This window comes from Streptomyces sp. H27-D2, from assembly GCF_035828615.1.
In the GTDB taxonomy this organism is placed as follows: Bacteria; Actinomycetota; Actinomycetes; order Streptomycetales; family Streptomycetaceae; genus Streptomyces.
In genome coordinates this window covers 1-57,553 of the sequence record NZ_JAYMZR010000021.1, presented here as the reverse complement: position 1 = coordinate 57,553, position 57,553 = coordinate 1, and the positions used below count along the sequence as shown (strand labels likewise).

General features: G+C 71.9%; 45 protein-coding genes and 6 pseudogenes (1 of these 51 cut by a window edge). 32 read left to right on the top strand and 19 right to left on the bottom strand.

What is annotated here, in order from left to right; translation table 11 throughout:
• Nucleotides 1-248, top strand: the 3' portion of a protein-coding gene (locus QMK28_RS11350; RefSeq protein WP_326436952.1) for a DUF3180 domain-containing protein. The gene continues 235 nt to the left of window position 1, outside the view; only the last 248 of its 483 coding nucleotides appear in the window; its start codon lies off the left edge, out of view; the stop codon is at nt 246-248.
• Between the two features lie 215 nt (nt 249-463).
• Here QMK28_RS11350 and QMK28_RS11345 read toward each other — a convergent pair whose 3' ends face one another.
• The gene (locus QMK28_RS11345) at nt 464-1,633 is read right to left on the bottom strand and encodes an ABC transporter ATP-binding protein (protein WP_326436951.1); all 1,170 of its coding nucleotides are present in this window, start codon (nt 1,631-1,633) and stop codon (nt 464-466) included.
• A 159-nt stretch (nt 1,634-1,792) separates the two neighbouring features.
• On the opposite strand from QMK28_RS11345, the gene QMK28_RS11340 reads away from it, so the two are divergent.
• The 4 genes from QMK28_RS11340 (at nt 1,793) to QMK28_RS11325 (ending at nt 5,808) form a co-directional block, all read left to right on the top strand.
• The gene (locus QMK28_RS11340; protein WP_326436950.1) at nt 1,793-2,554 is read left to right on the top strand and encodes an ABC transporter permease; all 762 of its coding nucleotides are present in this window, start codon (nt 1,793-1,795) and stop codon (nt 2,552-2,554) included.
• Nucleotides 2,555-2,557: 3 nt separating this feature from the next.
• Nucleotides 2,558-3,307: an ABC transporter permease gene (locus QMK28_RS11335; protein WP_326436949.1), complete on the top strand. Its 750-nt coding sequence runs from the start codon at nt 2,558-2,560 to the stop codon at nt 3,305-3,307.
• A gap of 51 nt (nt 3,308-3,358) precedes the next feature.
• Nucleotides 3,359-4,342 (top strand): ABC transporter substrate-binding protein, encoded by a 984-nt coding sequence (locus tag QMK28_RS11330; protein WP_326436948.1) that lies wholly within the window; start codon nt 3,359-3,361, stop codon nt 4,340-4,342.
• Nucleotides 4,343-4,590: 248 nt separating this feature from the next.
• Complete coding sequence (locus QMK28_RS11325; RefSeq protein WP_326436947.1) at nt 4,591-5,808, top strand: hypothetical protein; 1,218 nt, start codon at nt 4,591-4,593, stop codon at nt 5,806-5,808.
• Between the two features lie 86 nt (nt 5,809-5,894).
• On the opposite strand, the gene QMK28_RS11320 is transcribed toward QMK28_RS11325, so the two are convergent.
• The 3 genes and pseudogenes from QMK28_RS11320 to QMK28_RS11310 all read right to left on the bottom strand — a co-directional run.
• On the bottom strand, nt 5,895-7,046 hold the full coding sequence (locus tag QMK28_RS11320) for an NADH-quinone oxidoreductase subunit D (RefSeq protein WP_326436946.1): 1,152 nt from the start codon (nt 7,044-7,046) through the stop codon (nt 5,895-5,897).
• Nucleotides 7,043-8,014, bottom strand: a pseudogene (locus QMK28_RS11315) (SAM-dependent methyltransferase); the annotation flags it as partial. The gene QMK28_RS11320 and the pseudogene QMK28_RS11315, both read right to left, overlap by 4 nt.
• 375 nt (nt 8,015-8,389) lie before the next feature.
• A pseudogene (locus QMK28_RS11310) lies at nt 8,390-8,653 on the bottom strand (SAM-dependent methyltransferase); the annotation flags it as partial.
• Between the two features lie 117 nt (nt 8,654-8,770).
• On the opposite strand from QMK28_RS11310, the gene QMK28_RS11305 reads away from it, so the two are divergent.
• Both QMK28_RS11305 and QMK28_RS11300 read left to right on the top strand, forming a co-directional pair.
• Nucleotides 8,771-9,970, top strand: a complete 1,200-nt coding sequence (locus tag QMK28_RS11305) for a sensor histidine kinase (RefSeq protein ID WP_326436945.1) — start codon at nt 8,771-8,773, stop codon at nt 9,968-9,970.
• 142 nt (nt 9,971-10,112) lie between these two features.
• The gene (locus tag QMK28_RS11300; RefSeq protein ID WP_326436944.1) at nt 10,113-10,790 is read left to right on the top strand and encodes a response regulator transcription factor; all 678 of its coding nucleotides are present in this window, start codon (nt 10,113-10,115) and stop codon (nt 10,788-10,790) included.
• A gap of 48 nt (nt 10,791-10,838) precedes the next feature.
• Here the strand turns inward: QMK28_RS11300 and QMK28_RS11295 are convergent, their stop codons facing one another.
• Entirely contained in the window at nt 10,839-12,143 is a 1,305-nt protein-coding gene (locus QMK28_RS11295; RefSeq protein WP_443050666.1) for a threonine aldolase family protein, read from the bottom strand.
• A gap of 233 nt (nt 12,144-12,376) precedes the next feature.
• Between QMK28_RS11295 and QMK28_RS11290 the strand changes: the two genes are divergently transcribed.
• The 11 genes from QMK28_RS11290 to QMK28_RS11240 all read left to right on the top strand — a co-directional run bounded on the left by QMK28_RS11290 (nt 12,377) and on the right by QMK28_RS11240 (nt 23,035).
• Nucleotides 12,377-13,342 (top strand): Rossmann-like and DUF2520 domain-containing protein, encoded by a 966-nt coding sequence (locus QMK28_RS11290; RefSeq protein ID WP_326436943.1) that lies wholly within the window; start codon nt 12,377-12,379, stop codon nt 13,340-13,342.
• Nucleotides 13,339-14,331: a pantoate--beta-alanine ligase gene (gene panC, locus QMK28_RS11285; RefSeq protein ID WP_326436942.1), complete on the top strand. Its 993-nt coding sequence runs from the start codon at nt 13,339-13,341 to the stop codon at nt 14,329-14,331. Before QMK28_RS11290 ends, panC begins: the two co-directional genes overlap by 4 nt.
• The gene (locus QMK28_RS11280; RefSeq protein ID WP_326436941.1) at nt 14,328-16,313 is read left to right on the top strand and encodes an L-aspartate oxidase; all 1,986 of its coding nucleotides are present in this window, start codon (nt 14,328-14,330) and stop codon (nt 16,311-16,313) included. The genes panC and QMK28_RS11280 overlap by 4 nt, the downstream gene beginning before the upstream one ends.
• Before the next feature lie 38 nt (nt 16,314-16,351).
• Nucleotides 16,352-17,428 carry a carboxylating nicotinate-nucleotide diphosphorylase gene (nadC, locus tag QMK28_RS11275; protein ID WP_326436972.1) on the top strand — a complete coding sequence of 359 codons (1,077 nt, stop codon included), beginning with the start codon at nt 16,352-16,354 and terminating at the stop codon, nt 17,426-17,428.
• Between the two features lie 7 nt (nt 17,429-17,435).
• Nucleotides 17,436-18,233, top strand: coding sequence for a type III pantothenate kinase (locus tag QMK28_RS11270; RefSeq protein WP_326436940.1), 798 nt, complete (start codon nt 17,436-17,438; stop codon nt 18,231-18,233).
• Nucleotides 18,234-18,419: 186 nt separating this feature from the next.
• Entirely contained in the window at nt 18,420-20,072 is a 1,653-nt protein-coding gene (locus tag QMK28_RS11265; RefSeq protein ID WP_326436939.1) for a hypothetical protein, read from the top strand.
• A gap of 253 nt (nt 20,073-20,325) precedes the next feature.
• Entirely contained in the window at nt 20,326-21,138 is an 813-nt protein-coding gene (locus QMK28_RS11260) for a hypothetical protein (RefSeq protein WP_326436938.1), read from the top strand.
• A gap of 126 nt (nt 21,139-21,264) precedes the next feature.
• Nucleotides 21,265-21,444, top strand: a complete 180-nt coding sequence (locus QMK28_RS11255) for a hypothetical protein (protein WP_326436937.1) — start codon at nt 21,265-21,267, stop codon at nt 21,442-21,444.
• A gap of 173 nt (nt 21,445-21,617) precedes the next feature.
• Nucleotides 21,618-22,013, top strand: coding sequence for a BlaI/MecI/CopY family transcriptional regulator (locus QMK28_RS11250; protein ID WP_326436971.1), 396 nt, complete (start codon nt 21,618-21,620; stop codon nt 22,011-22,013).
• Nucleotides 22,014-22,022: 9 nt separating this feature from the next.
• Nucleotides 22,023-22,541 (top strand): amino-acid N-acetyltransferase, encoded by a 519-nt coding sequence (locus QMK28_RS11245; protein WP_326436936.1) that lies wholly within the window; start codon nt 22,023-22,025, stop codon nt 22,539-22,541.
• Between the two features lie 155 nt (nt 22,542-22,696).
• Nucleotides 22,697-23,035 (top strand): histone-like nucleoid-structuring protein Lsr2, encoded by a 339-nt coding sequence (locus tag QMK28_RS11240; protein WP_326436935.1) that lies wholly within the window; start codon nt 22,697-22,699, stop codon nt 23,033-23,035.
• On the opposite strand, the gene QMK28_RS11235 is transcribed toward QMK28_RS11240, so the two are convergent.
• A complete protein-coding gene (locus QMK28_RS11235) occupies nt 22,966-23,841 on the bottom strand; it encodes an SCO3374 family protein (RefSeq protein ID WP_443050664.1) in 876 nt (291 codons plus the stop codon). The two genes, QMK28_RS11240 and QMK28_RS11235, sit on opposite strands and share 70 nt — an antisense overlap.
• A 499-nt stretch (nt 23,842-24,340) precedes the next feature.
• On the opposite strand from QMK28_RS11235, the gene QMK28_RS11230 reads away from it, so the two are divergent.
• On the top strand, nt 24,341-26,872 hold the full coding sequence (locus tag QMK28_RS11230) for an ATP-dependent Clp protease ATP-binding subunit (protein WP_326436934.1): 2,532 nt from the start codon (nt 24,341-24,343) through the stop codon (nt 26,870-26,872).
• 77 nt (nt 26,873-26,949) lie between these two features.
• Here QMK28_RS11230 and QMK28_RS11225 read toward each other — a convergent pair whose 3' ends face one another.
• Nucleotides 26,950-29,553 carry an NACHT domain-containing protein gene (locus QMK28_RS11225; RefSeq protein WP_326436933.1) on the bottom strand — a complete coding sequence of 868 codons (2,604 nt, stop codon included), beginning with the start codon at nt 29,551-29,553 and terminating at the stop codon, nt 26,950-26,952.
• A gap of 505 nt (nt 29,554-30,058) precedes the next feature.
• Here QMK28_RS11225 and QMK28_RS11220 point away from each other — a divergent pair.
• Nucleotides 30,059-30,784, top strand: a complete 726-nt coding sequence (locus QMK28_RS11220; protein WP_326436932.1) for a M23 family metallopeptidase — start codon at nt 30,059-30,061, stop codon at nt 30,782-30,784.
• Between the two features lie 139 nt (nt 30,785-30,923).
• Here the strand turns inward: QMK28_RS11220 and QMK28_RS11215 are convergent.
• Nucleotides 30,924-31,340 (bottom strand): annotated as a pseudogene (locus tag QMK28_RS11215) (TetR family transcriptional regulator); the annotation flags it as partial.
• On the opposite strand from QMK28_RS11215, the pseudogene QMK28_RS11210 reads away from it, so the two are divergent.
• A pseudogene (locus QMK28_RS11210) lies at nt 31,341-32,240 on the top strand (MFS transporter); the annotation flags it as partial.
• A 120-nt stretch (nt 32,241-32,360) separates the two neighbouring features.
• Here the strand turns inward: QMK28_RS11210 and cseC are convergent.
• The 5 genes from cseC to QMK28_RS11185 all read right to left on the bottom strand — a co-directional run bounded on the left by cseC (nt 32,361) and on the right by QMK28_RS11185 (nt 36,931).
• Complete coding sequence (gene cseC / locus QMK28_RS11205) at nt 32,361-33,674, bottom strand: two-component system sensor histidine kinase CseC (protein WP_326436931.1); 1,314 nt, start codon at nt 33,672-33,674, stop codon at nt 32,361-32,363.
• Between the two features lie 37 nt (nt 33,675-33,711).
• A complete protein-coding gene (gene cseB / locus QMK28_RS11200) occupies nt 33,712-34,428 on the bottom strand; it encodes a two-component system response regulator CseB (protein ID WP_326436930.1) in 717 nt (238 codons plus the stop codon).
• Nucleotides 34,429-34,437: 9 nt separating this feature from the next.
• Complete coding sequence (locus QMK28_RS11195) at nt 34,438-35,166, bottom strand: hypothetical protein (RefSeq protein ID WP_443050661.1); 729 nt, start codon at nt 35,164-35,166, stop codon at nt 34,438-34,440.
• Nucleotides 35,154-35,708 carry a SigE family RNA polymerase sigma factor gene (locus QMK28_RS11190; protein ID WP_326436928.1) on the bottom strand — a complete coding sequence of 185 codons (555 nt, stop codon included), beginning with the start codon at nt 35,706-35,708 and terminating at the stop codon, nt 35,154-35,156. Before QMK28_RS11190 ends, QMK28_RS11195 begins: the two co-directional genes overlap by 13 nt.
• A gap of 290 nt (nt 35,709-35,998) precedes the next feature.
• Nucleotides 35,999-36,931, bottom strand: a complete 933-nt coding sequence (locus QMK28_RS11185; RefSeq protein WP_326436927.1) for an A/G-specific adenine glycosylase — start codon at nt 36,929-36,931, stop codon at nt 35,999-36,001.
• A 224-nt stretch (nt 36,932-37,155) separates the two neighbouring features.
• Between QMK28_RS11185 and QMK28_RS11180 the strand changes: the two genes are divergently transcribed.
• On the top strand, nt 37,156-37,998 hold the full coding sequence (locus QMK28_RS11180) for a hypothetical protein (RefSeq protein ID WP_326436926.1): 843 nt from the start codon (nt 37,156-37,158) through the stop codon (nt 37,996-37,998).
• 160 nt (nt 37,999-38,158) lie between these two features.
• Here the strand turns inward: QMK28_RS11180 and disA are convergent, their stop codons facing one another.
• Together disA and radA are read right to left on the bottom strand one after the other, a co-directional pair.
• Nucleotides 38,159-39,283, bottom strand: a complete 1,125-nt coding sequence (gene disA, locus QMK28_RS11175) for a DNA integrity scanning diadenylate cyclase DisA (RefSeq protein ID WP_326436925.1) — start codon at nt 39,281-39,283, stop codon at nt 38,159-38,161.
• A gap of 107 nt (nt 39,284-39,390) precedes the next feature.
• Nucleotides 39,391-40,815 (bottom strand): DNA repair protein RadA, encoded by a 1,425-nt coding sequence (radA, locus tag QMK28_RS11170; RefSeq protein ID WP_326436924.1) that lies wholly within the window; start codon nt 40,813-40,815, stop codon nt 39,391-39,393.
• A 314-nt stretch (nt 40,816-41,129) separates the two neighbouring features.
• On the opposite strand from radA, the pseudogene QMK28_RS11165 reads away from it, so the two are divergent.
• Nucleotides 41,130-42,915 (top strand): annotated as a pseudogene (locus tag QMK28_RS11165) (BACON domain-containing protein).
• Between the two features lie 102 nt (nt 42,916-43,017).
• Here QMK28_RS11165 and QMK28_RS11160 read toward each other — a convergent pair.
• Nucleotides 43,018-43,839: a hypothetical protein gene (locus QMK28_RS11160; RefSeq protein ID WP_443050672.1), complete on the bottom strand. Its 822-nt coding sequence runs from the start codon at nt 43,837-43,839 to the stop codon at nt 43,018-43,020.
• Nucleotides 43,840-43,980: 141 nt separating this feature from the next.
• Between QMK28_RS11160 and QMK28_RS11155 the strand changes: the two genes are divergently transcribed.
• From QMK28_RS11155 to sigJ, 6 genes are all read left to right on the top strand, one after another.
• Nucleotides 43,981-44,913 carry a Ppx/GppA phosphatase family protein gene (locus QMK28_RS11155; RefSeq protein WP_326436922.1) on the top strand — a complete coding sequence of 311 codons (933 nt, stop codon included), beginning with the start codon at nt 43,981-43,983 and terminating at the stop codon, nt 44,911-44,913.
• A gap of 23 nt (nt 44,914-44,936) precedes the next feature.
• Nucleotides 44,937-45,815 (top strand): sugar phosphate isomerase/epimerase family protein, encoded by an 879-nt coding sequence (locus QMK28_RS11150; protein WP_326436921.1) that lies wholly within the window; start codon nt 44,937-44,939, stop codon nt 45,813-45,815.
• 8 nt (nt 45,816-45,823) lie between these two features.
• Entirely contained in the window at nt 45,824-46,603 is a 780-nt protein-coding gene (locus tag QMK28_RS11145) for a TetR/AcrR family transcriptional regulator (RefSeq protein WP_326436920.1), read from the top strand.
• A gap of 270 nt (nt 46,604-46,873) precedes the next feature.
• The gene (gene ilvD / locus QMK28_RS11140; protein ID WP_326436919.1) at nt 46,874-48,712 is read left to right on the top strand and encodes a dihydroxy-acid dehydratase; all 1,839 of its coding nucleotides are present in this window, start codon (nt 46,874-46,876) and stop codon (nt 48,710-48,712) included.
• Nucleotides 48,713-48,910: 198 nt separating this feature from the next.
• Nucleotides 48,911-49,549, top strand: coding sequence for a hypothetical protein (locus QMK28_RS11135; RefSeq protein ID WP_443050658.1), 639 nt, complete (start codon nt 48,911-48,913; stop codon nt 49,547-49,549).
• A 98-nt stretch (nt 49,550-49,647) separates the two neighbouring features.
• Nucleotides 49,648-50,538: an RNA polymerase sigma factor SigJ gene (sigJ, locus tag QMK28_RS11130; RefSeq protein WP_326436918.1), complete on the top strand. Its 891-nt coding sequence runs from the start codon at nt 49,648-49,650 to the stop codon at nt 50,536-50,538.
• A gap of 71 nt (nt 50,539-50,609) precedes the next feature.
• On the opposite strand, the gene QMK28_RS11125 is transcribed toward sigJ, so the two are convergent.
• Both QMK28_RS11125 and QMK28_RS11120 read right to left on the bottom strand, forming a co-directional pair.
• Nucleotides 50,610-51,065 (bottom strand): hypothetical protein, encoded by a 456-nt coding sequence (locus QMK28_RS11125; protein ID WP_326436917.1) that lies wholly within the window; start codon nt 51,063-51,065, stop codon nt 50,610-50,612.
• A gap of 210 nt (nt 51,066-51,275) precedes the next feature.
• Complete coding sequence (locus QMK28_RS11120; protein WP_326436916.1) at nt 51,276-52,718, bottom strand: M1 family metallopeptidase; 1,443 nt, start codon at nt 52,716-52,718, stop codon at nt 51,276-51,278.
• 99 nt (nt 52,719-52,817) lie between these two features.
• Between QMK28_RS11120 and QMK28_RS11115 the strand changes: the two are divergent.
• The 3 genes and pseudogenes from QMK28_RS11115 to proC form a co-directional block, all read left to right on the top strand.
• Nucleotides 52,818-53,570 (top strand): annotated as a pseudogene (locus QMK28_RS11115) (ABC transporter ATP-binding protein); the annotation flags it as partial.
• A gap of 284 nt (nt 53,571-53,854) precedes the next feature.
• Nucleotides 53,855-54,592 (top strand): ABC transporter permease, encoded by a 738-nt coding sequence (locus tag QMK28_RS11110; protein WP_326436915.1) that lies wholly within the window; start codon nt 53,855-53,857, stop codon nt 54,590-54,592.
• 305 nt (nt 54,593-54,897) lie between these two features.
• Nucleotides 54,898-55,707 carry a pyrroline-5-carboxylate reductase gene (gene proC, locus QMK28_RS11105; protein ID WP_326436914.1) on the top strand — a complete coding sequence of 270 codons (810 nt, stop codon included), beginning with the start codon at nt 54,898-54,900 and terminating at the stop codon, nt 55,705-55,707.
• A 157-nt stretch (nt 55,708-55,864) separates the two neighbouring features.
• Here proC and trpS read toward each other — a convergent pair whose 3' ends face one another.
• Nucleotides 55,865-56,884 carry a tryptophan--tRNA ligase gene (gene trpS, locus QMK28_RS11100; protein ID WP_326436913.1) on the bottom strand — a complete coding sequence of 340 codons (1,020 nt, stop codon included), beginning with the start codon at nt 56,882-56,884 and terminating at the stop codon, nt 55,865-55,867.
• Between the last annotated feature and the right edge of the window lie 669 nt (nt 56,885-57,553).

Sequence of the window (57,553 nt, the reverse complement as noted above, 5' to 3'; positions counted from 1 at the left end):
TCGCGGCGCGGGCGGTCGTCTTCGGGCAGGCCAGCGCCCTGGTGGCGTCGCTGGTGGCCGGGGTGTACGGCGGCACGGGCCTGTTCCTGCTGCTCGACGGCCTGGAGCTGGAGGCCCGCAAGAGCCAGGCGATCTACGCGGGGGCGTCGGTGCTGGCCGGTGTCGGGGTGGTGGTCGCGGCGTTCTTCCTGGAGCGCGTGTGCAAGCTTCCCGACGACGAGGACCCGGCGAGCGCGGCCCGCGCTTGAACCCCGAGCCGCCGCCGCGCCATCGCCCGTCCGGGCAGGACAGCTCACGTACGGCCCGCACGGCTCGGTTCACCGGCCCGCGTCGTCAGGGCTGTCCTCAATCTCCCCCGGACTCCGTCCGGGAGGCGCCCCCAACGGGCTGAAAATTCAGCCCGTCCGGCGATTGAGGACACCCGTCCACCGGCCGACCGGTCAACCATTGCCGCCGCCGCGCGCTAAGCGCCCGGCACCGTATCCAGCTCGATCTCCGCGCGAGAAGCGCCCCGCGCGTCCGCGTCGATGGAGCGGCGCAGTGCCTCATGCAGCCGGGCCGGGGTGAGGACGCCCAGGAAGTGTTCGCCGTCGGCTCCGTCCAGGACGGCGATCCAGCCCGCGTCGTGCTGGAGCATCGTGCTGAACGCCTGCTTGAGCGACGATCCGATCGGCAGCCACGCCTCCATCCGGCGGGCGTGCCGGCGGACCGTCCCCGTCGCGCCGGCGGCGAGGGCGTCGGCGGCGACCCAGCCGTGCAGACGGTCGTCGTCGTCCAGCACGACCGACCAGGGCGCCGATTCCGCGGTCATCCGGGCCTTCGCCCTGGCGACCGGGTCGTCGAGGTGGACGACCGGCGGCTGCACCAGGTCGCTGGATTCGATCGGGGTCACGGACAGCCGCTTGAGGCCGCGGTCCGCGCCGACGAAGTCGGCCACGTACGGCGTCGCGGGGGCGCCCAGGACCATGGCCGGCGGGGCGAACTGCTCGATGCGGCCCTCGCCGTAGACGGCGATGCGGTCGCCGAGCCGGACCGCTTCCTCGATGTCGTGGGTGACGAAGAGCACAGTCTTACGGACCTGGGACTGCAACCGGAGGAATTCGTTCTGCAGGTGCTCGCGGACCACCGGGTCGACCGCGCCGAACGGCTCGTCCATCAGCAGCACGGGCGGGTCTGCGGCGAGCGCGCGGGCGACGCCGACGCGCTGGCGCTGGCCGCCGGAGAGCTGGTCGGGGTAGCGGTCGCCGTATACGGACGGGTCGAGTCCGACCAGGTCGAGCAGCTCGGTGGCGCGGTCGCGGGCCTTCTTGCGCTGCCAGCCCAGCAGATGCGGGACGGTGGCGGTGTTCTCCAGGACCGTCTTGTGCGGGAAGAGCCCGACCTGCTGGATCACATAGCCGATCCGGCGGCGCAGCTCCACCGGGTCGATCGCGGAGATGTCCTCCTCACCGAGCAGGATCCGGCCGGAGGTGGGCTCGATCAGCCGGTTCACCATCTTCATGGTGGTGGTCTTGCCACAGCCGGACGGTCCGACGAGCGTGACCAACTCGCCCTCCGCCACCTCGAAGGACAGGTCGTCCACGGCGGTGGTGCCGTCGGGGTAGCGCTTGGTGACGTGCTCGAATCGGATCATGATTCCTCATTGTGGCCGATGCTCTGTGAACGAGATGTTGCGGCCGTGTGGCGCGTCGGAGCGATTGTCACTGCTCGGGGATAGGGTCGCCAGGCATTGGACACGATGGCCGTTTCGCACTGGGGCGGCGGGCGCCAGGGGCGGGGGAGGCGGACGGGCGTGAGCGAGCAGAGTTGCCTGACGGCGAACGACTGGATCTGTGCGGAATTCGTCCGGACGCGCAGTCAGGAGCTGACCGACGCGACCGTTCAGCACATCGGGATCACGCTGGCCTCGGTCGCGATCGGGCTGCTGATCGCCTTTCCGCTGGCCCTGGTGGCGCGGCGCTGGCGGGGCGCGGCCGGGCCGGTGCTCGGGCTGACGACGATTCTCTACACCGTCCCCTCGCTCGCGATGTTCGCGCTGCTGATGCCGGTCTTCGGCGTCTCGGCCTCCGTGGTGGTGACGGGCCTGGTGCTCTATTCGCTGACGATCCTGGTGCGGAACATCCTGGCGGGCCTGGAGTCGGTGCCCGCTGACGTGCGGGAAGCCGCGCAGGGCATGGGGTACGGGCCGGCCCGGCTGCTGTTCGGCGTCGAGCTGCCGCTCGCGCTGCCCGCGCTGATGGCCGGGCTGCGGATCGCGACGGTCTCGACGGTCGCGATGACGACGGTCGGGGCGATCGTCGGCTACGGCGGCCTCGGCAATCTCATCGACGACGGCATGCAGGGCTTTTTCAAGGCGGAAGTGCTGACGGCCTCGGTGATCTGCGTGCTGCTGGCGGTGCTGGCCGATGTCTTGCTGCTCGGCCTCCAGCGGCTGCTGACGCCCTGGACGCGCGCCCGGACCAGGACAACACGCCCGCGGTCCGGCACCCCGACCGGCCCCTCGACCGGCCTCTCGGCCGATTCCCCTGCCGGTCTCTCACGGAAGGCTGCCTGAGCGATGGGTACGATCACCGACGCCTGGACCTGGCTGACCACCGGCGCCAACTGGGCGGGCGAGAACGGCGTCTGGCACCGGCTGGGCGAGCATGTCTGGTTCACCGTGGCCTGCCTGGCCATCGCCTGCCTGATCGCGCTGCCGGTCGCGCTGTACCTGGGCCACATCGGCAAGGGCGGCGCGCTCGCGGTCAACATCTCGAACGCCGGGCGGGCGGTGCCGACCTTCGCGGTGCTGGTGCTGCTGACGCTCAGCCCGCTGGGCAAGCACGGCAACTGGCCGACGGTCATCGCGCTCGTGCTGTTCGCGCTGCCGCCGCTGCTGACCAACGCGTACGTCGGGATGCGGGAAGCCGACCGGGACGTGGTGGAGGCGGCTCGCGGCATGGGCATGTCGGGCTTCCAGCTGCTGCGCCGGGTCGAGCTGCCGCTCGCCTTCCCGCTGATCATGACCGGGGTGCGGTCCGCGTCGGTCCAGGTGGTGGCGACGGCGACGCTGGCCGCGCTGGCCGGCGGCGGCGGCCTCGGCCGGATCATCACGGCGGGCTTCAACACCCAGGACACCCCGCAGGTGGTGGGCGGAGCGGTGCTGGTCGCCGCACTCGCGCTGGTCGTCGAAGGGGTGCTGGTGGTCGCGGAGCGGCTGATCGACCCGATGCGGGGGCGCAGCCGCAAGGCGCGCGCGAGCCGTTCGACTCCTCCGGACCCGCAGGCGAGCCCGCGGGGAAATGTTGTGCCCCTCAAGGGCGTTTGACGACCGGTGCACTGAGCACCTGGTACCGAACTTGGCTGGATGGAGATTCCCATGAGCAGGACCTCGCGCGGAGCGCGGAGCATCAAGGCCGCGGGTGCGGCCCTGGCCGTCGCCGCGCTCGCCGCCGGGCTGACCGCCTGCGGCGGCGACAGCCTGGAGGATCAGGGCGGCGGCGACGGCGGGGGCAAAAAGGGCTCGCTGGTCATCGGATCGGCCGGTTTCACCGAGTCCACGCTGATGGCCAACCTGTACTCCAAGGTTCTCGGCGACGCCGGATACAGCACGACGATCAAGACGCTGAAGAACCGCGAACTGTATGAACCCGCCCTGGAGAAGGGGCAGATCGACGTCGTACCGGAATACGCGGCTACGGTCGCCGAATTCCTCAACGCCAAGGCGAACGGCGCGAAGACCGCGCAGAGGGTGCCCGTCGCCTCCAACGACACGGACAAGACGGTCGCCGCCCTGGAGAAGCTCGCGGAACCGCGCGGGTTGAAGGTGCTGGCGGCCGGCAAGGCCGTTGATCAGAACGCCTTCGCGGTGACCAAGAAATTCGCCGGGAAGAACAAGCTCAAGACGCTCTCGGATCTCGGCGAGTCAAAGCTCAAGATCAAGTTGGCGGCCGGTGACGAGTGCGGCATCCGGCCGTTCTGCGAGCCCGGTCTGAAGAAGACGTACGGCATCGACATCACCGGCGTCGACCCCAAGGGCGTCGGCACCGTACCGGCCAAGCAGGCGGTCAAGGACGGCACCGACCAGATGGTGCTGACCACCACCACGGACGCCACCCTGGAGGACTTCGGGCTGGTGCTGCTGGAGGATGACAAGGGCCTGCAGAACGCCGACAATGTGCTGCCCGTGGTGAATGCGAAGGACGCCGGCGACAAGGCCGTCGCAGCCGCTTTGGACAAGCTCACCCGAGTGCTGACGACCGAGGACTTGAGCACCTTGAACCGCAAGGTCGACTCCGAGCGGCAGAAGCCCGCGGATGTGGCCGCGGACTATCTCCAGTCCAAGGGACTGCTCAAGAAGTAGTCGGCCGAGTACCGGCCGAGAAGCGGTGAACTGCCAGGTGAAGCAGCCGGCGCGGCAGTTGGTGAAGTAACCGCTGGGGAACAGATTGGCGTGCGGGGTCTCGCGGGCCCCGCACGCACGGTAAGTTTTAGGCCATGCCACGTGGACGCCATCGCCATTCGCCGCCATTGCACAGGCTTCTTCCCGCAACGTCGGTCGCGTGCGCGTCAATCGCCTGCGCCGCCGCCGCTTGGCTGGTCGGCGATCCGATGCTGATCCGCGCTCTCGCCGCGGCAGCGGCCGCCGCCGCGGTCACCGGCTCGGTGCTGCTGCGCACCTGGGACCGCACCGCGGGCAAGCGCGTCGCCGAACTCACCGCCGCCCGGGTGCGCGACGAATGGAAGACCGACGAGCGGATAGCCGAGCTCGAGGTCGACCTCGAAGACTCCCGCAGGCTGCGCACCGCCCTCGACACCAAGGTGCGGGGCAAGCGCGCCGAACTGGGCAAGCTGCGCGGCGAGCACGCCGCCCTGCTGCGCCGGTACGCCACCGCCGAGACGGAGCGGGCCACCGCGCTCGAAGGACGCCGGCTGCTCGCCATCGAGGCGGCGGCCCCGGCCCGCGCACTGCCCGCGGCCATCCCGGACCGCCCGAACGGCGCCCCCACCCCGCATCTGTACCGGCAGGCCGCCGAGGCACTGCGCCACCTGGGCCGCAACGCCGGCCGCCAGGAAGTGCGGCGCACCGTCGCCGCCGCCCGTGGCTGGGACGGTGAGAAGCCGGCGGGGAAGCCCGAGGCGGCCGCGGAACTGGCGGCCCGACAGGGCCACGCCCGTACGGCCGCCGTCCAGGTCGCGGGCCGCGAGCACCGTACGGTCCCGCCGGGGGCGTCAGCGCCTACGGCGGCGGTGCCTACGGGTTCAGCCCCGACGCCTTCCGCGACGGAGGCTTCCGCCCTGGTGACGTCCGCCCGGGTGGCACCCGCCCCGACGGCCGACGCCGAGGCCGCTTCCGCCGCGCCGGTCACCCCGTACGCGCGGCAGAACCGGGCCGGAGTCCGCACCATGGGCGGCTTCGACTTCTTCGGCACCCAGCTGCCGTACCCGCAGGACCAGCAGGCTCCGCCGATCGTCCTCGCGGATGAGCGGGCCGATGAGCGGGCCGAGGGCAGGGAGCGGGACGAGCGGAGCCCGCTGAGCCCGCAGCTCGCGCGGATTCCGCGCCAGTCCGACGAGGCGCTGATCGGCGAGGATCTCGCGGACGTGGTCGGCCCTGAGGTGCTCGCCGAGCGTGAGTCGGAGCAGACGGCCGAGCACCCGGCGGAGCCGGACGTGGAGCTGGGCGCGGACCCGGAGTCCGAGCACGAGGCCGAGCACGAGGCCGAGCACGAGTCGACCAGCCCCGCCGCCGGTGCGGTCATCGACCTCACAGCGCACGACGAGACCGAGCAGATCGACGTGGCGGAACTGCGCAGCGCGATCTCCTAGCCGCCCGCGTCCGCCGTCAGCAGGCTGCCCGTAGCCCGCCCGTAGCCCGCCGAATACGCGTCGGCCGCTCGTCGGCTACTTGTCGGCTACTTGTCGATGTCTCCGACCACGAAGAAGAGCGAACCCAGGATCGCGACCATGTCGGCCACCAGCGTGCCCGGCAGCAGTTCGATGAGCGCCTGGATGTTGTTGTACGAAGCCGACCTGAGCTTGAGCCGGTACGGCGTCTTCTCGCCCTTAGAGACCAGGTAGTAGCCGTTGAGGCCGAGCGGGTTCTCGGTCCACGCGTACGTGTGGCCCTCCGGGGCCTTGAGCACCTTCGGCAGCCGCTGGTTGATCGGGCCGGGTGCGAGGTCCGCGATGCGGTCCAGGCAGGCGTCCGCGAGGGCCAGCGCGTTGTGGGTCTGGTCGAGCAGGCACTCGAAGCGCGCGAGGCAGTCGCCTTCCTCGCGGGTGACCACCTTGAGGGTGTCCTGGAGGTCGGGGTACGCGAGGTACGGCTCGTCGCGGCGCAGGTCGAAGTCGACGCCCGAGGCGCGGGCGATGGGCCCCGAGACGCCGTACGCGTGCACGGCCTCGCGGGACAGCGTGCCGACGCCGCGGGTGCGGCCGCGGAAGATCTCGTTGCCGAGGACGAGCCCGTCGTAGACGTCCATCCGGGAACGGACCTCGGACACCGCGTGCCGGGCCCGGCCGAGCCAGCCGTTGGGCAGGTCCTCCTTGAGGCCGCCGACCCGGTTGAACATGTAGTGCATCCGGCCGCCGGAGGCTTCCTCCATCACGGCCTGGAGCTCCTCGCGCTCCCGGAACGCGTGGAAGACCGGGGTGATGCCGCCGAGTTCGAGCGGGTAGGAGCCGAGGAACATCAGGTGGTTGAGCACCCGGTTCAGCTCGGCGAGCAGCGTCCGCGTCCAGACGGCGCGCTCCGGCACCTCCATGCCGATCATCCGCTCGACGGCGAGCACCACGCCCAGCTCGTTGCAGAAGGCCGACAGCCAGTCGTGGCGGTTCGCGAGCATGATGATCTGGCGGTAGTCGCGCGCCTCGAACAGCTTCTCCGCGCCGCGGTGCATATAGCCGATGACGGGTTCGGCGGAGATGACGCGTTCGCCGTCGAGCACGATGCGCAGCCGCAGCACGCCGTGCGTGGAGGGGTGCTGCGGGCCGATGTTGAGCACCATGTCGGTGCTTTCGGCCGCACCGCCGATGCCGACTGTCGTCTCGGTCGTCTGCGTCATGGGGCACAGTCTGTCAGCCGGCCGCCGGGGAGGAGCCCGATGGGGATTCCCCGCGACCGGATCAGCCAGCCGAACGCTCCCAGGCCGGACGGGTCGGTCAGTTCCGCCGCCTCGCCAGCGCCGCTGAGGGCCTGTACGTACCCGGCAGGATCGCTGGAGGCCAGCGCGAGGGGCGGGCGCGCGCCGGTCACGCCGAGGGCGTGCAGGGCGGCGCGCTGGGTGAGCAGGGCGGTGGTGTCGGGATACGGGGGCGCGGATGGGGGCGCGGATGGGGGCGCGATGCCGTGACCGTACGCCGGCGCTTGCGCGGACCCGAGCGCGGCTCCCGCCCCGCCGCGCGCGCCCGCCGCGTCTTCGGCCCGTACACCGTGAGAGCCCGACGTGCCCGACCTGCCGGACGTGCCGGACGTGCCGGACGTGCCCGACCTGCCGGACGTGCTGGACGTGCCCGCTGTGCCCGCCGTGCCGGACGTGCCCGACGCCGCGCAGGCGTCCAGGGCCACATGGGACGTGATGTCGCAGCTCCCGTCCGGCACGGGACGCACCTCGCGGCCGTCCCGGAAGCCGCTGAGGGTGCCGAAGGGCGGGCGGTCGGCGCGGGTGTGGGCGTAGTCGACCGCGACGGCCAGGCCACGGTCCAGGGCGCTCGCCGCGCGGGCCCACGCGGCATCCCGGGGGCCGCCGATCTCGGCGCGGGCCCCCGGCTCCCCCTCGATCGGCCACCACCGCCGGAGCCACTCGGCGTCCTCGGCGCGGAGCGGGCCGCCCGTTTCCTCGGCGCCGTCCGGGCGAACCAGGACGTAGCGGGGGACGCCCGAGGCGTCGGCCTCGGCGACCTCGGTGGGCACGTTGTCGAGCCACTCGTTGGCGAAGACCAGGCCCGTCACGCTGCCCGGCGCGGGCAGCCCGGCACGCCACTCGATCCGCTCGTCCAGCCCGGCGGGCCGCGCGGCGCGTTCGACCGCGCAGGGGCGGAGGCGGTACGCGAGGTGGAGGGAGGACCCGGCGGTGGGTCCTGACGCGGGCGCGGGTCCTGACGCCGATCCGGGCGCGGGCCCTGACGCCGATCCGGGCGCGGGCCCTGACGCCGATCCGGGCGCGGGCCCTGACGCCGATCCGGACGCGGGCCCCGACGCCGATCCGGACGCGGGCCCCGACGCCGATCCCGACGCGGGCCCCGACGCCGATCCCGACGCGGGACCGTCGGCCGGCGGCCCGGCGAGCCGGCCTGGGGGAGACCCGCCGGGCCGCCCGGCGGGATGGCCCGCGGCCGGACCGCCCGCCGGACCGCCCCCCGGACCGGCGGGCCGCCCGCCACCACTCCCCGCGCCCCCGGAGGATTCCCCCGCGGCCCGCCGCAAGGCGCCCAGCACGCCCGTGAGCAGCTCGCCGCCGCCCGCTCCCACGTCCACGAAGGCCAGTTCGGCGGGCTCGCCGAGCGCCGCGTCGAGACGGATGAGGAGTTCCGCCACGGCTCGCGCGTAGAGCGGCGAGGCGTGCACGGAGGTGCGGAAGTGCGCGGCGGGGCGCTCGCGCCGGTAGAAGCCCTCGGGCCCGTACAGCGCGGCTTCGGCCGCCGTTCGCCATGGTTTCGCTGTGCTCGACACCCCCGCACGCTATGCGGCCGGACTACGCCGCCTCCACCTAGCGGAGTACGCGCCGGTCACCGGTCTCGATCGTCCGGTTGACCCAGGCGCCTACTCGCCGTGCCTACGCTGGGTGACGTGCAGCGTCTCTATGATTTCTTCCGCGGGCACCCGACCGGGGTGGACACTTTCTGGGCTGTCCTCCTGCTCTGTTTCAACGGCCTGCTGATCGTCTCCGAGGCGAATGTCGGGAGCGGCGGACGCGTGGCCGTCATTCCGATCACCCTCGCGCTGTGCACCGTCGTGGCGCTGCGCCGCCGGATGCCGGAGCGGATGCTGCTGCTGACCGCCGTGACCGGGATCGCCCAGCTGCTCCTCGACGTCAAGCCGAACCCCGCCGACTTCGCGATGCTGGTGATCATCTACACCGTCGCGTCCCGCGACGTCCGCTGGGCCTCCCGGTTCGCGATGGCCGCCGGATTCATCGCGCCGGTGCTGTCCGTGATCCGCTGGCCGGACGAGGGCACGAACCCGGGCGCCAACATCATCTACTGCGTGTTCGTCACCATCCCGTTCGTCCTGGCCTGGGTGCTGGGCGACTCGGTCCGCACCCGGCGGGCCTACTACGCCCAGCTGGAGGAGCGCGCCGAGCGGCTGGAGCGGGAGCGCGAGGCCCAGTCGAAGGTCGCGGTGGCCGCCGAGCGGGCCCGGATCGCGCGCGAGCTGCACGACGTCGTGGCGCACAACGTCTCGGTGATGGTCGTGCAGGCCGACGGCGCGGCCTATGTGCTGGACGCGTCCCCCGAACAGGCCAAGCAGGCCCTGGAGACGATCTCCGGGACCGGCAGGCAGGCGCTCGCCGAGATGCGCAGGCTGCTGGGCATTCTGCGGACCGGGGAGCACGTGGAGAGCGGCGAGTACGTGCCGCAGCCCGGCGTCGAGCAGCTCGACGACCTCATCGAGCAGGTGCGCGGGGCCGGCCTCGCGGTCAGCTACCGGATCGAGGGCTCGCCGCGCCCGCTGCCCAGCGGCGTGGAGCTGACGGCGTACCGCATCGTGCAGGAAGCGCTCACCAACACCCGCAAGCACGGCGGCCCCGACGTCGGCGCGAAAGTCCGGCTCACCTACTTCGACGACGGGCTCGGCCTGCTCGTCGAGGATGATGGCCGTGGCGCGCAGCACGAGCTGTACGAGGACGGCGGCGCGGACGGCATGGGCCACGGGCTCATCGGCATGCGGGAGCGCATCGGCATGGTCGGGGGCACGCTGGACGCGGGGCCCCGTCCGGGCGGCGGCTTCCGCGTCAGCGCGCTGCTGCCGCTCAAGCCGGGGCACTGACCCGAGCCGGACGTGTGGCCCTGGCCTGGGGACACCGCGCTTCCAGCAGGCAATTTTCCGGCATTCCGGCATTCCAGCATTTCCAGCACGTCCGGCACTTCCGGCAGACGAACACTTCCGGCAGACGAAAGGGACCTCACACATGTCCATCCGAGTGATGCTCGTCGACGACCAGGTGCTATTGCGCACCGGCTTCCGGATGGTGCTGGCGGCGCAGCCCGACATGGAGGTCGTCGCCGAGGCCGGGGATGGTCTGGAGGCCATGGAGGTGCTGCGCTCCACCGCCGTCGACGTGGTGCTGATGGACGTGCGCATGCCGCGGCTCGACGGGGTCGAGACGACGCGGCGGATCTGCGACGGGCGGCCGCAGGACGCGCCCAAGGTGCTGATCCTGACCACGTTCGACCTCGACGAGTACGCCTTCTCCGCGCTCAAGGCCGGGGCCAGCGGCTTCATGCTCAAGGACGTGCCGCCGGCCGAGCTGCTGGCCGCGATCCGCTCCGTGCACAGCGGTGACGCGGTCGTCGCGCCCAGCACGACCCGCCGGCTGCTCGACCGCTTCACCCCGATGCTCCCGGCCTCCGGCGGCGAGCCGGGCCTCGCGGCGGTGGCCCGGCTGACCGAGCGCGAGCGCGAGGTGATGCTGCTCGTCGCCCAGGGTTTGTCGAACGGTGAGATCGCCGCCCGGCTGGTGCTGTCCGAGGCGACGGTGAAGACCCATGTGGGCCGCATCCTGTCCAAGCTCGGCCTGCGCGACCGGGTGCAGGCGGTGGTGCTCGCGTATGAGACGGGGCTGGTGCGGGCGGGCGGCGGGCAGTAGACGGCCCCACCGCTCCCGTACGCCGGGGGTTCCGGGTCCCGGCGGGCGTCAGTCCGTTCCGGCGACCGCCCGGACCCGGTCCAGGAACGCCGTCACCGCCTCCGCGATCTCTTCCGGCGTCCACTCCAGCGCGGAGGACGCGACGGTCACCTCGGTCACCGCCAGGCCGGGCGGCCCGGCCGGCCCCGGGTCGAACCAGCGGCGGAAGAGCGTCGTCCGGGTGTCCTCGGCCTGCCGCGTGCCGGCTTCGTTCAGCACATCGGCCGGGTAGGGCAGCCAGACCTGGAACTGGTGGGTGTGCGGTACGTCCGGCTGCAGCCGGAACCAGGGCAGCCCCGCCGCCGCGAAGGCGTCCCGCAGCGCCTCCGAGACGACCTTGGCGTGCGCCACGTAACCGGGCAGCCGGGGCAGCTCGCGGTCCAGCCCGGCCAGCGCCGCGAGGGCCGCGGGCCACTGCTGGAACAGCTGCCCGCCGTACCGGTGCCGCCACGCCCTCGCCTCTTCCACGAAGGAGGCCGGGCCCGCCAGCGCGGCGCCCGAGATCCCTTCGAGGGACTTGTAGAACGACACGTAGACGCTGTCCGCCAGCTCGGCGATCTCCGGGAGCGTGCGCTCGAAGTGAGGGGCGCACTCCCACAGCCGCGCGCCGTCGAAGTGCACCACCGCGTCGCGCTCCCGCGCCGCCTCCACCACGGCCGTCAGCTCGTCCCAGGACGGCAGCACGTAGCCCGCTTCACGCAGCGGCAGCTCCAGCACCAGCGCGCCGAACGGCTCGTCCAGGTCCCGCACCTCCTCGGCCGTCGGCAGCCGGGGCTCGGCCGTCGGGTGCACCGTGCGCAGCCCGCTGACCGCCGAGAGCGCGCCGCGCTCCGACTGCTCCGGGTGCGACTGCGGGTGCAGCGCCACCGTCGCGTTGCCCGTACGGCCCGCCCAGCAGCGCAGCGCGACCTGCTGCGCCATCGTCCCGGTCGGAAAGAAGGCCGCGTCCTCGGTCCCGAGCAGCTCCGCGACCCGCTCCTCCAGCGCGGCTACGACGCCGTCGCCGTAGATGTCCGTCCAGTCGTCGAGGTCGTACGCGTCGGGTGCCTCGGCCGTGAGCCGTGCCAGCCGCTCACGGATCGTCTGCCCCGTCGGCCCGCCCGACAGAATCCGGGTGGAACCGTGCAGGGCGGTGAACCGGCGGTGCCGGGGGTCCTCCGGGGCGTCCGCGTCCTGCGCCTCGGACTCGGGGGCGTCCGTGGCCGGCTCGCCGACTGCTGGAACGGGGACCTCCGGAACAGGGGCTTCCGGTGGGCCTGCTTCCGGTGTGCTCGCCTGCGGGGCGCCGGTCTGCTGCTCGTTCATCTCCGCCATCCGCTGATGATGGCTTACCCGGGCGGGCGGCGAGGGGGAGGGCGCACGGGCGCGTGTTCCGGGCGGCGGGGGTGGTCGGTCGCGCTGCGGGTGCGCGGTGCGGGTGCGCGCTGCGGGCGCGCGGGTCGGCAGGGCCCCCGCCCCGAGCCCGGCCGTCCCCTCACGGCTCTCGCGTAGCATGGCGAAGAATCGTCCGGTACCCCCCGCGGACTGGAACGGAAGGCCGCTGCCGCGTGAACGCACCCCAGCACCCAGAGCCCAAGGACCGACCCGCCCGGCTCGCCGTCGGCGTCATCGGGGCGGGGCGTGTCGGCCCCGCGCTCGCCGCCGCGCTGCAACTCGCCGGGCACCGGCCCGTCGCCGTCTCCGGCGTCTCCGAAGCCTCGATCCGGCGCGCCACGGCATTGCTGCCCGACGTGCCGTTGGTGCCGCCCGCCGAGGTGATGGCCCGCGCCGACCTCGTACTGCTGACCGTCCCCGACGACGCGCTCCCCGGCCTGGTCACAGGGCTCGTGGAGACCGGCGCGGTGCGCCCGGGGCAGCTGCTCGTCCATACGTCGGGCCGCTACGGAACCGCGGTCCTCGACCCGGCCCGGCGGGCCGGCGCGCTGCCGCTCGCGCTGCATCCCGCGATGACCTTCACCGGCACCGCCGTGGACGTCCAGCGGCTGGCCGGCTGCTCGTTCGGGGTGACCTCCCCCGGCGAGCTGCGGATGGCCGCCGAGGCCCTGGTCATCGAGATGGGCGGCGAGCCCGAGTGGATCGAGGAGGCCGCCCGCCCGCTGTACCACGCGGCCCTCGCGATCGGCGCGAACCACCTGGTCACGCTGGTCGCCCAGTCCATGGAACTGCTCCGCGCCGCGGGCGTGGAGTCGCCGGACCGGATGCTCGGCCCGCTGCTCGGCGCGGCCCTCGACAACGCCCTGCGCTCCGGAGACGCCGCCCTCACGGGACCGGTCGCCAGGGGCGACGCGGGCACCGTCGCGGCCCATGTCGCCGAGCTGCGCAAGCACGCCCCGCAGAGCGTCGCGGGCTACCTCGCGATGGCCCGGATGACGGCGGACCGCGCCCTCGCGCACGGCCTGCTCAAGCCGGAGCTGGCCGAGGACCTGCTCGGCGTCCTCGCCGACGGGGGACACCGGCCCGACGGCGGACACCGCGCCGACGGGGGCGGCAGGACCGACGGGGGCGACCAGTGAACATCCTGCGCACCGCCGCCGAACTGCACGCCCTCCCGCGCCGCGGACAGCGCGCCGTCGTCATGACGATGGGCGCCCTGCACGACGGCCACGCGAGCCTGATCCGCACCGCCCGCGAGCGTGTCGGCGCGAGCGGGCAGGTCGTCGTCACCGTCTTCGTGAACCCGCTCCAGTTCGGCGCGGGCGAGGACCTCGACCGCTACCCGCGCACGCTCGACGCCGACATCGCCATCGCGGCCGAAGCCGGCGCCGACCTCGTCTTCGCGCCCTCCGCCGACGAGGTGTACCCGGGCGGCGAGCCCCAGGTCCGGATCACCGCGGGCCCGATGGGCGAGCGGCTGGAAGGCGCCTCGCGGCCCGGCCACTTCGACGGCATGCTCACGGTCGTCGCCAAGCTCCTCCACCTCACCGCGCCCGACCTCGCCTGTTACGGCCACAAGGACGCCCAGCAGCTCGCGCTGATCCAGCGGATGGCCCGCGACCTCGACTTCCCGGTCACCGTCCTCGGCGTCCCCACCGTCCGCGAGGCCGACAGCGTCGCGCTGTCCAGCCGTAACCGCTACCTCTCCGACGCGGAGCGCGTCTCGGCCCGCGAGCTGTCGCGCGCGCTGCGCACCGGCCGGCAGGTCGCGGAGCGCGCCGGCGGCCCGGACGCCGAACGGGCCCGGAGTGGCAGCGAGCTTGATCAGGGCGCTTCCGCGCAGGGCGCTTCCGCGCAGGGCGCTCCCGCGCAGGGCGCCGCCCCTGCTCAGCACGTCCCCCCTCGGGACCTCCCCGCAGCCGCCCTGCTCGCCGCCCGCGAGATCCTCGACAAGGCCGCCGCCCTGGAGCCCCCGCTGCTCCTCGACTACGTGGCGCTCGTCGACCCCGCCGACTTCACCGACGTCCCCGCCGGCTTCCGGGGCGAAGCCGTCCTCGCGGCGGCCGTCCGGGTCGGCGCCACCCGCCTGATCGACAACGTCCGCGTCCAGTTCGGAGCAGCCCGATGACCGACATACGCCTGCACGCCCCCGCGCCCGGCTGGGCCATCGAGGCAGACGTGGTCATCATCGGCTCGGGCGTCGCCGGGCTCACCACCGCGCTGCGCTGCGCCGCCGCGGGCCACCGCGCGATCATCGTCACCAAGGCCGAGCTGGACGACGGCTCGACCCGCTGGGCGCAGGGCGGGATAGCCGCCGCCCTCGGCGAGGGCGACACCCCGGAGCAGCACCTCGACGACACCCTCGTCGCGGGCGCCGGGCTCTGCGACGAGACGGCGGTGCGCACCCTGGTCACCGAGGGCCCGGACGCCGTGCGGCGGCTGATCGCGACCGGGGCGCACTTCGACACGACCGACGCCGGCGAGATCCAGCTGACCCGCGAGGGCGGCCACCACCGCCGCCGCATCGCGCACGCGGGCGGCGACGCGACGGGCGCGGAGATCTCCCGCGCGCTGGTCGAGGCGGTGCACGCGTCGGGCATCGAGACCGTCGAGAACGCCCTGGTCCTGGACCTGCTCAAGGACGCGGATGGCCACGCGGCCGGTGTCTCGCTGCACGTCATGGGCGAAGGACGGCGGGACGGCGTCGGCGCGGTCCGCGCCCCGGCCGTCGTGCTGGCGACCGGCGGCATGGGCCAGGTGTTCTCCGCGACCACCAACCCCGCCGTCTCCACCGGCGACGGCGTCGCCCTCGCGCTGCGGGCCGGCGCGGAGGTCTCGGACCTCGAATTCGTCCAGTTCCACCCCACCGTCCTCTTCCTGGGGGCGGACGCGGAGGGGCAGCAGCCGCTGATCTCCGAGGCGGTCAGGGGCGAGGGCGCGTACCTCGTGGACGCGGACGGCGTCCGCTTCATGCGGGGGCAGCACGAACTCGCGGAGCTGGCCCCGCGCGACATCGTCGCCAAGGGCATCATGCGCCGGATGCGGGCCCAGGGCGCCGAGCACATGTACCTGGACGCCCGGCACTTCGGCGCCGAGATGTGGGAGAACCGCTTCCCGACCATCCTGGCCACCTGCCGCTCGCACGGCATCGACCCGGTGACCGAGACCATCCCGGTCGCCCCGGCCGCGCACTACGCGTCCGGCGGCGTCCGCACCGACCTGCGGGGCCGCAGCACGGTCCCGGGGCTCTACGCGTGCGGCGAGGTCGCCTGCACGGGCGTGCACGGAGCGAACCGGCTGGCCTCCAACTCGCTGCTCGAAGGGCTGGTCTTCGCCGAGCGCATCTCGGCGGACGTCGACGCCCGCCGGGCGGCCCAGCAGCTCGCCGCTTCGGACCCCAGCGGCTCGGAGTCGGCCGTCGGGGTCCCCGCCGCCTCGGCCCCCACTGCCCCGGCAGCGACCGCCCCGGCCCCTGGGACAGCGGCCCCCGGAACACAGGCGACGGAGACGGCGGCAGCCGAAACGCAGGCAGCGGCAGCGGCGGCGTCCGAAACGCAGGCAGCGGCAGCAGCGGCAGCCGAAACGCAGCCGACAACAGCGGCAGCTGAACCGCAGCCAACAACAGCAGCGCCAGCCCAAACCCCGCCGCCTCCCGCCGCAACCACCCCCCTCCTCGCCCCCGAGGCCCGCTTCGCGATCCAGCGGATCATGACCCGCGGAGCCGGCGTGCTGCGCTCCGCCGAGAGCCTCGACACAGCCGCCGCCGCGCTGGAGCGCCTGCACACGGCCGCCGTCGAGGCCCTGCACGCGGACGGCAAGACCGCCGAGCCGAGTGTGGAAACCTGGGAGGCGACCAATCTGCTGCTCGTCGCCCGCGTTCTGGTGGCCGCCGCCGTCCGCCGCGAGGAGACCCGCGGCTGCCACTGGCGGGAGGACCATCCCGACCGTGACGATGAAACCTGGCGCCGCCACCTCGTCGTACGGCTCACTCCCGACCGTTCGCTCGTGATCGGTCCGACCGCGACCGCCAACTTCCCGCCGGTCGCGCCGGCGGCTCCCGAAACTTCGCTCGACACCCCGACATCCGCCCCTCCGAAGGAGCACCAGTGAGCACCGCCGACGACCGTCCACAGCCTGTGGACCTCCCCATGCTGCAAATCGGCGGGCTCTCCATCGGGCCGCCGCCCTCCGACGACGACGCGGGCGGCTGCGGCGCGGGCTGCGGTTGCAGCGGCGGCGAGGAGGGCGAAGAGGCGTACGAGCTGGACCCGCTGGAGTGCGGCCTCGACCCGGAGCTCGCCGAACTGCTCGTCGAGGCGGGGCTCGACCCGGTCAAGGTCGAGGACGTCGCGCACCTGGCCATCGAGGAGGACCTCGACAACGGGGTGGACGTGACGACCGTCGCGACCGTCCCCGAGGACGCCTTCGCGACCGGTGACTTCGTCGCCCGCGAGGCCGGGACGGTGGCCGGGCTGCACATCGCCGAGGCCGTGCTGTCCGTCGTGTGCACCGACGAGTTCGAGGTCGAGCGGCATGTCGAGGACGGCGACCGGGTCGCGGCGGGCCAGACGCTGCTGACCGTGAAGACCCGTACCCGCGACCTGCTCACCGGCGAGCGCAGCGCGCTCAACCTGCTGTGCCGGCTCTCCGGCATCGCGACCGCGACCCGCGCCTGGGCCGACGTGCTCGCCGAGGCCCCCGGCCCCGACGACGGCTCCGGTGTCAGGACCCAGGTCCGCGACACCCGGAAGACCACACCGGGCCTGCGCTCGCTGGAGAAGTACGCGGTGCGCTGCGGCGGCGGCGTCAACCACCGGATGTCGCTCTCCGACGCGGCGCTGATCAAGGACAACCACGTGATCGCCGCGGGCGGCGTCGCCGAGGCGTTCAAGCTGGTCCGCTCCGAGTTCCCGGGCCTGCCGATCGAGGTCGAGGTGGACTCGCTCGACCAGATCCCGCCGATCCTGGCCGAGGGCGCGGACCTGATCCTGCTCGACAACTTCACCCCGGAGCGGACCCGGGAGGCGGTCGCGCTGGTCGCGGGCCGCGCCGCTCTCGAATCGTCCGGCCGGCTGACCCTCGACAACGCCCGCGCCTACGCGCGGACCGGCGTCGACTACCTCGCGGTCGGCGCGCTCACCCACTCCTCGCCGATCCTCGACATCGGCCTCGACCTGCGAGCGGACTCCGCGAGCGGGCCCACCGCGCCCGGCACGGAGGCCTGAGCCCGCGATGCTCCTCACCATCGACGTCGGCAACACCCACACCGTCCTCGGCCTCTTCGACGGCGAGGAGATCATCGAGCACTGGCGGATCTCCACCGATGCCCGCCGGACCGCGGACGAACTCGCCGTCCTGCTCCAGGGACTGATGGGCATGCACCCGCTGCTCGGCGAGGAGCTGGGCGACGGCATCGAGGGCATCGCGATCTGCTCCACCGTGCCCTCCGTGCTGCACGAGCTGCGCGAGGTCACCCGCCGCTACTACGGCGACGTGCCCGCGATCCTCGTGGAACCGGGCATCAAGACCGGCGTGCCGATCCTGATGGACAACCCGAAGGAGGTCGGCGCGGACCGCATCATCAACGCGCTGGCCGCCGTCGAGCTGTACGGCGGCCCGTGCGTCGTCGTCGACTTCGGCACGGCGACGACCTTCGACGCGGTCAGCGCCAAGGGCGAGTACGTCGGCGGCGTCATCGCGCCGGGCATCGAGATCTCGGTCGAGGCGCTGGGCGTCAAGGGCGCGATGCTCCGCAAGATCGAGCTGGCCCGGCCGCGCGGCGTCATCGGCAAGAACACCGTCGAGGCGATGCAGTCCGGCATCCTCTACGGCTTCGCGGGCCAGGTCGACGGCGTCGTCACCCGGATGGCGGCCGAGCTGGCCGACGACCCTTCGGACGTCACCGTCATCGCGACCGGCGGCCTCTCGCCGATGGTGCTGGGCGAGGCCTCGGTCATCGACGAGCACGAGCCGTGGCTCACGCTGATCGGCCTCCGGCTGGTCTACGAGCGGAACGTCTCGCGCTCCTGAGGACGGGGGCCCGAGGGCGCGGGCGCGGCGGCGGACCGGTCGCCCCCTACGACCGCCCCCGCGCGACATCGTCGCCTCCCGCACGCAACCAACGCCCCGTCCCAACAGTCTTCGCATGGACGGGACTTGAGTAGCTGGACGATGGGCGTGGGGCGTATGTGGCGCAAGGGCACAATTGGGCGCACGGTGGCTACCGCCGCCGTGCTCGCGGTGAGTACGGGCCTGGCAGCCGGCACGGCCGGTGCGGCTGTCACTCCGGTGCTGCTGATCAAGGCGCCCGGCACCTACTACATGTACCTGCCGGACGAGGGCCCGCCGGGCGGTGACCTCTTCGACCTCGCGCTCAACCTGGAGCGGGCGCCCGACGGCGAGGAGCCGCTCGCCGAGGACGTGAAGCTCACCATCGACGCGTCCTCGCTCGACGGCAAGGCGAAGATCGCCGATTCGGGCGGCGCGTGCGCCGCGGTCCCCGCCAAGAAGTATGTCTTCACCTGTGAGTACAGCTCGATCGACGGCCTCACCTCGATCCAGCCGTTCAAGATCCGGTCGGCCGGGGACGCCGAGGTCGGCAGCATCGGCACCATCCGCTACTCGGCCACCTCCAGTAACGCGGCCGATGTGAAGGCCGAGACCAAGGTCGTGGTCGGCGGCCCGACGCTGCGCGAGCGCAAGCACACCGCGATCACCGGCGTCACGCCCGGCTCGAAGGTCTCGCTGACCCCCGCCGTGTCCAATACGGGCAAGCTCGCCGCGTCCCAGGGCGTCGGCGTTCTGCTGCACGGCCAGGACGGCCTGAAGATCGCCCGCGAGCACAGCAATTGCCACTACATCGAGTGGTTCGACACCCAGGCGTACTGCGAATTCAAGACCCCGGTCGAGCCCGGCAAGGCGTACGAGATCGCCGACCCCTTCGCTTTCACCGCCGCCGGCGACCTGATGTACGGGACGCTGGACTACAGCTTCTGGCCGCTCGACGCCGAGCTGCCGTACGGCCTCGACAAAGCGGACTACAAGGCCGCCGGCAGCGGCCCGGAACTCGGACTGAAAGCCACCCCGGCCGACTCCGGATTCCCGGAATTCGGCGGTTGGATTCCGGTCACCACGACCCAGCACGCCGACTATCAGGCCGTTACGGACACGGTCGAGGGCAAGGTCGGCGATACCGTCAAAATCGAGCTGGGCGTCAAGAACGCCGGTCCCGGCTCGATGGACCTCAGCGGCCGGGAGGGCTTCGGCGCGGGCACCTACGAGGTGACGCCGCCCGCGGGCACCACCGTCACCTCGATCCCCTTCCCCGGCGAAGAGGACGACTGGGCCTGCTCGCCGGCGAAGAAGGGCTCGAAGACGTACTCCTGCGACATCGACGAGCGCTTCACGGCGAACACGGACAACAAACTCGTCTTCAATGTGCGCATCGACAAGTTGATCAAGGGTGACAAGGGCGCGAAGGGCCTGGTCAAGGTCGCGGCGCGGGCCGACTTCCCGAACCGCGACGACAAGCCGGGCAATGACACCGCCGCGATCCCGGTGAAGATCACCGGCGCGGGCGGCGGCTCCACCGGCGGCGACACCGCGGGCACCGGCGGCGGCGACACCAAGGGCGGCTCGAACGGTTCCGGCGGTTCCGGCGGCTCCGGCGGCTCCGGTGGCTCGGGCGGCTCGGACACGGCCGGCGCGGGCGGCTCCGGCGACACCGGCGTGAGCGGCTCGACCTCGGCCGAGGGCTCCATGGCCGGCACGGGCGCCTCCGGCACCACGCTGATCGCGGGCGCGGCCCTCGCGGCGCTGGCGGTCGGCGCGGTCGCGGTGGCGCTGACCCGCCGCCGGAACCGCGGCTGACCGGCCGCCGGAACCGCGGCTGACCGGCCGCCGGAACCCGCGGCTGACCGGCCCGGACCCCGGACTCTGACCACCTGCCCCGACCCCGCCGTCCCGGCCGCCGTCCCGACCCCGTACGTCCGCCTCCGTACGCCCCGCCTCCGTCCGGTCGCACCCGCCCGTCGGTCCACCCGACGGCCCCGCGACCGGGCGGAGGCGCGCCCGGCGGCCGAACCTGAAGCACTTATGTCCGGTTAGTACGTAAAGTCGGCTCATGCCCACGCCATACGGTTCCCGAGGCGGCATGGCGTTCAGCGCCGACGAGCTGTGCGTGCTCCGCCGCGCCCTCGCCATCGCCCTGCGACCGACGCCGCTGCCCGCCCGCCCAGGACCCGACCGCTCCGAGGAGATCCAGGACTGCCTGCGGCTCGCCGGGGCCGTGGACGAGGCGGCCCGCGAGGGCGCGAGGCTGCGCGCGTTCCTGCGCGCGGACCTCGCCCGCTACCGCGCCGCCCTTCCCGGGGCGGCGGTCGGCTACCTGGAACAGCTCCAGGACGCGCTGGCGGCCGGCTACACGCCCCTCCAGGAGGACCTGAGCGCCCTGCGTGCGCTCAGCGCGCTCCCGGCGGGGGAGCGCGAGGCAGAGCGCCGTACGGAGCTGCTGCGCCGCTGTGAGGGGCTCGCGGAGCGCGCCGTACGGGCCAGGCTCGCGGACCGTACGGCGGCCCTGGACGCGATGACGGCCTCCGTGCCGCCGCTCGCCGCCCCGGTGCCGCCGATGGCGGCGCACGCGTCACCGCTGGGCCGGGTGCGGCTGCACGCGCTCCCCGGCGGCCGGTGCGCCGCCTCGCCGTGGACCCGCGCCGCCGACGAGCCCCAGCCGAAGACCACGCCGAAGACCACGCCGAAGACCGAGCCGGAGCCGAACGGCCCGCAGCAGCCCGAGTCGCCGTCGCGGAGCCCGGTCCCCGCCCCGGCCGGGCAGCCCCGTACGCCCGCCCGGCCGGGCGCCGCGCCGCCTGCGAAGGACCCGGCCCGGCCCGTCCCGACCCCGGGTGAGGTCTTCCCGCGCCGCCGCCCGGCCTGATCCGCCCGGCCCGGTCGGCGCCCCGGTGCGGGGGCGGAAAAGCGCCGCCCGACTCGCGGGGCCGCCGCCGGGCAGGGCGGGCCCCCGCGTACGCTGGGGGCCTCGAACTCTAGGAGGCAAACAGCCATGGATTACGTCTCCGCGCTGATCCCGCCCGTGGTGATGGCCGCGTTCTTCATCGGATTGATTGTCACGATTGTGAAGAGCCAGGGTGGCGCCAACAAGGCGAAGGAGGACGGTGCGGTGGACGCCGCGCTGGCTCGCGCCGAGGCCGCCCGCCAGACGCCGAGGGCCGACGGGGCCTGACCCCGGGCTCCTGGGGGCGCGCGGCCTGCCGCAGCGTGCCCCCACGCCTCAGCGCACTCCGGAGCGTGTATCCCGGGACCGATCCTCGATCGGCTTCCCGGGATACGCGCTCTTTTTGCCGTCCGCCGCGCGAATCAACCGGCATTCGCGACATCTCCCACTATTATTCGCATGTGCCTCGACGATTGGGAGAGTTGGAAGACGTCGTCATGTCGCGGGTGTGGAAGTGGAACCGCCCGGTCACCGTCCGAGAAGTTCTGGAAGACCTTCAGCGGGAACGTTCCATCGCCTACACGACGGTCATGACCGTAATGGACAACCTGTATCAGAAGGGCTGGTTGCGCCGGCAAGTCGAAGGCCGGGCCTATCGATATGAGGCGGTCTCCAACCGGGCCGCCTACTCGGCCGCACTGATGAACGAAGCATGGTCCGCGAGTGACAACCCGGCGGCCGCACTCGTCGCCTTCTTCGGCATGATGTCCGCGGAACAGCGGGACGCTCTGCGCGATGCGATGCGCGTCGTGCAACTCGACGAGCCCGAAGCGGACCCCGGCCGGCCGGGGCGATAGCGTCCGGGCATGCCCCCAGAATCCAAGAATGTCACTGTCCGGCGGGCCAGGACGAGCGATGTTCCGGCCGTGCGCCGGCTCATCGACTCGTACGTGCGAGAGCGCATCCTGCTCGACAAAGCCACGGTGACGCTTTACGAGGCCATCCAGGAGTTCTGGGTGGTCGAGCGGGACGAGGACGCCGAGGTCATCGCCTGCGGCGCGCTGCACGTGATGTGGGAGGACCTCGCCGAGGTGCGCACTCTCGCGGTGGATCCCGCGGTGAAGGGCGCCGGACTCGGCCATCAAGTTCTGGCGAAGTTGTTGCAGACGGCACGTTGGCTGGGAGTGCGCCGCATTTTCTGTCTCACCTTCGAAGTGGACTTCTTCGCGAAGCACGGCTTCGTGGAGATCGGTGAGACGCCGGTGGACGGGGATGTCTACAGCGAGCTGCTGCGTTCCAATGACGAGGGTGTTGCCGAGTTCCTGGGCCTCGAACGGGTGAAGCCGAACACCCTGGGCAACAGCCGCATGCTTCTGCACCTGTGAAGCACAGCGCTATGTCCGAATCGCGCCTCTATCGCATAGCTGCGGAACCAAGGGTTCCACTACCCTCCGGCAACAGATCCTTCCCTGGGGTTTGTGTTTTCCCCGGAAAAGCGGTTTGCTTTCCACCGTAATCCGTTTCTATGAAAGGAAAGCCGGTGGCACAGAAGGTTCAGGTCCTTCTTGTCGATGACCTCGACGGCGGCGAGGCGAACGAGACAGTGACGTTCGCTTTGGATGGCAAGACCTACGAGATCGACCTCACGACTGCCAATGCGGACAAGCTTCGCGGTCTGCTGGACCCGTACGCCAAGAACGGCCGCCGCACCGGCGGTCGCTCCACGGCCGGCCGCGGCAAGGCCCGCGGCACTGCCACGGGCGGCGGTCAGGACACGGCGCAGATTCGTAAGTGGGCCAAGGACAACGGCTACGAGGTCAATGACCGCGGCCGCGTTCCCGCCACGGTCCGCGAGGCGTACGAGAAGGCGAACGGCTGAGCGTTCCTCGCATGCTGAATGCGTTGAGCACGCAGTAACCGGGTCCGGTGGCATTCCGTCGCCGCCGTGCCCACGAGCCGTACGAGATCGGGGGCGCGTCCAGCGCCTCCAGTTCGCGATCCGCCTGCGAGGGCGGTCGTGGGCAGCGTCGGCTCGACCTCGCACCCCGGCTCGGGGGGCCGCAGCCAGACAGCGGCCTCCCGCGAGCCGTGCCCCTGCCGCGGCGGCTGCGCGGACGCGCGAGCGGGCCGGCGGGCAGGAGGGGCGGGCGGCACGGGCGCGAGCATGTCGTCGCCCGGTCCGAGTACGGCCAGATCCAGGGCGACCCCGCCCCACTCCAGCCAGTCGAGCAATTCCGGCAGCTGCTCCGCGCTGCCCGCGGCCACCAGCAGCCGCACCCGTCGCAGCTGCCTGTCGAGGGCGACCGGACCGGTCCGGCCCACCCGCCGCAGCACCGCGAACCCGGCCTCCGCCGGCAGATCCAGCACATCGAACCTGACCCCGGCCGGCAGCCGCAGCCGCCCGCCGCCGCCCGTCGTCGGCCAGCCGAGCTCGTACTCGTACCAGCGCCGTACGCCGTCCAGCGGCAGCCGGGGGCGCGGGAGCGCGAGGACGCCGCCCGCGCCGGCAGCGGGCACGGTGGCGCCGGTACGGGGGGTGCCGCCGGGGCTGAGCGTGCTGCCGGGGCCCGCGGTACCGCCGACGGGCGCGCCCGCCGCGTCACTGTCCGTGTCGGTCGCGGGCCCCGCCGGATTACGGACCGTGTTCATGGCTGCGCTCGTGGCTGCGCTCGTGACGACGGTCATGACTGGAGCAACTACTGAGACCCAAAAGGGTTACGCTGGGTTGACAGGGCAATACTCACTGTGTGTGCGGTGGGGGCGCGTTGGAGCGTCGAGAGGCGCGAAGGTGTTCGCCCGTAGCGGATGGAACCAGCCCGCGCCGCATGGACTGTCAGAGGGTGGGGGTAAGACTTTCTCCATGGGGGAGACCGGTGTGACCTCGCGTGCAACGCTTCTGCCGGGGACGATGGCGTCGGACGGCTGGGCGTGTCGTGAGCGGCGGCGTTCGCCGTCGGCGTAGTGACGGTGCGCGTATATGCCTGGCCTGCGGGAACATCGTCTCGCACCATCGGGTTGGAGTGGTTGTCGGCTGTTCGGCAGCAGAATGCCCCGCATAGGCGGGGGTGATCCGGACGGATGTCGGCAGTTGGAATGAGCTGTCCCGTCCCACGGGACTAGCATGCGGAAGGACAGGGAGGGGACCGCCCCCTAACTGCCCGACCGCTCTGAGGAGCGATTAACGATGTTCGAGAGGTTCACCGACCGCGCGCGGCGGGTTGTCGTCCTGGCTCAGGAAGAAGCCCGGATGCTCAACCACAACTACATCGGCACCGAACACATCCTCCTGGGCTTGATCCATGAGGGTGAGGGTGTCGCCGCTAAGGCCCTGGAGAGCCTCGGGATTTCGCTCGAGGCGGTCCGCCAGCAGGTGGAGGAGATCATCGGGCAGGGCCAGCAGGCCCCGTCCGGTCACATCCCCTTCACCCCCCGTGCCAAGAAGGTCCTGGAGCTGTCGCTCCGGGAGGCCCTCCAGCTCGGCCACAACTACATCGGCACGGAGCACATCCTGCTCGGCCTGATTCGCGAGGGCGAGGGCGTCGCAGCCCAGGTCCTCGTGAAGCTGGGCGCCGACCTGAACCGGGTGCGGCAGCAGGTCATCCAGCTGCTCTCCGGCTACCAGGGCAAGGAGGCGGCCACGGCAGGCGGCCCGGCCGAGGGCACGCCCTCGACCTCGCTCGTCCTGGACCAGTTCGGCCGCAACCTGACCCAGGCCGCCCGCGAATCCAAGCTCGACCCGGTCATCGGGCGCGAGAAGGAGATCGAGCGGGTCATGCAGGTCCTGTCCCGCCGTACCAAGAACAACCCGGTCCTCATCGGCGAGCCCGGCGTGGGCAAGACGGCGGTGGTCGAGGGTCTGGCCCAGGCCATCGTCAAGGGCGAGGTGCCCGAGACCCTCAAGGACAAGCACCTCTACACGCTGGACCTCGGCGCGCTGGTCGCCGGCTCCCGCTACCGCGGTGACTTCGAGGAGCGCCTCAAGAAGGTGCTCAAGGAGATCCGCACCCGCGGCGACATCATCCTGTTCATCGACGAGCTCCACACCCTGGTGGGTGCGGGCGCCGCCGAGGGCGCGATCGACGCCGCGAGCATCCTCAAGCCCATGCTGGCGCGAGGCGAGCTGCAGACCATCGGTGCGACGACGCTCGACGAGTACCGCAAGCACCTGGAGAAGGACGCAGCGCTGGAGCGCCGCTTCCAGCCGATCCAGGTCGCGGAGCCGTCGCTCCCGCACACCATCGAGATCCTCAAGGGCCTGCGGGACCGGTACGAGGCGCATCACCGCGTCTCCATCACCGACGCCGCACTCGTCGCGGCGGCCCAGCTGGCCGACCGGTACATCTCGGACCGCTTCCTGCCGGACAAGGCGATCGACCTGATCGACGAAGCCGGCTCCCGGATGCGCATCCGCCGGATGACCGCACCGCCGGACCTCCGCGAGTTCGACGAGAAGATCGCCGACGTCCGCCGGGACAAGGAGTCGGCCATCGACTCCCAGGACTTCGAGAAGGCAGCTTCGCTCCGCGACAAGGAGAAGCAGCTGCTGGCGGCGAAGGCCAAGCGGGAGAAGGAATGGAAGGCCGGCGACATGGACGTCGTCGCCGAGGTGGACGAGGAGCTGATTGCCGAGGTCCTCGCGACCGCCACCGGCATCCCGGTCTTCAAGCTCACCGAGGAGGAGTCGTCCAGGCTGCTGCGCATGGAGGACGAACTCCACAAGCGCGTCATCGGCCAGAAGGACGCCATCAAGGCGCTCTCCCAGGCGATCCGGCGTACGCGAGCGGGCCTCAAGGACCCGAAGCGTCCGGGCGGCTCGTTCATCTTCGCCGGCCCGTCCGGCGTCGGTAAGACCGAGCTGTCCAAGACCCTCGCCGAATTCCTCTTCGGCGACGAGGACGCGCTCATCCAGCTCGACATGTCGGAGTTCTCGGAGAAGCACACCGTCTCCCGGCTCTTCGGCTCGCCGCCTGGATACGTCGGCTACGAGGAGGGCGGCCAGCTCACCGAAAAGGTGCGCCGCAAGCCGTTCTCCGTCGTGCTCTTCGACGAGGTCGAGAAGGCCCACCCGGACATCTTCAACTCGCTGTTGCAGATTCTGGAAGACGGCCGGCTCACCGACTCCCAGGGCCGCGTGGTGGACTTCAAGAACACGGTCATCATCATGACGACCAACCTCGGCACCCGGGACATCTCCAAGGGCTTCAACCTCGGCTTCGCGGCCGTGGGCGACGCCAAGTCCGGGTACGAGCGGATGAAGACGAAGGTCACCGAAGAGCTCAAGCAGCACTTCCGGCCGGAATTCCTCAACCGTGTCGATGACACCGTGGTCTTCCACCAGCTGACCGAGGAAGACATCATGGAGATCGTCGACCTCATGGCCGCCAAGGTGGACGTGCGCCTCAAGGACCGTGACATGGGCCTGGAGCTCAGCACGGAAGCCAAGAAGCTCCTCGCGAAGAAGGGCTACGACCCGGTCATGGGCGCCCGGCCGCTGCGCCGGACGATCCAGCGGGAGATCGAGGACGTGCTGTCGGAGAAGATCCTCTTCGGCGAGCTGCGCTCCGGTCACATCGTGGTCGTCGACACCGAGGGCGAGGGTGAAGAGAAGAAGTTCACCTTCCGCGGCGAAGAGAAGGCGGCGCTCCCTGACGCCCCGCCCATCGAGTCCGCGGCCGGTGGCTCGGTCGCCGGTCCGAACCTGACGAAGGACGCGTAGTCGCTGTCCGCTCGTGAGTTTGTGAAGGGGCCGCCCCGGAACCGTTTATACGGTCCGGGGCGGCCCCTTTTGGCGTCCTACGCCTCGCGTGAGGGGGCGTCGGCCGGGCCTGCGATGACCTTCACCGCAGGCGGGGCCGTGGCTAGGATGCCCTGCTCGTCGGGCGGGTGCATGAGGTACAGGGTGCGCAGCCGTGGGAAGACGGAGAGCCAGCCGAAGTCGCTCATCGAGGCGTAGTCCTCGCTGAGCCAGAGCTGCTCCAGCCGGTCGCGGTCGACGTTCCGCACGATGTCGCCGGGGGACTCGGCGCTGAGGAGCTGGAGGCGCTCACGGCCGCCGAGGGCGTGTAGAACGCGCAGGTGCTCCAGGTTCATCGCGGTGAAGAAGAGGCTCTCCGCCGGTAGCCGGGCGATGATCTCCTCGGCGTACCGCTCGGTGTCGAACCGATGCCAGGACCAGGCCAGTTGGCGCCGTACGTCCAACGACGGGTGCTCGCGGAAGCGGGCGAGCACCGGGATCGCGGCGTCAGTGCCGATGCGGGTCGCGGTCACGACAATGGCTTTCGCCTCCGCGTCCGACAGCTCCTCGGGGCCGGGGAGCAGGTCCAGGACCATCGGGCCGATCTCGGCGAGGTCCCTGGCCTGCTGGTTGTCGCGCGGCGGGAGGTGCGCGGCCGTGCGGGCGGTGACCTCGGCGCGGACGGCCGGGTCGAGTTCGGTCGCGTGCTCCAGACAGGCCGCCGCGAGCAGGGTGTGGCGGATGCTCAGCTGCGGATCGTCCTGCTTCGCCTCCGCCTCCAGCAGCCCGGTCAGGATGCGGGCGCGCTCGGCGGGGCGGGCGTGGGCGACGGCCAGCCGGATGACGTCGGCCCACTGGTCGAGGTGCGCGTTGGCGATCAGATAGTCGAAGTCGCGCTCTTCGACGGCGGCCTTCGCGCCCAGGTAGTCCTGGAACGTCCGGTGGATGAAGTCGACCGAGCCGGGGGTGGGCTCGCGCAGCAGGCCCGAGCGCAGCAGCAGGTGCCGGAAGATCTCCGGCGGGCTGCCCTGCGCCGCGATGTGCGGCATCGAGGGGAGGGCGCTGGTGAGGAGTTCGACGGCGTCCTGCTGCGCCATCTCGGAGCGGCCGTTGCGGATCATCCAGTAGGCCAGTTTCTGGAGGAGCTGGATCTGCGGTTCCTTGGTGAGCTGGATGGCCTCGGTGGTGTGCATGTCGCGTTCGCGGTCGCGGCGCTCCAGGAGCATCGACAGGGCCGCGTCGTACAGCTCCGCCCGGCCGTGCGGGAGGTAGCCGCGCCGCTCGCGGTGCAGGGCGCAGATGAGGCCGCACATCAGCGGGTTGGTGGCGAGCCTGCCGAGGTCCTGTTTGGTGCGGACGGCGGTGAGCAGGGCCTGTTCGTACGAGGGGTCGGCGTCGGCGGCGGTGTGCCAGCGCTGGATGAAGGCGGCGACGTCGTCGCGGCTCATCGGGGAGAGCGACAGCTCGGTGAAGCCGTCGGCGGCGAGCCAGTCCTCGCGGACGGCCGAGGGGCGGGAGGTGACCAGCCAGAGGTTGCCGGGGAACGCTTCGACCAGGTCGCGGAGCCAGCGGCGGGTGCGTTCGCGGTCCTGGTCGGGGATCTCGTCGATGCCGTCGATGAGCAGCAGCCCGCGCCCCGCGGCGAGCACCTGGTCGGCCCAGCCGGGCGGCTGCGCGCCGGCGACGGGGCAGCCGACGGCGGCGAGGAACTCGCCGGGGGTGGGGAGGTCGCCGCCGTTGCGGGTGACGGTGCGCAGCGGGATGACGAAGGGGACGCGGCCGATGAGGTAGTCCATCCGGCCGTTGACGTCCTGCTGGGCGGCGCAGACGGCGAGCCACTGGACGAGGGTGGTCTTCCCGGAGCCCGCGACGCCGCGCAGCAGCACCCGGTGGTGGCCCGCGAGGGCCTGCTCGGCGGGGGCCGCTGCTTGTTGCAGGCCGTCGGTGGGGTCGGCCCGCAGGGTCAGGTACGCGGTGTCGAGCGGCCATTCGCGGGTGTGGTTGAGGTCGAGGCCGTAGATGGTGAGGCGGCCGTGCTTGCGGCCGATGTGCTCGGCGTAGCGGTGCTCGAAGGCGGCGTCCTGAGCGGACTGCCGGGGCACCCGTTCGATCAGGACGTCCATCTTGGCGATCAGGTCGCCGAGCCGGCCGCTCTGCTCCACGAGGGTGCGGGTGACGAAGGTGGAGCGCTGGGTGAAGAAGTGCAGGATGTGCAGGCAGGCGGTGTTCAGCAGCCCCGAGTAGAGGGTGGTCGCGTCCGCGGAGAGGTTGCCGGAGGGGTTCCAGGCGCCGCTGAGACTCCTGAGGCGGCCGGCCAGCGCCTGGTGGCCGATGAGGACGAGCTGGATGTCGTCCATGTCGAGGTCGCCGAGGGCGTGCAGCGTACGGGCGAGGGCGTCGGCGACGGCCAGTTCCTCGTCCGCCGGGATCGGCCGTTCCTCGGGTCCCGCGGAGCGTAAGGCGCGCCGCACCAGCTCGGAGGCGAGCTTGTGGAGGTCCTTCTCGGTGAGGGTGCGTTTCTCGCCCTTGAAGGAGACCAGGCCCGAGATGCGGACCGGCTTGTCGACCATCCCCGCGCCGGGCCCCTCCGTCACGAAGAGCTTCTTTATCAGCGGCGCGACGGCGCTGGAGGCGAGGCGTGCGCCGATCACTGCGGGGTCCATGGCGCTCAGCGTAGGGCGGTGCGTGCGGGGCGCACAGGCGCTTGGGGGCGCTCGCGCCGGTTCAGCGCCGGGTAGCGGGCCATTGGTCCCGAAACGGACATGCGAAAGTCCCGTCCGAAAGGGAGTGGATCTTATGTGCCGGTGACATGGCGCACAGCCCTTTCCAGTCCTACTAGGAGCAATAGGGGGAGCGCGGGGTGGGGGTGCGGGACTTTCGGCACGGGGGGTGCGGGGAGGGTGATTCGGGCGGTTTTCGGTGGAGAGGTTTGGCGGAGAGACGTGCAGGTGGGATGGGGTGTAAAGGGGCGTTTTCGTGCCTCTTGAAGCGGGATGATTCGGTCATTCGGGCGGGTCTCCGTGGTTTGTGGAGAGGGGGATTTCCCGGGCATTCGCTACGGCTTCGCCTAGTAATAGCCCCTCTTGTACCCATTCCTGTGGCGGGTTACCAAGGGATAGCCAGATCGGTCCGGAGCCGGGCCGCTTTCTTTCCTGGAGGTATTACCGAATGACGCAGCACACCACCACGTTCCGCGGCGCGAGCAAGTCCACTCGGCGCAGCATGCGCACCCGCGCCGCCATCGTGGCCGCAGGTATGGGGGCTTCTGTCGCGCTGGGTGCCGGGGTGGCGCTCGCTGCGGACACCTCTACGAGCACGAGCAGCGACGCCCTCTCCGCCGCTTCGGCCCACTCGCTGTCGGGCGCGCTGCGGGACCAGGCCGGTGACCAGCAGAAGGCCGCCGACGCCAAGGTGAAGGCCGCCGCCGACGCCAAGGAGCGTGCGGTCAAGAAGGCCGCCTCGGACCGTTCGAAGCGGGCCGAGCTGGTGAAGTCCTGGGTGAAGCCGGTCAACAAGTACAGCCTCGGCTCGACCTTCGGCATCGGGGGCAGCCACTGGTCGCACAAGCACAGCGGGCAGGACTTCGTCGTGCCTGAGGGCACCTCGGTCAAGGCCGCGCACGGCGGCACCGTCGTGGACGCCGGCTGGGGCGGGGCGTACGGCAACAACATCGTGATCAAGCACGACGGTCACACGTTCACCCAGTACGGCCACCTGTCGAAGCTCGACGTGAAGGTCGGCCAGAAGGTCGCGACCGGCCAGGACATCGCGAAGTCCGGCAGCACCGGCAACTCGACCGGGCCGCACCTGCACTTCGAGACCCGTAAGACCGCCGTGTACGGCTCCGGCGTCGAGCCGGTCAAGTTCATGAAGGCCCACGGCGTCGGCGTCTGAGACGACCGGGACCACTGAGACGACCGGCACCGCTGAGACGGCCGAGATGGCTGAGACGTCTTAGGCGTCTGAGGCCGGACGATCCGGGGCTCGGGAAATCCGGGGCTCGGATGTCCGGTGGACCGGGGAAGGAGCCGGGCTACGGCCGGGTTCCCGGGGCCGGCTCCGGGGAGTGCGCAGTCCCCACCAGTTCCATGGCGACCTCCAGGACAGCCTTGCGCTTGTCCTCGGGGTCGCCTTTCATGTCGCGGAGCGCGAAGAGCCCCGCGTGCATCGTGAAGAGGGCGCTGGCGCAGCGGACCTGGTCGACCAGGGGCGCGTCGGGCTCTCTGACCAGGTCGAGCATCGAGAACATCCGCTCCTTGACGCGATTGCCGATGCTCAGGTCGCGCACGGTCGCCTGGTTCTCCTGCATGAAGCGGAACAGCGGGGCGGCGTCATCGAGCGCGGCGCTGTAGCGGCGCAGGAGTTCCTGCTTGGTCTCCAGGGTGCGGGGCTGGCCCTGGGCCCATTCGATCAGCTCCTCGATGGGCCGGTCCAGGTCCTCGAAGATACTGTGGGCCTGCTCGCGCTGTCCGCCGTCACCACCCTCGCCTTCCTCCAGGTCGAGCGGAAGGTCGCCGAGCCGGTGCTGCCGCTGGGCATCTTCCGCGACCGGAACTTCTCGCTCATCACCGTCATCGGCTTCCTCGTCGGCTTTGTGATGTTCGGCGCGATGATCTTCCTGCCGCTCTTCCAGCAGAGCGTCCAGGGCGCCTCGGCGACCAACTCCGGGCTGCTGCTGCTCCCGATGCTGCTCTCGATGATGGCCGTCTCCCTGGTCGTGGGCCGGTTCACCACCAGGACCGGCAAGTACAAGGTGTTCGTCATCATCGGCACCGCCCTCAGCACGGTCGGGCTGACCCTGCTGACCCAGATGGACACCGGCACCACCCGCTTCACCTCGGGCGTCTACATGGCCGTGCTCGGCGCGGGCATGGGCTTCCTGATGCAGCTCACGATCCTGATCGCGCAGAACAGCGTCCAACCGAAGGACATGGGCGTCGCCTCCTCGACCACCACCCTCTTCCGCACCCTGGGCAGCTCCTTCGGCGTCGCGATCATGGGCGCGATGTTCACCACCCGGGTGCAGGAGGTCATGACGGAGCGCGGCGGCGCGGCGGCCTCCGGCGCGACGGCGGGTTCGGCGCAGCTCGACGCGGCGTCACTGAAGAAGCTGCCGGTCGCGGTGCGTGACGTGTATGAACACGCGGTCGCCAGCGGTACGCACCAGGGGTTCGTCCTGGCGGCGGCGGTCAGCGTGCTGGGCTTCGCAGCGGCGTGGTTCATCAAGGAGGTTCCGCTGCGGGGGGTGGCCGAGAAGCCGGGCGGCCCCGATGCGGGCGCGGTGGCTGATGCCGGTCTTGAAGCGGCAGGGGTGGCCGACGGCCGGAAGACGGTCGGCGAGCGCGTCTGAATCAGATGCCCGGTGGGCGGCTGTCCTCAATCGCCGGACGGGCTAAATTTAGCCTGTTGGGGGCACCTCCCGGACGGAGTCTGGGGGAGCTTGAGGACAGCTTGGGCCGTCACAGCACTCCTAGTCCCGGTGGTGCTCCGGCGGTGCGATGACCGGATAGCTCCCCGTATCTGTAGGGGCCGACTCCGGGAGCCACAGGACGGCGATCGCCCCCGTACCGTCATCCTGCTCGGGAGCGACGTTGCGGAAGGTGAGCCGCGCGCCCAGCACCCGTGCCTGGCCCGCCGCGATGGTCAGGCCCAGGCCGTGGCCCCGGCCGGCCCGGTCGCTGCTGCCCGTACGGAAGCGGCTGGGTCCCTCGCGCAGCAGCGCCTCGGGGAAGCCGGGGCCGTGGTCGCGCACCCGGATCACCCGGTTCTCGACGGTGACCTCGACCGGCGCGCTGCCGTGCCGGGCGGCGTTGGCCAGCAGGTTGCCGAGGATGCGTTCGAGGCGGCGCGGGTCGGTGTGCACATACGCGCCCCGCAGGACCTGGATGCTCGCGTGCGAGTCCAGCAGCTTCACCCGGCGGGACACGAACTCGCCGAGCGCGACCTCCTGGAGCTCGGCGCGCTCCGCGTAGCCGTCCAGCCGGGCGACTTCGAGGACGTCCTCGACGAGGGTGCGCAGCGCCTGCGCCCGGTCCCGTACGAGCTCCGTGGGGCGGCCCGGCGGCAGCAGCTCCGCCGCCGTGAGCAGCCCGGTCACCGGCGTGCGCAGCTCGTGCGCGATGTCGGCGGTCACCCGGCGCTCGGCCTCCAGGCGCAGTTGCAGCGCGTCGGCCATCGCGTCGATGGCGCGGGCCAGCTCGTCCGTCTCGTCGCGTATCCGGCCGCCCACCGCTTCCCGTACGCGGACCCCGGTATCGCCCTCGGCGAGCTTCCCGGCCGCGGCGGCGGCCTTGCGCAGCCGTCGTGAGAGCTGTCCGCCGATGAGCACGCCGAGCGCGCAGCCGCCGACGACCACCGCGATCGAGTCGACGACCAGGGACCGGTCGAGGCCGGCGAGCACGGCGAAGCGGTCGGAGAAGGTGGTGTGCAGCGACAGCACCTTGCCGTCGTGCAGCGGGACCGAGGCCCAGACCTCCGGCTCGCCCTTGCCGGACTTCGGCTCCTGGAGGTAGGTGGCGCGCAGCCCGTTGTCGGAGGCGTCCTTGAGCTGCTTGGGCAGTGCCGGGTCGTCGAGTTTCGCGTCGAACTGGAGCCGTCCGGTGGAGTCGTAGAACCGCTTCGCGAACTGCACGCGTTCGTCCTGCACGTCCCGGCTGTTGTCCAGCATCGACAGGCGTGCGGCGTTGTGCACGACCAGGGTCAGCGCGATCGCCACCAGCGCGCCGACCAGCGCGATGGCGGCGCTGAGCTTCCAGCGCAGACCGGTGCGGAGCGCGAGCCTCATCGGGTGCCGACCAGCGGGGGCCGCGCGGACGCCACCGTCAGCCCCTCAACTTGTAGCCGAAGCCGCGGACCGTGTCGATCCTGTCCGTGCCGATCTTGCCGCGCAGCCGCTGCACATGGACGTCCACGACGCGGGTGTCACCGCCCCAGCCGTAGTCCCAGACCCGCTCCAGCAGCCGGTCCCGTGAGAGCACCGTGCCGGGCGCGGCGGAGAATTCCAGCAGCAGCCGCATCTCGGTCGGGGTCAGCGCCACGGGCACGCCGCCTTTGCGGACCTCCATGCCGTCCGTGTCGACCTCCAGGTCGCCGAAGCGCAGCAGGCCGCCGAAGTCGTCGGCCTCGGCGCCGGCCGCCGGGGAGTCGCGGTTGCCGTTGGGGCCGCTCGCGTGCCCGAAGCGGCGCAGCACGGCCCGGATGCGGGCCACCAGCACCGCGCCGTCGAAGGGCTTGGTCACATAGTCGTCGGCGCCGGCCTCCAGGCCGAGCACGACGTCGATCGAGTCGGCGCGGGCCGACAGCATGATCACCGGGACGGTGGACTCGTCGCGGATGCGGCGGCACAGGCTCACCCCGTCCAGCCCCGGCACCATCACGTCGAGCAGCGCGATGTCGGGCTGGTCGGCGCGGAACGCCTCCAGGCCCGCGAGGCCGTCCGGCACCGCGGTCACCACGAAGCCGTCGCGCTCCAGCGCGAGCTGCGTCGCCTCGCGGATGACGTCGTCGTCCTCGACGAAGAGCACGTGGGTCTCGGCCATCTGGTTGTCTCAGTCCTCCGTGCTGTCGGTGCTGTCGGTGTCGCCGTTGTCCTCGACGGTCCCGTTGTCCCCGTCGGACGGCAGGCTGCCGTCCCCGGACTTGCTGTAGTCGGTGTGGGTGCGGCTCTGCTCGGCGAAGGCGTGGTCCGCCCACCGGTACAGGATCACGTCCTCGCCGGACGGGCAGCACACGGGGTCGCCCTCGCCGTACACCTGCTGGGTGACGAGCAGCTCGCCCCGGTTGATCTCCGCGTAGACCGGCGCCTGCTCGGAGGTGAAGACGTTCCGGTAGCGACCGGCCTGCCTGCGGTACGCGTAGGAGCCGGCCCCGATGTCATCGGCGCAGGTCAGGACGTTGACCACGAGGTCGTCCGCGGTGCCGCCGGTCAGGTCGCCGTAGCTCACGTCGACCGGGTAGTCCTCGCCCTGGCACGGCTTGGCCAGCGCCCGCTTGATGTGCGCGCTGACCTTCGGGTCCGCCTTGAGCAGCGCGACCGCGTCGACTTCGGCGGCCGACGGGGAGCCGCTGGGCGACGGCGTGGCCGCGGACTCCGGCGTGGGCGTCGCCCGTTTCACCGACTCGGACTTCGCCGGGCCCTCCTTGCGCAGCCCTTGGCCGCCGGTGTCGCAGGCGGTCATGGACAGCAGCAAACCGACCGCCGCGAGACCCGCGACGGCCGTACTGCCTCTGCTGATTCCGCTGCCTCTCGGCAACCCGGTCCTGGTCAGGCCGCGCACCGCTCCCGCTCCGTACGTTCCAGCATCCGGGCGTCGAGATCGCGGCTCAACAGCTCCTCGCGCAGCCGGGACAGCGCCCGGTGCAGGGTGCTCTTGACGGTGCCGGTGGACATGCCCAGCGCCGTGGCGGTCTCTTCCGTACTCATCTGCTCCCAGTGTCGCAGCACGACGACGCTGCGCTGCTTGGGCGCGAGCACCGAAAGTATGTCGATGAGCAGCGCGCGGTCGGCGCGCTGCTCGGTGCCGTCGTCGATGCTCGCGTCCGGGAGCTGCTCGGTCGGCACCTCGTCGAGCTTGCGGGCGCGCCACCACTCCGTACGGGTGTTGATCATGACCCGGCGCAGGTAGGCGTCCGCGAGGGACTTGTCGGCTATCCCGTCCCAGCGGCCGTAGGTGCGGACCAGCGCGGTCTGCAGCAGATCCTGGGCGTCGACCGGATCGGGCACGAGGCGGCGGGCGCTGCGCAGCAGCGCGTCCTGGCGTGCCCGCACATAGTCCTCGAACTTCAGCACTTCGCCCGCTGCGCACCCGCTGGTAGCCATCTCGAAATCTCCGTTTCCCGTACGTTCCCCACGTTGCGCCGGTGGTCATCCCGGCACGTTGAGAACGTTAAGGAGGAGGTGTTGCGACACTGTGCGCAGCGGACGCACAGCGGATGCACGGGTATCCGTAGATTGTGTAACAGCCCCTCGGGGGTCATCCCTTGGGCGGATGGGGAGGGGCTGCGGGTCATACTCGCGGCGGACAAAGAGTCAGCCTGGCGGCGTTCGAGGACGCCGTCCACCGGCCGGCGCCGGCTGGCACCGGCCGGCACCGGTCCGCCGTCGCCGCGCTAGCCGCCCGGCAACCGGTACACCCCGTCCGCGAGCGGTTCGACGAGCCCGTCGGCCACCAGCCCGTCCAGCGCGCGTGCACGCTGCACCGGCTCGTCCCACACCGCGTCGAGCGCGACCTGTCCTACGGGCGTCAGCGCGTCGCGCAGTACGGCGAGGAGTTTGCCGCGGACCTGGCGGTCGGTGCCCGCGTAGGTCTGGCCGCGGCGCGGCGGCCCGGCGTGCGCGGGGGAGCCGGCCAGCCGCCAGCCGCACTGGCCCGCGATCGGGCAGTGCGCGCAGTCGGGCGCGCGGGCCGTGCAGACCAGCGCGCCGAGCTCCATCGTGGCCGCCGCCCAGCGGGCCGCGGTCGGCTCGTCGTCGGGCAGCAGTTCGCGGGCGGTACGGCGCTCGGCGGCGGTGGTGGCGGTCGGCGGGTACTGGACGCCGGTGACCGCGCGGGCGAAGACCCGGCGCACATTGGTGTCGAGCACCGGGTGGCGCTGTCCGTAGGCGAACGAGGCGACGGCCGCCGCGGTGTACTCGCCGACGCCGGGCAGGGCGAGCAACTGGTGGTGGTCGCGGGGCACCTCGCCGCCGTGCCGTTCCTGTATCGCCGCCGCCGCGCCGTGCAGCCGCAGCGCCCGGCGCGGATAGCCGAGCCGGCCCCAGGCGCGGACCGCTTCGCCGGGCGGCTCGGCGGCCAGGTCGGCGGGGCGCGGCCAGCGGGCCAGCCACTGTTCGTAGATGGGCAGTACCCGGCTGACCGGGGTCTGCTGGAGCATGAACTCGCTGACCATCACACCCCAGGGGCCCGCTTCGGGGCGGCGCCAGGGGAGGTCGCGGGCGTGTGTCTCGAACCAGGCGTTGACGGGAGTGTGCAGGGCGCTGGGGGAGGCGGCGGCGGCAGGTGCGGTGGGGGCAGCCGGAGCGCTGGGTGTGGTCGCAGTCATGGCACCCCCGATCCTGACATGGATGGGGACGCCGTGACGGGACTCGGCGACGGTACGGCGACGGTACAAAGGGTCACGCGTCCGCCACACGGGGCGACCGGGGGGACCGTATTCGGCGAAAGTGAGGCTCCGCGGGGTGCTTCCGGACCGATGATGAGAAAAGTAGGTGCTTCGTACGGCGGGTACTGGCCGGTCCCGGCGCGGATCTCTCGTACAGTTTCCGCGTGGGATCTCTGCGCAATCCGATCGGGCCGCTTCCCTCCTCCATCTACTGGCGACGGAGGGCGGTTGCGCTGTCCCTGTTCACACTGCTCGCGCTGCTGATCCTCTGGGCGGTCACCATGGGCGGCGGTGGCGGCGGCGACGGCAAGGGCCACGACGGCAAGGGCCCCGCCCCTTCCATCACCCCCGGTCCGTCCTCGTCCGGCCCCGCCATCAGTGAACGGCCCGGCGGGCGCGACGACTCGGGCGGCGGCGACGGCACCGGCGGCGACGGCGGCGCTTCCGGCAGCGGTGCGGGAAGCGGGTCCGGAGGCGGCTCCGGGGGTGCCGGCGACGGTGGTTCTGGCGGCGGCAGTGGCTCCGGTGGTTCCGGCGGCGGCTCAGGCGGCTCCGGCGGCTCCGGTGGCGGCAACGGGGATACCGTTCCGGCCGGTTCGAGCCTGCCCGACTGTGCGTCAGGCGATGTGCGGCTGAAGCTGCGCAGCGTCGAGAACTCCTACGAGCCCGGCCAGAAGCCGAAGTTCGAGCTGACGGTGAAGAACTCCGGCCCGTCCGCCTGCAAGGTGGACTTCGGGCGGACCGCGGCCGTGCTCACCATCACGAACACCAAGGACGACGACAAGATCTGGGCGTCCGACGACTGCCCGGCGAACAAGCGCGCGGCCCTGCGGCAGGTGTCCGCCAAGAGCGAGTCCACGCAGACGGTCGAGTGGGACCGCAGGCCGAGCGCGGCGGACTGCGCGACGCCGTCCGGCGGTTCGGCGAAGGCGGGTACGTACCTGGTCGAGGTGAAGATCGCCGGTCTGGCCACGGCCCAGGTGTCCTTCGTCCTCACCAAGGACTGACGCAGGACTGACGCGGGACCGCCCAAGGACCGCCCAAGGACCGCCCAAGGACTGGCGACACCGGCGCGTCCCGCCCCCACCAGCGCATACGCCCGCGGCCCGGCTCAGGACTCCTGAGCCGGGCCGCGGGCGTATGCGCGTAACGCCGCGCCGCCGGTCCTCAGACGTACCGTTCGAGGATCGAGGACTCGGCGAGCCGGGACAGTCCCTCCCGTACGGACCGGGCCCGCGCCTCGCCGACGCCGTCGACCGTCTGGAGGTCGTCGACGCTCGCCGCGAGCAGCTTCTGCAGGCCGCCGAAGTGCTCGACCAGCCGTTCGATGACGGTGTTGGGCAGCCGCGGCACCTTCGCCAGCAGGCGGTAGCCGCGCGGGGAGACCGCGGAGTCCAGCGTCTCCGGAGAGCCGCTGTAGCCCAGGGCCCGTGCGACGTTGGGGAGTTCGAGCAGTTCGGCGTGGGTCAGCGCGCCCAGTTGGGCGAGGGCTTCCGGGACGGTGCGGGTGCGCTTGGCCGTCGGCTCGGGGACGTAGTCGCGGACGACCAACTCGCGCTCCGGCTCGACGCCCGCGATCAACTCGTCCAGCTGGAGCGAGAGAAGACGGCCGTCGGTGCCCAGCTCGACGACGTATTCGGCGATTTCGGTGGCGATGCGGCGCACCATTTCGAGCCGCTGGGAGACCGCGGTGACATCGCGGACCGTGACCAGGTCCTCGATCTCCAGGGCGGACAGGGTGCCCGCGACCTCGTCGAGCCGGAGCTTGTAGCGCTCCAGGGTCGCGAGGGCCTGGTTGGCACGGGAGAGGATCGCGGCCGAGTCCTCCAGGACCCGGCGCTGACCGTCCACGTACAGCGCGATCAGCCGCATCGACTGGCTGACGGACACGATGGGGTAGCCGACCTGACGGCTCACCCGGTCCGCGGTTCGGTGCCGGGTACCGGTCTCCTCGGTGTGGATGTTCGAGTCGGGGACCAGCTGGACGCCGGCCCGCAGAATTTTGGTCATGTCCTTGTCGAGGATCAGCGCGCCGTCCAGCTTGCACAGTTCGCGCAGCCGGGTGGCGGTGAACTCCACATCGAGGATGAAGCCGCCGGTGCACAGCGACTCGACGATCCTGTCCATGCCCAGGACGATGAGCCCGCCGGTGTTGCCGCGGAGGATGCGCTCCAGGCCGTCACGCAATGCCGTACCGGGCGCGACCGCGCTCAGTGAGGCACGCATCAGGGCATCGGTACCGGAGCTACCGCCGGACTTGCCGGGGGCTGCTGCCCGGTCGTTGGCTGCCACTGCACTCCTCCGGTCGCAAAGTCTGTACGGGTCGCGGGTCTGAACGATCCCGCAGTCGCCCTGTCGTGCTTGTTCGTGCGTACGTACAGGCGAGACCAGGGCAAAGTCTACCGGCGCTGTCCCCCTTCGGGTGGGGCCTCCCGGCCGACCCGCTTGGGAAGCACCCGCAAAGCGTCTCCCATGTCGGCCACCTCCAGCACCTTCATGCCCGCCGGCACCCGCCCGGGGTCGGGGGGAACCAGGGCGTGCGTGAAACCGAGCCGGGCCGCTTCGGCCAGCCGCCGCTGCACTCCCGTAACCCGTCTGACCTCGCCCGCGAGGCCCACTTCGCCGATCGCCACCAGATTGTTGGGCAGCGGAGTGTCGCTCGCCGCGCTGGCCAGCGCGAGCGCGATGGCCAGGTCGGCGGCGGGCTCGGTGAGCCGCACCCCGCCGACCGTGGCGGTGTAGATGTCCCGTTTGCCGATCGCGCTGATCCGGCCGCGCTGCTCCAGCACCGCCAGCATCATCGAGACCCGCGAGGTCTCCAGCCCCGAGGTGGTGCGCCGGGGGGAGGGGATCTGCGAGTCGACGGTCAGCCCCTGGATCTCGGCGACCAGCGGGCGGCGGCCCTCCAGGGTCACCGTCAGACAGGTGCCCGGGACAGGCTGCTCGCGGCGGGTCAGGAAGAGGCCGGACGGGTCGGTGAGGCCGGTGATGCCCTCGTCGTGCAGCTCGAAGCAGCCGACCTCGTCGGTCGCCCCGTAGCGGTTCTTCACGCCGCGCACCAGCCGCAGCCGGGCGTGCCGGTCGCCCTCGAAGTGCAGCACGACGTCGACCAGGTGTTCCAGCAGCCGGGGGCCCGCGATGGCGCCCTCCTTGGTGACGTGGCCGACCAGGATGGTGGACATCCCGCGGTCCTTCGAGGCCCGGATCAGCGCGCTCGCGACCTCTCTGACCTGCGCCATGCCGCCCGGCGCGCCCTCGATCTCGGGCGAGGCGACGGTCTGCACGGAGTCCACGATCACCAGCGAGGGCTTGACGGCGTCCAGATGGGCCAGGACGGCCGACAGGTCCGTCTCGGCGGCCAGGTAGAGATGGTCGCTGAGCGCCCCGATCCGGTCCGCGCGCAGCCGCACCTGCCCGGCCGACTCCTCGCCGGTGACGTAGAGGGTGCGGAACTCGTCGCTGGAGGCCTTCGCCGCGACGTCCAGCAGCAGCGTGGACTTGCCGACGCCCGGCTCGCCCGCCAGCAGTATCACGGCGCCGGGGATCAGCCCGCCGCCGAGCACCCGGTCCAGCTCGGCCACGCCCGAACTGCGCGCGGTGGCCTGCCTGCTGTCCACCTGCGCGATCGGGATCGCGGCCGTGGTGACCCGGCCGGCCGCGGTCGTCCGCAGCCCGCCGCCCGCCGCCGCGCCGACCTCCTCGACCGTCCCCCACGCCTGGCACTCGGGGCAGCGGCCGAGCCACTTGACCGTCGTCCAACCGCACTCGGTGCAGCGGTAGGAGGGACGGTCCTTGGCGGATGAACGCGAGGTACGGGCAGCCATTCGCTCACCGTACGGGTGTGGTCCGACATCGCCCGACCATCGCCGGTCCCGGCGGACGGCGGGCGGGTGGCCGGGCGGGGCCGGGAGGAGGGTCGGACGGCGGGCCGACGGGGGCGGACGGAGGACCGGACGAGGGGCGGGACGAGGGGCAGGGCGAGGGGCAGGGCGAGGGGCAGGGCGAGGGCGGGAGCGGGCCCAGGAGCCACGGAACGTGAGGTTCCTGTCCTCTTTTGAGGGAGATCGTCACCCGTACGGGTTAATGCAGCCGAAGAGGCGGGGAAAGGCCGTCATCATCCGCTTACCGTCGCCAAGTAATGAGCAGCAGGCCCGAACACCCCACGCACACCACCGGCGCGCACCGCGCGGCCCCCGTCGCGCCCGGTCCGGGTCCGGCGGTTCTGCCATGGCCGCGCCCGCAGCAGCCCCCGGCGCACTACGAACCGCATCTGGACGGGCTGTTCACCTACTGCCTCTCCGTGCTCTGCGAGCACGACGCCGCGACCGGCGCCCTCGGCGAGGTGCTCGCCCTCGCCGAGCGGCAGCACGGCCGCCGCCCCGCCGACGCCGGGCTGCGCCGGCCCTGGCTGTACGCGCTGGCCCGCTGGGTCTGCCTGCGCCGCCTCGCCGAGCAGCGGTGCGACCGGAACCCCCTCCCGGACCGCTTCCCGGCCCCATCCACGGCCCCGGCGTCCACGGACACGCTGCCCGACGCCGTCCTCGCGCAGCGCCGCGCCGAACTCGCCCTGCTCGCCTGGCCGGAGGCGGCCGGCACCACCCCCGAGCAGCGCGAAGCCCTCGAACTGGCCGTCCGCCACCAGCTGCCGCCGCACGAAGTCGCCACCGTCCTCGGCATGCCGCCCGACGGGGCCAGGCTGCTGCTGTCGGGTGCGGCCTGCGAGGTCGAGCGGACCCGCGCCGCGCTCGCCGTCGTCGACCGGGGCAGCTGCCCCTTCGTCGCCCGGCTGGCCGGCGACAGTCAGGTGCTGCTGGGCACAGCGCTGTGCCGCGAGCTCGTCGCGCATGTGGACGACTGCCGGGACTGCCGCCGCACGGCCGAGCGCGCCATGGCGGGCAGCCCCTGGCCGGGCGCCGCCACGACCGCGTGCGCGCTGCCCGTACTGGTCGCCCCCCGCGCCGCCGCGCACGCCGCGATGCTGCAACTGCTGCGCGGCGGCGGCGGCGGTCGTACGGGCCGCGCCGCCCGTACGGGGCGTACGGGCGCCCCGGGGCGTACGGCCGCCGCCGCGCCGCGATTCGACCGCAGCGGCTTCCCGCTGGACCCCAAGGACCACGCGGCCCGCCGTCGGCGGCTGCGCAGCCGCGCGCTGACGACGACCGTGGTCGCTACGGTCCTGGCCGCGCCGGTACGCGGCGTCGGTGACGGCCGAGGCCGACGACGGCCCCGGCGGCCGTTCCTACGATCCGTACCGGAGCGCGGGCGACGGCGGGACGACCTCCGGCTCCCGCTTCGCGCCGGGGAGCCGGACGCCGGACGTATCGGTCGAGGTGATCGGCGCGGACGGGCGGCCCCGGCCGGCCCCCGGCGGCGGGCGGAGCGGGCAGGGCGGCGCGGAGTGGCTCGGCTCCGGCGGCAGTGGCGGCAGCGGAGCCGGTGGTGAGCACGGGCAGCGGGAAGCTCCGGGCGGCCGTCCTGGCACGGGCCATCCGGGGCAGGGCTCCGGACAACACGGCCCGGGGTCCGGCAGCCCCGACCCCGCTCAGCACGGCCCGGGGCGGCTCACGGTCGACGCGCAGCCGAGCGGCGACGCGACGGTCATCACACTGACCGCGTCGGGCGGCTCACCCGTCGAGTGGTCGGCGACCGCGGAGGCGGCCTGGCTCCAGCTGAGCCTGACCTCGGGGGTGCTCAACCCCGGAGAGAGCGTGTCGATCACGGTCGTGGTGGATCACGAACGGGAGCCCGAGGGCCACTGGGCGGCGCGGATCACGATCGGCCCGTCCGGCACGGTCGTCTCGATGGAGGGCGAGGGCCCGGCGCCGACGCCCACACCGACCCCCACAGACCCGACTCCGACCCCGACGCCGACCCCGACCGGGCCGGAGCCGACACCGTCGGCCACCGGTAGCCCGTCGGGCTGAGGGCGGGGGCGGGCACCCAGCAGAACCAGCAGGATCGGCCGTTCCGGACCAGGCCGTTCCGGACCAAGCCGCTCCGAAATCGGCCGCTCCGAATCAAGCCGATCAGCTGACCCCAGGATCCGCCGGATGCGGCGCCATCGGGAGCAGCGAAGCCAGCCGCTGCTCGCACAGCTCGACCAGCCGCTCGTACCCGGGCACGCCCATCAGCTCCTTGAGCTCCGGCCCGTACGAGACGTACACCGGGTCGCCCGCGCCGTGCGCGGAGGTCGCCGAGGTGCACCACCAGTGCAGGTCGGCGCCGCCCGGGCCCCAGCCGCGCCGGTCGTACTCGCCGATCGAGACGACCAGCACCTGGGTGTCGTCGGGCCGGTCCACCCAGTCGTAGGTGCGGCGGACCGGAAGCTGCCAGCAGACGTCCGGCTTGGTCTCCAGCGGCTCGCGTTTCTCGCCGAGCGCCAGGATGTGCAGGGAGCAGCCCGCGCCGCCCTTGAAGCCCGGCCGGTTCTGGAAGATGCACGAGCCGTCGTAGCGGCGGGTCTGGCGCTCGCCGTCGTCGTCCACCTGCACCCAGCCGGTCGTGGTGCCCACGTCGTGGAACTGCCAGATGTCCGGGGTGAGCCGGGCCATGCTCGCGGCGACGCGCTTCTCGTCGTCCTCGTCCGAGAAGTGCGCGCCCAGCGTGCAGCAGCCGTCGTCGGCCCGGCCCACCTGGATGCCCTGGCAGCCGCTGCCGAAGATGCAGCTCCAGCGGGAGGTGAGCCAGGTCAGGTCGCAGCGGAAGAGCTGGTCCTCGTCGGCGGGGTCCGGGAACTCGACCCACGCACGGGCGAAGTCCAGCCCGACCTCGTCGGCCGAGCGGTCGGGGGACTGGCGCATCGGGGGCAGCGATTCCCGCGATTCCCGCGGTTTCTGCGGGGTGTCCAGGGCCTGCGCGTTTTTGGGGGACTTTGGTGCTTTGTCCTGCTTCGCCTTTTTGGTCTTTGCCACACCCCCAGCGTATGCGCGACGAGGCGCGGGGGCGGCCGGGGACGGGCCGCCGCGCGGGCCGCAGTAGCGTTGCGGCCCATGAGACTCGGTGTCCTCGATGTGGGTTCGAATACGGTGCATCTGCTGGTGGTGGACGCGCACCCCGGTGCGCGCCCGCTGCCCGCCTACTCCCACAAGGCTGAACTGCGGCTGGCCGAGCTGCTCGACGAGGACGGGGCGATCAGCGACGAAGGCATGGACCGGCTCGTCGGCACCGTCCGCGAGGCACTCCAGGCCGCCGAGGACAAGGGTGTCGAGGATCTCCTCCCGTTCGCCACCTCCGCGGTCCGCGAGGCGAGCAACGCGGACCGGGTGCTGGCCCGGGTCGAGACCGAGACCGGCGTAAAGCTGATCGTGCTGACCGGCGAGGAGGAGGCGCGGCTCACCTTCCTGGCCGCCCGGCGCTGGTTCGGCTGGTCGGCGGGCAGGCTGCTGGTCCTCGACATCGGCGGCGGCTCGCTGGAGGTGGCGTACGGGCTCGACGAGAAGCCGGACGCGGCGGTCTCGCTGCCGCTCGGCGCGGGCCGGCTCGCCTCGTCCTGGCTGCCCGGCGACCCGCCGAGCGCGGAGGAGGTACGGGCGCTGCGGCGGCACGTACGGGCCGAAATCGCCCGTACGGTCAGCGAGTTCAGCCGCTTGGGCCGCCCGGACCACGTCGTCGGCACCTCCAAGACCTTCAAGCAGCTGGCGCGGATCGCGGGCGCGGCCCGCTCCACCGAGGGGATATACATCCGGCGCTCGCTCAGCCGGGCCTCGCTGGAGGAGTGGGTGCCGCGGCTGGCCGGGATGACGGCCGAGGAGTGCGCCGGGCTGCCGGGCGTCTCGGAGGGCCGGGCGCACCAATTGCTCGCGGGGGCGCTGGTGGCCGAGGCCGCGATGGACCTCTTCGGGGTGGCGGAGCTGGAGATCTGCCCGTGGGCGCTGCGCGAGGGCGTCATCCTGCGTCGGCTGGACCACTTGCCGTCGTCTTGACCGACCGCCGTACGCTGTCCTTCGTGGCAGAACCAGTCGTGCGCATCCCGGACGCGAAGGTCGCCCTGTCCACGGCGTCCGTTTACCCGGAGTCGACGGCGACGGCCTTCGAGATCGCCGCGCGCCTGGGCTATGACGGCGTCGAGGTCATGGTCTGGACCGACCCCGTCAGCCAGGACGTCGAGTCGCTGCGCCGGCTGTCGGATTACCACGGGGTGCCGATCCTGGCGGTCCACGCGCCGTGTCTGCTGATCACGCAGCGTGTGTGGTCCACCGACCCGTGGGTCAAGCTGCAACGCGCGAAGTCGGCGGCCGAGAGGCTGGGCGCGTCCACGGTCGTGGTGCACCCGCCGTTCCGCTGGCAGCGCTCGTACGCCCGCGACTTCGTGCGCGGGATCTGGCGGATGTCGGACGAGACGGATGTGAAGTTCGCCGTCGAGAACATGTACCCGTGGCGCTACCGCGACCGCGAGATGCTCGCGTACGCGCCGGACTGGGACCCGACCAAGGAGGACTACCGGCACTTCACGGTGGACCTCTCGCACACCTCGACGGCCCGCAATGAAGCGCTGCACATGGTGGACCGGATGGGCGACCGGCTCGCGCACGTCCACCTCGCCGACGGCAGCGGCTCCGCCAAGGACGAGCACCTGGTGCCCGGCCGCGGCAGCCAGCCCTGCGCGGAGCTGCTGGAGCGGCTCGCGGGCAGCGGCTTCACCGGCCATGTGGTGGTCGAGGTCAATACCCGTCGTGCGATGTCCGCCGCCGAACGTGAGGCCGACCTCGCGGAGGCGCTGGCCTTCACCCGGCTGCACTTGGCGTCTTCGACGTCGTCCGCCTCACCGACCTCGCCGTCCTCCTCCTCTCCCTCGCCGTCCTCGACCCGGGCGCCCCGCACATGACGCCGGACGTGAGCCCGAAGGCGGGCTCGGGCGCGAGCCGGGACGTGGGCCGGGACGCGAGCCCGACCAACACGCGTCACGACGCGAGCCCGGAGCCCCGGAACGCCCCGGGGGACCCCGCCGCGACCGAAGCCCCGGACCGCACGCCCCCGCGCAAGAGCGGGGACGCCCCCGACCACACGCCCCCGCGCAAGCGCGGCAGGCCCTCCTCCGCCGCGCGCGCCGCCGACGAGGGCCCCGGCGCGCGCGAGCGCATCCTGCTCGCGGCGCGCGCCGAGTTCGCGGCGCGCGGCTACGACAAGACGTCCATCCGCGGCATCGCGAAATCGGCCGACGTCGATCCGGCGCTGGTGCACCACTACTTCGGCACGAAGGAACAGATCTTCGCCGCCGCCATCGAGGTGTCCTTCGAGCCGGCGCTGAAGGCCGCGGACGTGATGGCCGCCGGTCCCGACGGCGCGGGCGAGCGGCTCGCGCGCTATTTCTTCGGCATCTGGGAGAACCCGGTCACCCGGGCCCCGCTGCTGGCCGTCATCCGCTCAGCGCTGACGCACGAGACGGCCGCGGCGGTGCTCCGCGGGTTCGTGCTGCGCCGGATGCTGAGTCAGGTGGCCGCCGACCTGGAGGTGCCGAACCCGAAGTTCCGGGCGGAGCTGGCCGCCTCGCAGATGATCGGCGTCGCGATCCTGCGCTATGTGCTGCGGGTCGAGCCGCTGGCGTCGGTGGACATCGAGGAGATCATCGAGATGGTGGCCCCGACCTTGCAGCGGTATCTCACGGAGCGCTGATCCGCAGCGCGGGCGACTGCCCGCCCGGAGCAGCGCACCCCGCACCACCCCCGCCTTCACGATCCCGAGCCCGCATCCCGGTCCCCGCATCCCGCATTCCGGACAAGCTGTCCAGATCGTGGATCCGAGGCGTAGGCTTCCAGGATTCGAAAACCCACTGAACGTACTGTTGGGGTAGCCGCCCGGACCACAGGTCCGGACCGGCCGACCGGCGACCCCGTTCAAACCATCGTTGTTCAAACCAATCGTTGATCAATGGGAGTGAGCCCCATGCCCGACCTGAGGTCCCGCACCGTCACCCACGGCCGCAACATGGCGGGCGCCCGTGCCCTTATGCAGGCCTCGGGTGTAGCGCGCGAGGACTTCGGCAAGCCGATCATCGCGGTGGCCAACAGCTTCACCGAGTTCGTGCCGGGGCACACCCACCTCCAGCCGGTCGGCCGGATCGTCTCCGCGGCGATCCACGCGGCCGGCGGCATCCCGCGCGAGTTCAACACCATCGCGGTCGACGACGGCATCGCCATGGGCCACGGCGGGATGCTCTACAGCCTCCCGTCCCGCGACCTGATCGCCGACTCCGTCGAGTACATGGTCGAGGCGCACTGCGCCGACGCGCTGATCTGCATCTCGAACTGCGACAAGATCACCCCCGGCATGCTGATGGCCGCGATGCGCCTCAACATCCCGGTCGTCTTCGTCTCCGGCGGCCCGATGGAAGCCGGCCAGGCCACCCTGGTGGACGGCACGGTCCGCAAGCTCGACCTGGTCAACGCGATCTCCGACGCGGTCAACGAGGACGTCTCGGACGAGGACATCCTGCGTATCGAGCAGAACGCCTGCCCGACCTGCGGCTCCTGCTCCGGCATGTTCACCGCCAACTCGATGAACTGCCTCGCCGAGGTCATCGGCCTGGCGCTGCCGGGCAACGGCTCGATCCTCGCGACCCACACGGCCCGCAAGGAGCTGTACGAGAACGCGGGCCGCGCGGTCGTCGAGATCACCAAGCGCTACTACGACCAGGACGACGAGTCGGTCCTGCCGCGCAACATCGCCACCCGCGCGGCCTTCGAGAACGCCGTGGCCCTCGACATCGCCATGGGCGGCTCGACCAACACGATCCTGCACCTGCTCGCCGCCGCGCAGGAGGCCGAGCTGGACTTCGACATGAAGGTCATCGACGAGCTGTCCCGCAAGCTGCCCTGTCTGTCCAAGGTCGCGCCCAACGGCGTGTACTACATGGAGGACGTGCACCGCGCCGGCGGCATCCCCGCGATCCTCGGCGAGCTGTACCGCGGCGGCATGCTCAACGAGGACGTGCACTCCGTGCACACCGACTCGCTCGCCGAGTGGCTGAAGAACTGGGACATCCGCGGCGGCTCCCCGTCCCCCGAGGCCGTCGAGATGTTCCACGCGGCCCCCGGCTGCGTCCGCTCGGCCACCGCCTTCTCGCAGTCCGAGCGCTGGGACACCCTCGACACGGACGCCGCCAACGGCTGCATCCGCGACATCGAGCACGCCTACTCGGTCGAGGGCGGCCTCGCGATCCTGTACGGCAACATCGCCGAGGACGGCTGTGTCGTGAAGACCGCCGGCGTCGACGAGTCGATCTGGACCTTCGAGGGTCCGGCCCTGGTCTGCGAGTCCCAGGAGGACGCCGTCGACGCGATCCTGACCAAGCGGGTCAAGGAGGGTGACGTCATCGTCATCCGTTACGAGGGCCCCAAGGGCGGCCCCGGCATGCAGGAGATGCTCTACCCGACCTCCTTCCTCAAGGGCCGCGGTCTCGGCAAGGCGTGCGCGCTGATCACCGACGGCCGTTTCTCCGGCGGCACCTCGGGCCTCTCCATCGGCCACTGCTCCCCGGAGGCGGCGGCCGGCGGCGCTATCGCGCTCGTCGAGGAGGGCGACCTGATCCGCATCGACATCCCCGGCCGCTCGATCGAGCTCAAGGTGAGCGAAGAGGAGCTGGCCGCCCGCCGCGCGGCGCTCGGCGGCACGTACAAGCCGAAGAACCGCGAGCGCAAGGTCTCGCTGGCCCTGAAGGCGTACGCGGCCATGACGACCAGCGCGGACAAGGGCGCGGTGCGCGACATCAGCCAGCTCGGCTGACAACTCGGCGGACCGCCTGGCGGATCAGGCGGACCGCCTGGCGGATCGCTCGGCCGACAACCCGGCCGGTGGTTCGGCCGGCACATGCTCATCGGCGGCGGCCGGCAGCGGGTCCTCAGGACCGGCCGCCGGCCGCCGTTCGCGTCCCACGCCCGCCGAGGTACCGACGGCACCCGGCCACCCGCGATAATCGATGGCATGAGCGATGCGCAGCGGTCCGTCCCCGCCGTCGGCCCCGATGTCGATCCCGACGTCGGACGAAGCCTCGACACCGAGTCCGGTACGCCCGGCGGCCCCGGCCCCGGCCCCGGCCCCGGCCCCGGCCCCGGCCCCGGCCCCGACTCCGACATCGGCCCGATGCCCGAGCCGATCCGGTTCTTCGGCACGACCTGGCTGCACCACGACGGTCTCTACGGCCCGCGCCGCGCCGCGGTCGCCCTGGGCGCCCTGCTCGCGGCGGCGGCCGGCTGCTTGGTGCTGCGCTTCGCCTACCAGGGCATCGCCATCGCCGACGTCGGCTCGCTGGTCACCTTCCTGATCGTCATCTCCTTCGCGGTCTGCAGCGCCCTGGCCTTCCGTCGCACCTGGGGCCGCTTCCAGAAGCGCCCCGCGCCCGCCCCCGACACCGCCGCCGAGCGCTCCTCGCAGAGCATCCTCATGATCGGCTTCGTCGGCATCCTGCTCGCGTACTTCTTCCGCGCCCTCACCGAGGCCCCCGGCGAGAAGCTGCGCCGCACCGAGTACGAGCTGGCGCGCAAGCGCTGGGAACGCCGCCGTACGAGCCGCACCGGCAACCCGGCCGCGCGAAAGACCGCGAAGAAGCGCAAGCACCGCTGACCGGGCCTCCCGGCCGCACCGGCCGGTGGCTGTCACACTCCGCCCCGCCGTTTCGTCCCACTCTCGGAACTGCCGGACCTCCGGGAGAGGATCACGACATGGCGCACCTCGCCGACTTCGAGGCGAACCGGGGCCGGATCTGGGCCGTCGCCTACCGGATCACCGGAACGGTCGCGGACGCCGACGACGCCGTACAGGAGGCGTGGCTGCGCTGGCAGGCGCTCCCCGACGGCACGGCCGCCGACCCGCGCGGCCATCTGACCACCATCGTCAGCCGGTTCTGCTACGACCTGCTCGGCTCCGCGCGCGCCCGCCGGGAGGCCTACGTCGGCCCCTGGCTCCCCGAACCCCTGGTCGCCGACGGCGCCCCGCCCGAGGACCGGGTCGCCCTCGACGAATCCGTCGGCCTCGCGCTGCTCACCGTCCTGGAGCGGCTGCCCCCGGCCGAGCGGACCGCCTTCGTGCTGCACGACGAGTTCGCCGTACCGCTCCCGGAGATAGCCGACGTGGTGGGCCGCACGCCCGAAGCCGTACGGCAGCTGGCCTCCCGCGCCCGCAGGCACGTCCGGTCCGAGGCGCCGCGCCGCACCGTCGACCGCGGCGAGCACCGCCGTACGGTCGACGCCTTCCTGACCGCGGTGACCGGCGGCGATCCCGAAGACCTGCTGGAACTCCTCGACCCCGAGGTGGTCTGGCGCGCGGACGGCGGCGGCAAGGTCACCGCGGGCCGGCGTCCGGTCCTCGGCGCGGTCAAGGTCGCCCGCTACGCCTGCGGCCTGACCAGCGGCTTCGACCCGGCGACGATGCGGGTGGCCGTCCGGGACGTCAACGGCGCCCCCGGACTGGTCTTCATCGACCCGGTGGGGGAGCGGGCCGCCGTCTTCGGCTTCACCGTGTACGAGGGCCGGATCATCGAAGTGGACGTCGTCCTCAACCCCGACAAGCTGAGCCACCTCGACCTCGACGCGCTCTGCCTCGACGCGCTCTGACGGGGCCGGCGCGACGGCGCCCGCCGCGAGCGCTGGCACCGGGCCCGTCGCGCCCCTCGCGGTCGCCCCGGCTACCGCTTCGAGCGGTTCATCGAGCCGACCACGCCGACGACCACGGCCACCAGCGCGCCCCGCCACAGCCCGTCCCACAGGCTGCCGAAGAAGCCCTCGGCGGTCAGGATCTGCCGCATCACGAGGTCGGTGACGACCAGCAGCCCGGCCGGCACGGCCGCGACCCGCCAGGGATGGGCCGTGGCCCAGCGCCGGATGCGGTGGTCGGCGCGCTCGCCCCGGCGACCGCCGAGCACCGCGCCCGCGCCGCCGACCAGGAAGAAGAGCATCAGCGCGACGGACAGCGACCCGGCCAGCACGCTGAGCCCGAAGTCGCCGGTGATGGTGTTGAGCGCGAGCGAGACTCCGCCGCCCAGCGCGCCGACCGCGGAGGCCGCCCGCCAGGGTCCGAGAGTCGCGGAAGCAACGGCCAGGTGCCGTTCCTCGGTACGGGAAACTTCGCTGGAACGCCTCATATCGCCACGGTCCTGCGCCGGGCCGCCGAACGCTATGGGGGACGACCCTGAGATGACCCGGACGTTGCCCGGATCGCCGCCGCGTCACACCCGCGTCACACCCGCATCGCGCCCGGTCCGGTGTGGCTCGGCCGGCTCCCGGCCTGATGCCGTCCGGCCCCGCCCAGCCCGACCCGGCCACCCGTAGCAATACCCCTAATACCCCGACCCCTAATACCCCGCCGGCCGGCCCTTCCCGTACAGCCAGTCGTCGAAGAGCTCCGTCAGGTCCTCGTCCGTCCTGCGCTCGCAGAAGCCGATGAAGTCGGCCGAGTTCGCGTTGCCGTGCCGGTATTCGGCGGGCCAGTCCTTGAGGATCTTGAAGAACGTGTCGTCGCCGACGGCCAGTCGCAGCTGGTGCAGCACCATCGCGCCGCGGGTGTAGACCGGCGTTCCGGTGATGTTCGCGGCCTTGCCGGGGTCGCCCGGCGGGAATTCCCAGGTCTCCTCATCGTCGCCGTTCTTGTCCGCGCCCTTTCCGGTGCCGTACGCGGCGTCGAACCGGTCCTGCGCGCTCTTGCCGTCGTGCTGCTCGTCCCAGAGCCACTCGGCGTAGGTCGCGAAGCCCTCGTTCAGCCAGGTGTCGCGCCAGGACTTCGGCGTCACCGAGTCGCCGAACCACTGGTGCGACATCTCATGGAGCAGCGTCACGTCGTCGATCTCGTCGGGGAAGAACGGCTTGGTCTGGATCTCCAGCGCGTAGTCGACGCCGCCCGCGCCGTGGTCGACGATCGCGCCGGTCGACGAGAAGGGGTACGGCCCGAACAGCTTCGTCTCCCAGTCCAGCATCTCCTCCAGCTTGCCCAGCGACTTCGCGCTGCTCTTCGCCTCGCGCGGGTCCACCGCTACGTAGACGGGCAGCCCGCTCTCCGTCGTGTACCGGCTGACGTTGAACTTCCCGATGGTGGCCGTCGTCAGATAGCTCGCCATGGGCTCGCCGCTGTGCCAGTCGTACGTGGTGCGCCCCTTCGCCGTGCGCTCGCCGACCAACTCGCCGTTGGAGACGGCGGTGTAGCCCTTGGGCACGGTTATCCGGATGTCGTACGTGGCCTTGTCGCCCGGGTGGTTGCTGCCCGGGAACCAGGTCATCGCCCCGGCGGGCTCGCCGGTGACGACCGCGCCGTCGTCGGTGCGCACCCAGCCCTCGACCGAGTCATCGGCGTCGGTCATCCGCTTCGGCTTGCCGCCGTAGGTGACCTTCGTACGGAACTCATCGCCCTTCGGTACGACCTTCGAAGGGCGCACGGTCAGCTGGTCGCCCTTGCGCGAGAACTCGGCGTCCTCGCCGTCGACACTCACGCCGCGGACCTTCAGCCCGCGCAGGTCGAGGTTGAAGGCGCTCAGGTTCTGCTTCGCCTTCGCGGTGAGCAGCGCGGTGGCGTCGAGCCGCCCGCCGCGCACCTCGTAGTCGAGCCCCAGGTCGTAGTGGCGCACGTCGAATCCGCCGTTGCCGAGCTTCGGGAAGAGCGGGTCGCCGACCCCCGCCGCGCCCGGTTTGCCCTTGATGTCATCCCCGGTGCAGGAAGCCAGCAGTGGCGTCAGAGCGGTGATCACCAGCGCGGCGGCAGCGACGGAACGGGCGCGGGAGCTGGGACGGAACAGCCGTCGGTTCACGGGTCTCCTGGGACGAGGGGCCGGTGGGAGGGGCCTTTCCGTGACCCTAGCCGCCGCCGCTCTTGACGGCAGCGGCTTTCCGCGAGCAATATTCAACATATGATGAATAAAAGTGAAGGGCCGGCGATCCGCGCCGACGGCCTCACTGTCGTCCGCGGCCACCGCACCGTGCTCGACTCCCTCGACTTCGCGATCCGCCGAGGCCGCGTCACCGGCCTGCTGGGTCCGTCCGGCTGCGGCAAATCCACCCTCATGCGGGCCATCGCGGGCACCCAGGCCCGCGTCACCGGCACCCTCGACGTCCTCGGCCACCCGGCCGGAGCCGCTGTCCTCCGCGACCGCCTCGGCTACGTCACCCAGGCACCGTCCGTTTACACCGACCTCACCGCACGTCAGAACCTCGACTACTACGCGGCCGTCCTCACCCCACGCGCCTCCCGCACGGAGCGACGCGCGCAGGTCGGCCAGGCGCTCACCGACGTGGACCTGGACTCGCACGCCGACGCCCTCGCGGGCAACCTCTCCGGCGGCCAGCTCTCCCGCGTCTCACTCGCCGCCGCCCTGCTCGGCGCCCCCGAACTGCTGGTCCTCGACGAGCCCACCGTCGGCCTCGACCCCGTGCTGCGCCGCGACCTGTGGAACCTCTTCCACCGCCTCGCCGCCGACCGGGGCGTCACCCTTCTCGTCTCCTCGCACGTCATGGACGAAGCCGACCGCTGCGACCGGCTGCTCCTCATGCGCGCCGGCCGCATCCTCGCCGACGACACCCCCGCGGGCCTCCGTACGAGCACCGGCACCGCGACCGTCGAGGACGCGTTCCTCCAGTTGGTGGACGAAGCGCAGCGCGCGGCGGAGAACGGGCCTGCGGAGAGCGGGGCTCCGGGCTCCGCAGGGCGGGGTACCGGACAGCTGAACTCCGGGCGGCGGGTTTCCGGGCAGCCGGGCTCCGGACGGCCGGACTCCCAGCTATCGGACTCCGGGCTATCGGGCTCCGAGCAGCCCGGCCCGGGGCGGGCCTCCGGTCCAGCCCCGGGTCCGACGCGGGCCTCCGGCCCGAAGCAGGCCTCCGGCCCGGAGCAGGCCCCCGCTCCAGCCCCCCGCCCAGGGCAAGCCCCCGCAGCAAAAGGCGACCGACGATGAATCTCTCCCGCACCCTGGCCACCGCCCGCCGCGTCCTGCGCCAGCTCAGCCACGACCCCCGCACGATCGCACTGCTCCTGTTGGTGCCGTGCGTCCTGCTGGCGCTCCTCTACTGGGTCTTCGACGCCAACCCGCAGTCCTTCGACCAGATCGGCGCGTCGCTGCTGGGCATCTTCCCGCTGATCACGATGTTCCTGGTGACCTCGATCGCCACCCTGCGCGAGCGCACCTCGGGCACCCTCGAACGCCTCCTCGCGATGCCGCTGGGCAAGGGCGACCTGATCGTGGGCTACGCGCTCGCCTTCGGCCTGATCGCGGTGATCCAGGCGTCCCTGGCCACCGGACTCGCCGTCTGGGCGCTGGACCTCGACATCGCCGGCTCCGCCTGGCTGCTGCTCCTGGTCGCGCTGCTCGACGCGCTGCTCGGCACCGCGCTCGGCCTCTTCGTGAGCGCCTTCGCGGCCTCCGAATTCCAGGCCGTCCAGTTCATGCCGGCGGTGATTTTCCCGCAGATCCTGCTGTGCGGGCTCTTCGCGCCGCGCGACAGCATGCAACCCGCGCTGGAGGCCGTCTCCAACGTCCTGCCCATGTCGTACGCGGTCGACGGCATGACCGAGGTCCTCAGGAGCGAGACCATCACCGGCGACTTCGTCCGCGACGCGGGCATCGTGGCGGGCAGCGCGCTCCTCGTGCTCGCCCTGGGTGCGGTGACACTGCGCCGCCGGACGGCGTAGGTCCCGTACGGGCCCGCCCGATACGGCCAGTGCGGTGACCACAACGGTTGACCGTCTCCGCCCGGCGGGCAGGTGTCCTCAACCTCCCCCAGCCTCCGGCCGGGAGGACAGCGCGGCCGGAGGACGCGTAACCGGGAGCCGGCTGCGACGCGGGGCCCGGCCCGCTCCCCGCTCCCCGCCCGCCCCAGGGTCGCCCCACGCAGTGGCCCACCCCGCCCCCGGTGCGACCATGGACCTCACGCAACGTGCGGCAATCGCCATCGCAGCCGCGAAGCGAAACCGCACCGGATGGGGAGAGCGCCACCATGACGCAAAAGGTCGCCGTACTGGGCACGGGCAAGATCGGTGAGGCCCTCCTCTCCGGAATGATCCGCGGCGGCTGGGCCCCGTCGGACCTGCTGGTCACCGCCCGCCGCCCGGCCCGCGCCGCCGAACTGCGCGAGCGCTACGGCGTCGAGCCGGTCTCCAACCCCGAGGCCGCCAAGAACGCCGACACGCTGATCCTCACGGTCAAGCCGCAGGACATGGCCGCGCTGCTCGACGAGCTGGCCCCGCACGTCCCCGCCGACCGGCTGGTGATCAGCGGTGCGGCGGGCATCCCCACCTCGTTCTTCGAGGCGAGGCTCGCCCCGGAGACGCCCGTCGTGCGCGTCATGACGAACACCCCCGCCCTGGTGGACGAGGCCATGTCCGTCATCTCGGCGGGCACCCACGCGAACAACGAACACCTCACCCGCGCCGAGGAGATCTTCAACGGCGTCGGCAAGACCCTGCGGGTGCCCGAGTCCCAGCAGGACGCGGCCACCGCCCTCTCCGGCTCCGGCCCCGCGTACTTCTACTTCCTGGTCGAGGCGATGACCGACGCCGGCATCCTGCTCGGCCTGCCCCGCGACAAGGCGCACGACTTGATCGTGCAGGCCGCCATCGGCGCGGCCGTGATGCTCCGCGACAGCGGCGAGCACCCCGTCAAGCTCCGCGAGGCCGTCACCTCGCCGGCGGGCACCACCATCAACGCGATCCGCGAACTGGAGAACCACGGCGTACGGGCCGCGATGCTGGCCGCCCTGGAAGCGGCCCGCGACCGCAGCCGCGGCCTGGCCTCGGGCCAGGGCTGAGCGAGTACGGGTTTTCGGCGGCCACCCCACCCAGGTAGCAGGGTGGGGTGGCCGCTGCCGATCACCGGGCCGGCGGCTCGGATCCCCGCCGCGCCGGCATGTCGGCCCGCTCCTTCGCCCGCCGCTTCGCCGCGACGACCGCCCCGCCCGCCGCGATTCAGGCAGGCGACAACAACCCCACCGCCGCATAGGCCGCGTCCACGGTCGGCCGCGCCAGCCCACGCGCCCGCTCCGCGCCCGCCCGCAGCACGCCGTCCACATACCCGGGGTCCTCGCACAACTCCCCGTGCCGCTCGCGCACCGGCCGCAACAGCTCCAGCACCGCTTCCGCCGTGTCTTTCTTCAGCGCGCCGTACGACCGGTACGCCCCGGCGAGATCCTCGGGCCGCGCGCCGGTGCACGCCGCCAGTACGTCCAGCAGATTCGCCACCCCGGGCCGCGCCTCCCGGTCGAGCACGACATCGTCCCCGCTGTCGGTCACCGCACGCATGATCTTCTTGCGCACGATCTCCGGCTCATCGAGCAGATAGACGATCCCCGACGTCGACGCGTGCGACTTGCCCATTTTGGACCTCGGGTCCTGTAGATCCATGACCCGCGCCGCCACCACGGGATGGACGGCCTTGGGCACCGCGAAGGTCCGCCCGTACCGCTGGTTGAAGCGCAGCGCCAGATCCCGGGTCAGCTCGACGTGCTGCGCCTGGTCGTCCCCGACCGGCACCTCATCGGTCCCGTACGCGAGGATGTCCGCCGCCATCAGCACCGGATACGTCAGCAGCGACAGCCGTACGCTCCCGCTGTCGGCCCGCTCCCGCGCGGATTTCTCCTTGTACTGGATCATCCGCCGCATCTCGCCGTCGGTGGCCGTGCACTCCAGCAGATACGAGAGCCTGGTGTGCTCGTCCACATGGCTCTGCAAGAACACCGTGCACCGCTCAGGGTCCAGCCCGGCCGCGAGCAAAAGCGTCGCGGCCTGCCGACTGAGCCGTCGCACCCGCGCCGGATCGTGCTCCACGGTCAGCGCGTGCAGATCCACCACACAGAACAGCGCGTCGGCCTTGAGCTGGTCCTCTTCCACCCAGCGCCGCATGGCGCCCAGGTAGTTCCCCAAGGTCAGATGCCCGGTGGGCTTGATCCCGCTGAAGATCCTGGTCCTGGGTCGTGTCGTGACTGTCATCCCTGCGTTCCCTGTCATCTCTTGCATCTCCCGCTGTCCCGGGACCGCCGCGACCGCCGGCCGGGGCGAGGTGCAGAGCTGCAGAAACGCGAACGGCCGCCGAAGCGGCGGCCGTCTCATGCATACGCGCAGGCTGGCCGCCGGTCAGGCGAGCCACCACTGCTGGGTCGGCGCATGCGTCGTCATGCGGCCGACCGTACGCTCCAACAACCTTGCTGGCTACGGGTTTGAAGCGTGTCGGGGTGTCATGTAGTGTTCTCCGAGTTGCCCCGGAGCCCATCAGCTCCAGGACAGCCACTCTCGCCGCACCGGCGGCACACTATTTGTGCAGGACCCCTGATCGGGATGTATTTCGGCATGCCGGAATGCAAATCGATTGACTCGGATGACTCGATTATGAGTCGCCGGGGGAATCCGCTAAAGTAGTGATCACGCCGGAAGGCGCGAAACAAGGCCCCGCAAGCGGCCGCTGGAATTTGGATCCGGTCCGGAAACGGACTGGAAATGAGTCTGGTAGAGTTTGCAACGCAAGACCGAGTGAGCGCCCGGAGAGCCTGGTGAAACAGGGTTGAAGGAAGCGTTTGTTCCTTGAGAACTCAACAGCGTGCCAAAAGTCAACGCCAGACTTAAACACCCCGGGCAGGACATTTCGTTCTGCTTGTGGTTCCT

Bases quoted from the DNA above. Each gene is read 5' to 3' on its own strand.
- QMK28_RS11230 (WP_326436934.1), top strand. From the start codon at position 24,341: ATGTTCGAGAGGTTCACCGACCGCGCGCGGCGGGTTGTCGTCCTGGCT.
- QMK28_RS11135 (WP_443050658.1), top strand. From the start codon at position 48,911: ATGAGCGATGCGCAGCGGTCCGTCCCCGCCGTCGGCCCCGATGTCGAT.
- proC (WP_326436914.1), top strand. From the start codon at position 54,898: ATGACGCAAAAGGTCGCCGTACTGGGCACGGGCAAGATCGGTGAGGCC.
- sigJ (WP_326436918.1), top strand. From the start codon at position 49,648: ATGGCGCACCTCGCCGACTTCGAGGCGAACCGGGGCCGGATCTGGGCC.
- radA (WP_326436924.1), bottom strand. From the start codon at position 40,815: ATGGCTGCCCGTACCTCGCGTTCATCCGCCAAGGACCGTCCCTCCTAC.
- QMK28_RS11185 (WP_326436927.1), bottom strand. From the start codon at position 36,931: ATGACTGCGACCACACCCAGCGCTCCGGCTGCCCCCACCGCACCTGCC.
- QMK28_RS11295 (WP_443050666.1), bottom strand. From the start codon at position 12,143: ATGGCGGAGATGAACGAGCAGCAGACCGGCGCCCCGCAGGCGAGCACA.
- nadC (WP_326436972.1), top strand. From the start codon at position 16,352: ATGCTGCAAATCGGCGGGCTCTCCATCGGGCCGCCGCCCTCCGACGAC.
- QMK28_RS11280 (WP_326436941.1), top strand. From the start codon at position 14,328: ATGACCGACATACGCCTGCACGCCCCCGCGCCCGGCTGGGCCATCGAG.
- trpS (WP_326436913.1), bottom strand. From the start codon at position 56,884: ATGACAGTCACGACACGACCCAGGACCAGGATCTTCAGCGGGATCAAG.
- cseB (WP_326436930.1), bottom strand. From the start codon at position 34,428: ATGGCCGAGACCCACGTGCTCTTCGTCGAGGACGACGACGTCATCCGC.
- ilvD (WP_326436919.1), top strand. From the start codon at position 46,874: ATGCCCGACCTGAGGTCCCGCACCGTCACCCACGGCCGCAACATGGCG.
- QMK28_RS11155 (WP_326436922.1), top strand. From the start codon at position 43,981: ATGAGACTCGGTGTCCTCGATGTGGGTTCGAATACGGTGCATCTGCTG.
- QMK28_RS11330 (WP_326436948.1), top strand. From the start codon at position 3,359: ATGAGCAGGACCTCGCGCGGAGCGCGGAGCATCAAGGCCGCGGGTGCG.
- QMK28_RS11260 (WP_326436938.1), top strand. From the start codon at position 20,326: ATGCCCACGCCATACGGTTCCCGAGGCGGCATGGCGTTCAGCGCCGAC.
- QMK28_RS11225 (WP_326436933.1), bottom strand. From the start codon at position 29,553: ATGGACCCCGCAGTGATCGGCGCACGCCTCGCCTCCAGCGCCGTCGCG.
- QMK28_RS11300 (WP_326436944.1), top strand. From the start codon at position 10,113: ATGTCCATCCGAGTGATGCTCGTCGACGACCAGGTGCTATTGCGCACC.
- QMK28_RS11235 (WP_443050664.1), bottom strand. From the start codon at position 23,841: ATGACCGTCGTCACGAGCGCAGCCACGAGCGCAGCCATGAACACGGTC.
- QMK28_RS11320 (WP_326436946.1), bottom strand. From the start codon at position 7,046: ATGACGCAGACGACCGAGACGACAGTCGGCATCGGCGGTGCGGCCGAA.
- QMK28_RS11325 (WP_326436947.1), top strand. From the start codon at position 4,591: ATGCTGATCCGCGCTCTCGCCGCGGCAGCGGCCGCCGCCGCGGTCACC.
- QMK28_RS11270 (WP_326436940.1), top strand. From the start codon at position 17,436: ATGCTCCTCACCATCGACGTCGGCAACACCCACACCGTCCTCGGCCTC.
- QMK28_RS11110 (WP_326436915.1), top strand. From the start codon at position 53,855: ATGAATCTCTCCCGCACCCTGGCCACCGCCCGCCGCGTCCTGCGCCAG.
- QMK28_RS11245 (WP_326436936.1), top strand. From the start codon at position 22,023: ATGCCCCCAGAATCCAAGAATGTCACTGTCCGGCGGGCCAGGACGAGC.
- QMK28_RS11220 (WP_326436932.1), top strand. From the start codon at position 30,059: ATGACGCAGCACACCACCACGTTCCGCGGCGCGAGCAAGTCCACTCGG.
- QMK28_RS11335 (WP_326436949.1), top strand. From the start codon at position 2,558: ATGGGTACGATCACCGACGCCTGGACCTGGCTGACCACCGGCGCCAAC.
- cseC (WP_326436931.1), bottom strand. From the start codon at position 33,674: ATGAGGCTCGCGCTCCGCACCGGTCTGCGCTGGAAGCTCAGCGCCGCC.
- QMK28_RS11125 (WP_326436917.1), bottom strand. From the start codon at position 51,065: ATGAGGCGTTCCAGCGAAGTTTCCCGTACCGAGGAACGGCACCTGGCC.
- QMK28_RS11190 (WP_326436928.1), bottom strand. From the start codon at position 35,708: ATGGCTACCAGCGGGTGCGCAGCGGGCGAAGTGCTGAAGTTCGAGGAC.
- QMK28_RS11255 (WP_326436937.1), top strand. From the start codon at position 21,265: ATGGATTACGTCTCCGCGCTGATCCCGCCCGTGGTGATGGCCGCGTTC.
- QMK28_RS11345 (WP_326436951.1), bottom strand. From the start codon at position 1,633: ATGATCCGATTCGAGCACGTCACCAAGCGCTACCCCGACGGCACCACC.